Origin of the sequence: Rhizobium sp. PvP014 (assembly GCF_017876855.1) — a bacterium.
Lineage (GTDB): Bacteria > Pseudomonadota > Alphaproteobacteria > Rhizobiales > Rhizobiaceae > Neorhizobium > Neorhizobium soli.
Genome location: NZ_JAGIOT010000001.1, coordinates 888,871 through 946,125, shown reverse-complemented (window position 1 = coordinate 946,125; position 57,255 = coordinate 888,871). Strand labels below are relative to the sequence as shown.

Sequence of the window (57,255 nt, the reverse complement as noted above, 5' to 3'; positions counted from 1 at the left end):
TGCTGGAAAGGACGACTTCAGCCACGGGTGAGAACTCCTTCATTGGCTTCGGACACCAGTGCGATCCCGCTGTTCGCATCAAACAGGGTGAGTGAGCGGCGATCGAATTCAAGCCCGACGGGAACATCCGTCCGGATGGCATCGCTCGACGCCGTCCGCGCCTTGATCTCTCCATGGGCCGTCTCGATCGTGACGATCTGTGTGGTGCCGAGATATTCGACGGCTGCCACCCGTCCGCGAAGACCGGCTTCGTCCGACAGGTGGACATGTTCCGGCCTGACGCCGAGCGTGAGCGCACCCTTGCGGCCTTCGCGGGATTTGGGAACCTCGATGCGGGATCCACCGATCGTCACCGCGTTGCCCCCGTCGTCGATCGCACCTTCGAATTCCAGGAACGACATCGGCGGCGAGCCGATGAATTTCGCCACGAACTTGGTTGCCGGCCAGTCATAGATCTGCTGGGGCTTGCCGAATTGTTCGATCACGCCATGGTTCATGACGACAATCTTGTCGCCCATCTGCATGGCTTCCAGCTGGTCGTGGGTGACATAAACGGTGGTCGCCCCCATGCGGTCATGCAGGGCGCGCAGCTCCTCCGCCATATGCTCACGGAACTCCGCATCGAGCGCCCCGAGGGGCTCATCCATGAAGAAGGCCTTCGGCTGGCGCACGATCGCACGGCCGAGTGCGACGCGCTGGCGGTCGCCGCCCGAAAGCCCGCCGACCGGTTTGTCGAGGATGGATTCAATCTGCAGGATACGGACGACTTCCGCCACGCGGCGATCGACTTCCGAGCGCGCTATGCCCTGGCTGACCAGGGGATAGGAGATGTTCTTGCGCACGTTCATGTGCGGATAAAGCGCAAACATCTGAAAGACGAAGGCGATGTCGCGCTCGCTCGCGCGCTTCATGCCGACCTCTTCGCCGCCGATATAGATCTCGCCACTGGTCGGCAGTTCAAGGCCGGCCATCATCCGCAGCGTCGTCGTCTTGCCGCAGCCGGACGGGCCGAGCAGCATGAAGAACTCTCCATCCTCGACGGTGAAGGAGGACGACTTCACCGCATTGAAGGCACCGAAGTCCTTGCGCAGGTTTTCAACGCGAATCTGGGCCATGACTCACTCCGGAAAATGACTGACGACGATGAACATGACGGTTCCGATCAGCGTCACCGGAAAGGAGAAGGTAAAGAGTGTCAGCGAAAGCGGCTGCATGAGCATGATCACGCCGAGCGCGATCAGCGCCGAGGCGAACATCTCCCATTCGGGTCGCCGGAACCGGCGCAGGCGGGCAAGGAAGTTCATCATTTGCGCACGGCTCCGAAGGTGATGCCGCGCAGCAGATGCTTGCGCAGCAGCACGGTGAAGATGATCACGGGCAGCAGGAACAGTGTCGCTGCAGCCGCAACGGCCGGCCAGTCGATACCGCCGCCAACCGACAGGATGGTCGGGATGAAGGGGGGCGCCGTCTGGGCATTGCCGCTCGTCAACAGGACTGCGAAAGCATATTCGTTCCAGGCGAAGATCAGGCAGAAGATCGCGGTCGAGGCGATGCCTGTTGCCGCCTGCGGCAGGACGACTTTGTAGAAGGCCTGGAAGCGGGTATAGCCATCGATTAGTGCCGCTTCTTCGTATTCGCGCGGGATTTCGTCAATAAATCCCTTGAGCAGCCAGACCGACAGCGACAGGTTGACCGCCGTATAAAGCAGGATCATGCCGAGGTGCGTATCCGAAAGCCCCAACTGACGGAACATCAGGTAAATCGGGATTGCGACGGCGATCGGCGGCATCATGCGTGTCGACAGGATGAAGAACAGGAGGTCATCCTTGAGCGGCACCTTGAAGCGGCTGAAGGCGTAGGCTGCCAGCGTCCCGAGGAAGATCGACAGGAATGTCGAGCCAAAGCCGATGATGACCGAGTTCAGGAATCGTTGCCCGAAGCGCGACGGGCCCGAAATGATCATGCCCCTTTCCCGTGTGATCTTGTCATACCACGTGGTGGGTGCCGGCAGTTTGGCGAGGTCTTCCGCCGAGGGGCGCGACTGTGTCGTGAAGAGGTTTACGTAGCCTTCAAGCGTCGGCTCGAAGACGACCTTCGGCGGATAGCTGATCGAATCCGGGCCGGACTTGAAGCTCGTCGAAATGATCCAGATGAGCGGGATCAGCGTGATCACCGCATATAGTCCGACCAAGATGCCGGCAATCCACTTCGAGGCAGGCGACGGTTCGGTGACGGAATGGGCGCTCATCGTTCCTTAACCTTGTTCAGGGCCTTCACGTAGATGGAGGCGAGGCCGAATACCGTGACGAACAGGACAATTGCATAGGCGCTGGAATAGCCGGTCCGCCATTTCTCGAAGGCCTCGCGCTTGAGGTCGATCGAGGCGAGCAGCGTCTCGTCCCCCGGCCCGCCGCCGGTGAGGAGGACCACCAGGTCGAACATCCGGAAGTTCTCGATGCCGCGGAACAGGACTGCAAGCATTAGGAATGGCAGTGCCATTGGCAGCGTGATCGTCCAGAACTGCCGCCACTTCGATGCGCGGTCGACTTCCGCTGCTTCATAGATGTAATCGGGGATGGAGCGCAGACCGGCGAGGCAGATCAGCATGACGAAGGGCGTCCACATCCAGGTGTCGACAATCACGATCGCCCAGCGCGCCCAGCCGCCGGGGCCAAGCATCGAGAAGCTGTCGGCGGGAATGCCGGTCAGGAATTCGACGGCGTAGTTCACGAGGCCGATCTGCGGCTGGTAGAGGAAGGTCCAGAAGTTGCCGACCACGGCGGGCGAGAGCATCATCGGGATGACGATTAGTGTCGTCACCAGGTCGTTGCCCTTGAACTTGCGGTTGATCAGCCATGCCAGGGAGAAGCCGATCAGCACCTGGAAGGTGATCGTCCAGATGAGGAAATGGGCGGTCGTCTGCATGTTCGCCCAGGTATCGGCGTCAGTGAGGATGCGCGTGTAGTTGCGCAATCCGACCCACTTTACCTCCGCGTTCGGCTTGTTCGCGGCAAAGTTCGTAAAGGACAGGCGGATCGTCCAGATCAGCGGAAATATGTTGACCGACAGAAGCAGGAAGATCGTGGGTGCCACGAAGATCCAGGCGATGGCCCTGTCGCTTAAGCCCCGGATGCGTTTTGCAACCGGTTGTGGCGTCGCACGGGCGAGGCGGTCTGCGGGTGTGTCGGTCATCGTCCGGATCCGTGTGGCGTTTCCAAGGGCAGCCGCATGCGGTGCCGTAGCCCGTGAGGCAACAAGGCAAAGCACGGGTTGTGCTGGCAGGCTGGGTTTCTAAAGACGTGCAGGCGGCAACGCTTGGCTTTGGCTCTCCCCCGGCGTTGCCGGGGGAAAGATCAGAGACACTGCCCCCGGATCAGGGCCGGGAGGCAGGCTCTTCTTGTGTCAGAGCTTGCCTTCGTCCTCGAACGTTTCCGTCCAGTCGGCAATCAACCCGTCCAGCGCTTCCTTCGCGGTGCCATTGCCAGCGACGACATAGTCGTGGAACCGCTTCTGCGATGCCTGCAGCAGCGTCGCATAGGACGGCTCGGCCCAGAAGTCCTTCACGATCGCCATGCTGTCGAGGAAGGTCTGCGCATAGGGCTGGCTCTTGGCAAAATTCGGGTCTTCGACCACGGCGCGAAGGCACGAGAAGCCGCCCATGGACCACCATTTGTCCTGCACGTCCTTCTGGGCGAACCATTTGATGTAGCCCAGTGCGCCGGCCATGTTGTCGGTGTTGGCGACGACCGAAATGCCCTGGCCGCCGAGCTGGGCGAACTTCCCGCCACCGGGGCCTGCGGGATTGACGAGATAGCCGGTCTTTCCGCCGCCGACATTCGGATCAGCCTCGAACCCCGGCCAGGTGAAGGCGAAGTTCATCTGCATGGCGACCTGGCCCGACTTGTAGGCGTCGATGCCTTCCCCCATGTACGTGTTGGACGTGCCCGGTGCGACGCAGCAGTCATAGAGCGACTTGTAGAATTCGAGGCCCTTCACGGCGCCTTCGGAATCGACGAAGCCTTTCATGTCGTAGGGCTTTTCCGGATTTTCGTACTTGAAGCCATAGCTGTAGAGCACGTCCATCACGCCCATCGTGATGCCTTCAGAGCCACGTTCGGTATAGATCGAGGCGCCGTAGACGGTCTTGCCATCGATCTTGCGGCCCTGGAAGAATTCGGCGACCTGCTTCAGTTCGTCGAAGGTTGCGGGCGGCGTCAGGTCGCGACCGAACTTTTCCTTGAAGGCGGTCTTAATTTCGGGCCGCTCGAACCAGTCCTTGCGGTAGGTCCAGCCGACCACGTCCCCGAAGGCTGGCAGCGACCAGTAGTTCGGGGTGTTCTTCGGCCATTCGGAATAACCCGTGACGGTTGCCGGAACGAAGGCATCCATCTTGATGCCTTCCTTGTCGAAGAACTCGTTGAGCTTCACATACCAACCGTTCTCGGCGGCGCCGCCGATCCACTGGCTGTCGCCGATCATCAGATCGCAGAGCTTTCCGCCCGAGTTGAGTTCGTTGAGCATGCGGTCGGCGAAGTTCGGCCACGGGACGAACTCGAATTTCATCTTGATGCCGGACGACGCCTCGAAGCCCTTGCTGAGTTCGACGAGTGCGTTTGCCGGGTCCCATGCGGCCCAGCAGAGCGTCAGTTCCTTTTCGTCGGCATGCGCCATCATAGTGCCGAAACCCATCGAACAGGCGACCGTTCCGGCAGCAAGCAGACCTTTCACGTAAAGCGATTTCATCATGTCATCCTCCCAGCGCCGTCCGGTCTCCTGCGGATGGCGAAACGCCCTTGCGGGCCAAATGCCGGCTCCGGACCCTAATCTCTGGCCGGCCTCCTCCAGCGGAACGGGGTGTAATGGATGCCTCTCCCGAACCCAGATGGAGGCTAATTGATGTGCGCACCTCAAAGCAAGTGATTTTTGAGGTGCGCACATCAATTCTTGCGTTTGCTGATGTTTTGAAGGAAAAGCTCTGGAAGGCGGAAATCATTGGGAAGTCGTCATGCGTCCAACAGCGAAGGATCTGGCCGAGGCTGCAGGCGTCAGCCTTGCAACGGTCGATCGTGTCTTGAACGAACGACCGAATGTGAGCCCGAAGGCCGCCCGGCTGGTCAATGACGCAATCGAGCGGATCGGCTTCGTTCGAAATCCGGCGGCTGTCAGCCTTGCCCGCAACAAGGTGTACCGCTTTCTCTTCCTGCTTCCGGCAAGCGGCGATCTATACCTCAAGGAGCTCCTGCGGCACGTTGAAGAGCTGACCGATGCGCTCAAGGGCGACCTCACCGAGATTGCCTACCGCCAGATCGGGATCGACGATGCGCACGGCGTGGCAAAGCTCCTCTCCAGCCTCGACAAGGAGGAGGTCGACGGCGTGGCCGTCATGGCGCCTGAATCGCCTCAGGTGCGTGACGCCATGGCGCGGCTTCTCCAGCGCAACATCAAGGTGGTGCAATTCCTGTCCGGGCAGGAAAAGCTGCCAGAGGCTGATTTCGTTGGTATCGACAACTTTGCGGCGGGTGCGACCGCGGGCAAGCTGATGGGTATGCTTGCGGGTCCCCAACCGGGAAAGGTCATGGTGATCGCGGAAACCATGCAGTCGCTCGACAGCATCCAGCGCCGCCTTGGCTTCGACCACGTGATCAACAGTGCCTTTCCGCATCTGACCTGTCTGCCGTCCATTGAAACCCACGCCGACGAGGCACGTAGCCAGCAGGTGATGGCCCGCGTGTTGGCCGGCAATCGCGACGTTTCCGGAATCTATGTGCTGAGCGCAGAGGCTCGCGTACCGATCCTGGCTGCTGCCGGAAACGTCGATCTCGGCGGCATTGCCGTGGTTGTCCACGAACGAACGCCCTTCACCGAACAGGCGCTTCGGGACGACCGTATCGATGCCGTGATCGCACAGGATCCGGGCCATGCGGTGCGCAGTGCAATTCGCATCATGCGCGCCCGCTCGGATGCTCGCGAGCCGCTCGCCGCACAGGAAAAGATCCGCATCGAAATTCTACTCAAGGAAAACCTTTGAGCCATATGAAGGGCGGCGCGCGCGATTGGTCAGAGGCTTTGATTTGGCCGGATGCGGAGCAAATAAACGAGCGTTTACATTTTTTTGCGCCTGGCGGCGGGACTTCGGCGACCGGTGATGTGCAATAGGCAATTTTGGGAAAATCCAGAAAAGACTATGGCGGCCGTCGCCTCCAGACGGAAAGACAAATTTCTAAGACCGCACCCAGCCCCGCTGTCGTCGTTTTCGGCAGTCTGCATTACGACATCATCGTCAAATGTCCGGTCCGGCACGGCCGCGCAAAGGCGAAACAGTCACCGGCTCCGCCTGGAACCCGGCATGTTGCGGCAAGGGCGGCAACCGAGCGGTTTCCGCAGCCAAGGCCGGCGTGCGCTCGGCAACCCCGTATTCGGACAACGTCGAGATCTGCAGCGGCGTCCCGGTCATGATGCCTGCGACGCGGACGCGGGTTTTCGCCTCAAGTCCGATCAGCAATACCATCTATGACGCCTTCAGGTTCGTCACCACTGTTGCTATCGAGCAGTGGCTCAAGTATCCCAAGCTGACAATCAATGGCGCCTCCAAAGCCTCTGCGATGACGGGGTGGCGCATCGGTTAGATCTTGAGTAACGATCCGCTGCGTTTCCCGGCAACTGAGACAGCGTCAAAAGCCGCCGCATGGTTGAACGGTTTTCCATATCGCTTTGCCTGAACGAAGTAGCTCTCTCGCTTATTCAAAACGGAGCCGTCCAGCGCAACACCACCGCTGTAAGACATATTGCGCAGAGATGGTCTTGCCTGATGCTTTGCTGAGACAATGTAACTGTCAAATGACCCGCGAGACAGTTCAGTTAAATGGGGACGAGCCATGCGAGCGAATGCGGAATCGACCATTTTAAGTTTTGTCGTCAGTCGACCTGATGGGACGACGTGCCCGAGCGAAGTTGCGCGCAGCCTTGCAAATGATCACAACGCTCCGCTTGAGTGGCGTGACTACATGCCAGCCGTCCATGAAGCGGTTGATGCCTTGATTGCGCGACGAGAGATCACCCTTTCCTGGAAATCTGTCGTAATGGGGGAGAGAGCCGGTCCCTACCGTATAAGTGCTCGCAAGCAAAATCTCTAATGCCGAGACGTCTGCGGCCACCTTTTTAGCGTCCTAAACAATCTCAATGACAGGAAACCGATCAAGCACATCCCGACCGTGCTGATAGTCGCGAGCCTACTTTTTCATCTCTATAAGCTTCGGGTCAGTAAGTTTGCGCGTAAGAGCCTTCCGGTTATCGAGACTCGGGGAGCTTAGTCGTTGCCCGATTGATGTAATCGACCAGCGCGCGGGCAGCGGCGAATGATTTTACTATTTCCTCGACAAGATTGGAGGACACGAGCATCTCGTCAGAAACGTTGCGACAGGCTCCGAAGTTTTTGAGATTGAAAAAGTCGAGCGCGTCGTGATTTCTGACGTACCCGCTGGCGCTCAAATCATGACCGCCCGTCAGACCATTTGGGAAATATGTCCGAAATAATGGACCCTCGACGATCCCTCTCCATTTGCCGGTGTGGCTTGCGATTGTTTGCCGCAAAATGCGGGCAAGCCGTGGCGGGGGTAGCAGCGCTCCGCCTCCGCTGTATGAGCTGTGCGGAGAGATTTGCATGTAATATGTCGCGGCTGCGTTCTTCGAAGGCGAAACTCGCAACGTGATGCAGCAGGTGCCTTTCGAGATAGACGCGGCACTCAAACATTTGCGGGGATCTCGGTTGGCCTCATCTACGCGCTCGTCGATCGACCCTGTGCTATTAGCTAACGCTAGGGTGAATTCAATTAAGTCGCGGCGCGCGCAATCAAGTCTAGCTCGGTTGTCGTCGAGCCACTCGGCGCCGTGATTACTGGAGGCTTCCTCTAGAAATTCAAAAGTCGATCGGTTGATCATCCACTGTCTCAAACATGGCAAACCCGCCTGTCATAGGGCAGGCGGAACGTAAAGTGAACAGAAATAGCTCGAGCGGACATGAAAAGAGGTTGAAGTCGGGTGCTTCCAATCGCTGAGCGCTTCCCCAGATAGGGTAGGGCTCGTGGAATTGCCACTTCGGTAACTGAGCGGCGAGTGGTTCGTTCGCATTTCGTAAACACGTTGAATAGGAGAGGATCCATATGGCGAGAATGGTCAAGAAAGCGGATCTGCCGATAAAAACGTGTGCGACATGCGGAAAACCTTTTGCATGGAGGCTGAAGTGGGCCAAGAACTGGAGCGACGTGAAGTACTGTTCTGAACGCTGCCGCCGCTCTAAGCTCAAGCCATTACCCACGTCATGATCACGTTGCTAGCACAATAAATCGTGCAAGACCCGTCGAACGGTGGGTGTGTTGGCGCACGAGCGTATCGCGCCCTCGCAGAAACCTGAACGTGGCCGCAGCAACGGAGGCGAGGAACGTTTGCTCGTCGATCCTCCCAGCTGCAAGTGACCCTACCATATAGCTCTCGATTTGAAGGAGCCACTTACTGGGGACGGGCTTTTTCAAGATCATGCAAAGCCATTGGGTCCGGAGCCTCCTCAGCATCCCGCTGTAGGCGAGACCGTGAAGCGGATCTCCCATACGCTGAAGGCAACAAAAGCTACCTCCGACGGTCACCTATTCCCTTCCAGAAAGGACGCGACGATGCGATTGTTTTCGCCTCCATGTGCGGGCTTGACAGTCCGTAGCTCGAGCTAATACGTATTAGCTAATACGATTTAGCAAGTGTAGGGTCCGCGATGAACCGCAAGTCCACGGGTGAACATTCGGCCGCCGCTGCACCGACAAGCGCTGATGTCGCACGCCTCGCGGGTGTCTCCCAAGCGACCATTTCCCTCGTGCTCAATGGCCGGGATAGTGCCGTGCGCATTTCTCCGGAGACACGGGAACGCGTGATGTCCGCCGCTGCCCAGTTGGGCTACACGCCCAATCATGCCGCCAGAAGCCTGCGGCAGCGCAGCACCAAGATCATCACTTTCATTCTGCCGACCTTGGAGAATCCGTACTTCCTAGAGATCGCGAGTGCGGCGCAAGCGGAAGCCAGTTTGCGCGGATATTCGGTCACGATCATTTCGTCCCGCAACGAACTGAGCGAGTTTCACACTGCGCTCTTGTTGCAAGGGGCGGCTTACGACGGGATCATCGTCGCAGGACACAATAACTGCGCTGCTCCGGAACTACCTGCTCTCGTAAAGCGCGGTGTCGGCGTTGTCGTGCTGCAGGAGCCTAGCCCCGCACCGGGAATTCAAAGCGTCCGCGTCGATCTTGAGAGAGGTGGATATATCGCCACCCGCCACCTCATTTCGCTTGGACATCGGCGCATCGCACACTTTACACAGGCGTTGCGAAGTTCGCATGGCGGACACGACCGTATCGATGGCTATCTGCATGCGCTTTCCGAGGCTGGTCTGCCATTCGATGAAGATCTCGTTGTGATGACCGAGAATTCGCTGTCAGGCGGCGTCCTCGCCCTTGACCGCATCCTGGCGCTTGACGTCCCGCCGACGGCTCTCTTCGCCTATAACGACCGGCTCGCGATCGGCGCTTTGCATGGATTGCGCAAGCGCGGGCTGAGGGTGCCGGATGATTTCGCCGTCGTCGGTTTCGATGGCATTGCCTTCGGTGGCTTTACTGCCCCGACGTTGACAACAGTCGACAGCTCCCGGGAGGAGCTCGGGAAGCTGGCAATGCAAGCGGTCATAGATGCAATCGATAGGAAGGAAGGGCGGCAGGATCATCTGCTGCCCGTTAGGCTACTTGTGCGCGAATCGTGCGGTGGAACGGAGGTCGATTCGGAGGGAATGCCGCACAACTGAAAACATGCCTTCCCGGCATGTGTGTCGAGGGAGGCGTTGGAAATTGACACTCATGGGAGGAAGACATGACGCAATTTATCAATCGACGTACCATTTTGAAGACCGGCGCGGGTCTCGGCGCGGGGCTTGTGACCGGCGCGCTCGGCATGCCGGCGCTTGCACAGGAAAAACAGCTGACATTTGCCGTCTGGGGCGGCGATTCAGAAGTTGCTGGCTACAGGAACGTGATCGCCAAATTTGAAAGCGCCAATCCCGGCGTCAAGGTCAAGCTTGATGTGATGCCGTTCGCGCAATTCTACCAGCAGGTCGATACGCGCCTTGCGGGCCGCCAGGCGCCCGACCTCTTCCGCGTGACCTATCAGCAGATCGGGCGATACGCGAGCAACAAGGCCGCCATCGACCTTACGCAGTATCTCGAGAAGGACTTCGGCAAGGGCTTCACACCTGCCGTCTGGAGCGCCGTCAACGTCAAGGGCACTCCCTACGCGCTGCCGCATCACACCGATACGTTTGCCCTGTTCTACAACGAGGAACTGCTGGAAAAGGCCAATATCGCGGTACCGTCCAGCCTCGACGAAGCTTGGACATGGGCGGCGTTCATCGACAACGCCAAAAAGCTCAAGACGCAGGGCGGCTCATCCTATCCGTTCGCCATGAGCTGGCAGAACGGCGCCGTGCATCGCTGGATGTTCTATCTCTACCAGCATGGCGGGCGCTTGCTGAGCGAGGACCTGACGGCCTCCCGCATCACCGAGAAGGCCGGCATCGAGACGATTGCATGGACACAGAGCTGGTTCACCGAAGGAATGGTTCCGCCCAGCACCTCGGTCAAGAGCGCCGAGAAGGTGCAGAACCTGTTCGCCAACGGCACGATCGCCATGATGCTGAACGGCAATTGGCAGATTCCCTTCGTCGAGCAGCAGATGAAGGCCAAATGGGGCGTCACCTACCTGCCGCGTGACGTCGCAATGGCCGACGATCTCGGCGGCACCTGCGTCGCGGTTTCCCGCGATAGCAAGACGCCAGAATTGGCCGCCGAGTTTGTCAAATTCCTCGTCAACGAGGAAAACATGCGCAGCTTCGTCAATACGGCCCAGCTTCTGCCGGTGCGCACGTCGATTGTGGACAAGGGGATCGAGTTCTCTCTGCGGCCGAATGAGATGAAGGTCTTCGTAGAGCAGACGAAGACCATTCCCGAACATCTCGTCAGCACGGTCATCCATCCCAACTGGGGCAGGTTCAACCCCAAGATGGCCGACGAGCTCGATCTGGCTTTTACATCCGGCCAGTCTGCGGAGCAGACAGCCGAGAATATCCAAGCCCATATCGAGCGGCTTCTGCTGCGGGCCTGAACGAATCGTTAAACCCCTGAAATCTTATCAAAGCGAATGCAGGTCATGGCCCCCACCTCAATATCCCTTGAGAAGGCAATGAACGAGACTGCCACCAGCCGGTTTTCCGGCTGGTGGGCATCCTTCCGGCCGCGACTGACGCCCTATCTGTTCATCGCGCCCAATCTCGTTCTATTTTCGGTCTTCATCTTCTTTCCGCTTCTCTATGCGGCTTTTATCAGCGTGCACGAATGGTCCCTGATCGATGAACCGTTCTATATCGGCGCGGAAAACTACACTCGCCTCCTGACCGACTACCAGTTCTGGCAGGCGATGAAGAATACCGTCATCTATTCTGTGGCAACCGTGCCGACGAGCCTCGCCATTGGCCTGTTGCTTGCCGTCGGCCTCAACCGTGATCTCTATGCCCGCACGTTCTTGCGCAGCATCTACTTTCTCCCCGTCGTCGTGTCGAGCGTTGCGACGGCGATCATCGCAGCCTGGCTGTTCAACGACCATTACGGCGTCATCAACGCTTTGCTGAAGCTCGTTGGGATCCAGCCGGTCGCCTGGCTTTCGACCACAAGCTGGGCCCTGCCGTCGATCATCATCACGACGCTGTGGACGCGCGTTGGATTCTGTATGGTCGTCTATCTGGCGGCGCTGCAGTCGATTTCGCCGACCTATTACGAGGCCGCGTCAATCGACGGCGCCACCCGCCTTCAGCAGTTTCGCCACGTCACATGGCCGCTCCTGCGTCCCACGACATTCCTGCTGCTCATCCTCAACGTCATCCATTCCTTCCAGGTCTTCGACCTGATCTTCGTGATGACGGGTGGTGGTCCAGGTTTCTCGACGACGATGATCGTCCAATACATCTACCAGTCGGCATTCGCGACATCCGAAATGGGTTATGCGAGCGCCATGGGTATCGTCCTCTTCCTTCTGATCCTCCTGTTCACTCTGCTGCAGTGGCGCGTGAACAAGCGGACCGAAGAATTTGTGTAGGAGACCACGGCCATGATGGTCACCACAACTACTCCGACGAAAAAGCGGCTGGAAACGATCGGTCTTTGGGTTCTCATGGCGTTTGGCGCCGTCATCATGATCTTTCCGATCTACTGGATGTTCGTGACGGCAGTCAGGCCAAAGGATCAGATCTTCATCCCTGACGTCAGCCTAATGCCCACGGGATGGGTCTGGCAGAACTTCGCCGACGCGCTGGCGCATATGCCGTTCCTGCATTGGTTCTGGAACTCGACCGTCATCGCCGTGGTGGCAGTGGCGATCACCGTCACCATCAACCTGCTGTGCGGTTATGCCTTCGCAAAGTTCAGGTTCGCCGGACGCGACGTGCTGTTTCTGGCGGTGCTGAGCGCCCTGATGATACCGGTCCAGGTCATCATCGTCCCGCTTTTCTTCGTCGTGTCCGAGCTTGGGCTGCTTAATTCCTACTGGGGCGTGATCCTGCCGCGTGCTGCCGAAGCTTTCGGCATCTTCATGGTACGCCAGTTCATGGTGTCGATCCCGGACGAGTTGATCGAGGCCGCGCGGCTTGATGGCGCCAGCGAGCTCACGATCTTTCGCAAGATCGTCCTGCCGTTGTCCAAGCCGATTATCGCGGTGCTGATCATCTTCACCTTCATGTGGCGGTGGAACGACTTCGTAATGCCCTTGGTCATGCTCACTGATCAGGAGATGTACACCGTCCAGCTCGGCCTCAACCTGCTCAAGGGCCAGTACAACACCGAATGGACGGACATCATGTCCATCGCGCTTTTGTCCCTAGTGCCGATGCTCGTCATTTTCGTGTTTTTCCAGCGCCAACTGATCCAGGGCATTGCCGGAACGGGCCTCAAGTAAGCCGGCTCACAAGACTTGGTGGCGATGCAAATTTGAATTCTACGTGAAAGGACTACCTATGTTGAAAGTTGCCATGATCGGCGCCGGCAGCGTCGTCTTCGTCAAGAATCTGCTGACCGACATTCTTGATTTCCCGGAACTCCGCGATGTCACCATCACGCTCCACGACATCGACCAGGAGCGGCTGGAGACGGCGGGCATGATGACCCGCTGGACGGCGGCGCAGTTCGACGCGAACCCGGTCATCGAAGAACATCTCGACCGGCGGGCTGCATTGAAGGATGCGGATTTCGTCATCAACATGGTACAGATCGGCATGCACGAGGCGACGCTGCTGGATTTCGAAATCCCGCGCAAATACGGCCTCAAGCAGACCATCGCAGACAGCCTCGGCATCGGCGGCATGTTCCGCGGCCTGCGCACCATTCCGTTCATGCTGGATCTCGTCGCCGACATGCGCGAACTCTGCCCGGACGCGGTCCTGCTCAACTACACCAACCCGATGAGCATCCTGACCCAGGCCGTCTACGAAGCCTATCCGGAGCAGAAGGTGATTGGCCTCTGCCACAACGTGCAGAACACCGCGCATGAGCTCGCATCCTATCTCGACGTCCCGGTCGAAAGCTTGTCCTACGATTGCGCCGGCATCAACCACATGACCTGGTTCCTGAAACTCAAGATCGACGACGAGGATGCCTATCCCCGGCTCTGGGCGGCCATGGAGAATCCGGAAATCTTTGCCAAGGACAAGGTCCGCTTCGAACTGATGCGTTCCTTCGGCCGCTTCATCAGCGAGTCCAGCGAGCACAATGCGGAATACACGCCCTATTTCCTGAAGAGCGAAGCAGATATCGCCGCGTACGACGTTCCAGTTGATGAGTACATCCGTCGTAGCGTTCGCAACCTTGGTCGCTATGCCGAGACCCGCCGCAAGCTCTTGGCGGGAGAGACCTTCCCGCTGGAGCGCTCGCGCGAATACGGTTCGCTGATCATTCATGCGATGGCGACCGGCAAACCGCAGTTGATCTACGGCAACGTCCGCAACGATGGCCTGATCGACAACCTTCCGGACGGATGCTGCGTCGAGGTTCCAGTCGTCGTCGACAAGAGCGGCATGCGCGCCTGCAATGCCGGCTCGTTGCCGCCTGAGCTTGCCGGGTACTGCGCCCCACATGTCTACGTTCAGGACCTGACCGTAAAGGCAGCGCTCAACGGCGATCGTGACCAAGTGCATCGCGCCGCCATGCTCGACCGCCATGCGACAAGCGTGCTGTCAATCAAGGACATCCGCGCCATGGTCGACGAACTGATCGAGGCCCACGGCGATGCGATGCCGGCAGGCATCCGCGGTCGGACCGCCACCACACTGCGCAAATCCGCTTGAGGAGAGGGCGGCGGACGCGATGCCGTGTCGCCGCCACTTCGACTGCAATAATGGGAGTAGATCATGGCTGACGTCAGCATTCGCAATGTCAAGAAATCGTATGGCGCGGTCGCGGCGATCCACGGGATCTCGGTCGACGTCGAGGACGGGGAGTTCGTCACGCTCGTCGGCCCTTCGGGCTGCGGAAAGTCGACTCTGCTGCGCATGATCGCCGGGCTGGAAAGCATCACCGGCGGCGATATCAGCATCGGTGGCCGAGTGGTAAACAATGTGCCGCCGAAAGACCGAGACATTGCCATGGTCTTCCAGAACTATGCGCTGTACCCGCATATGACGGTGGCCGAAAACATGGGTTTTTCACTTCAGCTCAAGGGCCTGCCCAAAGCTGAGATTGCCGAGAAGGTCAAAAAGGCTGCCGAGATCCTTAGCCTCGACAAGCTACTCGAACGCCATCCGCGCCAGCTTTCCGGCGGCCAGCGCCAGCGCGTAGCCATGGGCCGCGCCATCGTTCGGGATCCGCAGGTCTTCCTGTTCGACGAGCCACTCTCCAATCTCGATGCAAAGCTACGCGTGCAGATGCGCACCGAGATTAAGGCGATGCACCAGCGCCTGAAAACCACGACGATTTACGTCACCCATGACCAGATCGAAGCGATGACCATGGCAGACAAGATCGTCGTCATGCATGGTGGCATCATCGAACAGGTCGGCGCACCGCTCGAGCTTTATGACCGGCCGGCCAATTTGTTCGTTGCCGGCTTCATCGGCTCGCCTTCCATGAACGTTCTGGAAGGCCGCATCGAATCCTCCGGTTTCGCCTTCGGCGACCTAACGTTCCCGATCGCCAATGCGCCGTCGGGCTCCTCGGGCCGGCCGGCACGGTATGGCTTCCGTCCCGAGCACTTGATCATGTCCGGCGAGGGTATGCCGATGGAGATTGTCGTCGTCGAGCCGACCGGATCGGAGACCCAGGTTGTCGCGCGGGCGAACAATACTGAAATTACCTGCCTCTTCCGGGATCGTATCACGGCGCGGCCCGGCGAGATCATCCGCGTCATGCCGGATGTTCAAAAGCTGCACCTCTTCGACAACGACGCCGGCTTGCGCCTCAACTAAGGAAAGGATTATCATCAATCAGCATGGCAAAGCCGTCACGGTTCTATGACCGGCCTTCAATCGAAAGAAACTCTGTCCACCGATATGCAACACGATGACCGTCCGATCGTCTCGTTGGCGACGAGCGATCCGGCGGGTATTAGCCCGGAACTGACCGGCGGCCTGCTTAAGCTCGACGGTTTCAAGGAAAGGCCTATATCGCGCCAGATGTCGACGTAACCACCGAGCGCGCGCGATACCTGCAAAGCGCTGGGTGTTTGATAAGTCGACGATGTACCTAGCCGATCCCGGCTATAGTGATGACGCCATCTTCTTGCCAGATGCCCTGTCGTTCAAACTCAAGATGGGCGAGTTCAACGTGCTGAAAATGATTGAAATGCACGCGCCATCTCGCATATCCCGCTGACGGCCGTTGCAAGCTGTCTCTCGGTCGAGCGCATTGTCGGCGAAATCGAGTTGACGCGAGCCTGCCTGAAGGCTGCGGGCATCGACCAGCCTCGGGTCGTGGTCGCCGGATACAATCCGTATGCGAGCGAAAGCCGACAACATTGTCACGGACGCATTCAAGCGCGCTGATCTGGTCGAGAATGGCATGGTTCCCGGAAACACTTTTGGGGACTTTGACGGCTGGTCGTCTCGAATGATGATAACGGATCACGCCGTCGCGATTAGTCGTCGACGACGATGTCATTCATGCCAACCTCTCTGAAATTTAACACTGTTGCCCCAACCGAGCTTAATACCTTACATTTGTCATTTAACTCCATACCCATGTTGACTTGTAAGCGCTTTTCCGTGGTATAAAGCTTACAACATAAGTAGGCGGAGGCGTATGTTAGTCATTCTTGCGGACGACCTGACCGGTGCGCTCGACTCGGCGGCGCCTTTTGCCGGGCGAGGTATTCGCACCGACGTGGCGCTCAACCTTGATGCAATTACGGGGATCATCGCCGATCGCCCCGCTGTGCTGTCCATCAACCTCAACACCCGCGAAACAAGTGCCGGCGAAGCACGTGCCGCCACGGCTGCGACAATCGCCTTGCTGCCGCCGGGAACGCGGCTGTTCAAGAAGGTCGATTCCCGCCTCAAGGGAAATATCGTTGCCGAACTGGACGCCATCCCTTTCACACGTGCCCTCGTTGCGCCTGGGATACCAGAGTTCGGTCGGGTGGTTGCGAACGGATGTGTCACCGGCTTTGGTATCGACGCTCCGATCGTGATCGCCGACAGGCTCGGGGCGCACACAGCTCGTGCCCATATCCCTGACGCTAGCTCAGCCGCCGACATGGACGTTGCGCTCGACGTCGCTGAGAACAACGGGACCGATCTGCTGATCGGCGCTCGCGGTCTTGCAGAAGCGCTCGCCCGTCGCATGACGAACATGGTCGATGCGAAGGCAGCGACCATCCCGTCCGGTCCGATCACATTTGTCATCGGTTCCCGCGATCCGATCACGCTTGCGCAGATCGATGCCCTGCGCAACGGCCACAGCCTGACATATCTGCCTGCGCCGAACGGCCGGCTGGACGCGGAAAGTGGGACAAGACCTGATCTGATGCTGGTGCACGCGACGCCGGGTGAGGAAGAGGTCGATGCGCAGCTTGTGGCGGAAGCTCTGGCTGACGGCGTGCACGAGAACCTTGCCGGTTACGACGGAACGCTGCTTCTCTCCGGTGGAGCGACGGCGGAGGCGGTGCTGCGTCGGCTGGGCCTGTCGAGGCTGCGTCTGCATGGCGAATGCCTGCCGGGTCTTGGTCTTGCTTCGGCACAGGGTCGCTGCATCATTGCAAAATCGGGTGGCTTCGGTCATCCCCATACGTTGAAGCAAATTGCAGACATGGTCCTGCGAAAGGCAGGTTGACGATGGGACTGGAAACGGGAACCGCCCGCAAGGGCCTTGCGGATATCGTGTTCGAGCGGATGCTGCGCGCAATCAAGTCCGGTGCCTACAAGCCCGACGAGCGCCTGCCGACGGAACACGATCTGGCTGCCGAATTCGAGGTGTCCCGACCCGTCATCCGCGAAGCACTGAAACGGCTGCGCGACCAGAGCCTGATCTATTCAAGGCGCGGTGCCGGCAGTTTCGTCCGCTCGGTGGGCTTGCGCAATCCCCTCGGTTTCGGCCAATTGGAAAACGTCGCAGACCTTCTCAACTGTTACGAATTCCGCATGACAATGGAGCCGGCCGCAGCTGCAGCCGCTGCCGCCCGTCACGACGCCGACAGTTTGAAAGCGATCCGCCAGGCACTCGAACTGCTGCGCGATGCCACGAACCGTCAGTCACACCGCGAGGATGCCGACTTTCAGTTCCACCTCGCTATCGCCCGCGCCGCGCAGAACAATTATTTTACCACCGCCATGGAAGCCCTGAAGGATCATATTGCCGTCGGCATGAAATTTCACGGCGCCTCGATCAAGCGGGAAGCGTCCGGCCTGTCGCGCGTGTTTGGCGAACATGAGGCCATTGCAACAGCGATCGCCAACAGCAACGAGGATGATGCGCGCCGTCTGATGTTCGAGCATCTGAAGGGATCGCGGGAGAGGCTCTTTCAGTCGTCGCATCTGTAGGCTCGATCTTGAGGATCGCGAGCGATTTGACTTCGGTATGAGACGCAAAAGGCGGCGCTTGGCGGCACCGCCTTTTTCACTGGAGCGAGGTTCTCAGAAGCTCGCGCGATAGATCGCCAGAACGTCATCCACGCTCATATCGGCCGGGTTGTTGTCCATGAGGCGACGGATGGCATGCGCATCCGCGGCAAAGCGCGGAAGATCGGCTTCGGTCGCGCCATGTTTTGCCAATGACATCTCGATGCCGAGATCAGCACAGAAGCCATAGGCCTGCGCGGACAGGTCGGCCTGCGAGAGATTTTGGCCTAGCCCCAGCGCCTGTGCTACTTCCGCAGTCTTGTCCTTTGCCACTGGCGCGTTGAACGCCAAGACGTGGGGAAACACGATGGCATTGGCCAGTCCATGCGGCAGATGCAGCAGCGTGCCGAGCGGATAGGCGATGGCATGGCCTGCCGCGGTATTGACAGGCCCGAGGCAGATGCCGCCGTAATAGGACGCCAGCATCAGCCCTTCGCGGGCCTCACGATCTGCGCCGTCCTTGACCGCGCGGCCCAAGAACTTGCCGACGAGGTGAATGCCCATGCGCGCAAAACCGTCGATCATCGGATGCGAACGCTTGCTGGTGAAGGCCTCGACGCAATGCGCCATCGCATCGACTCCGGTTGCAGCGGTGACCGCCGGCGGAACCGAGTAGGTGAGTTCCGGGTCTAGCACTGCAAGATCGGCGATCAGGTGAGGGGATTCGACGGCAATCTTCGCGCCCTTTACGGGATCGGTGATCAGCGAGCGTATGCCGGCTTCGGAGCCTGTTCCAGCCGTGGTGGCAACCTGCGCCAGGCGCGTGCTGCGCCCCGCCACTTTGTTGGGTCCTGCGACATCGGACAGGGTCTGCTCGCTATCCCAAAGGGCCGCGACAAGCTTGGCGACGTCCATGACGGAACCGCCGCCGAGGCCGACGACGAGATCCGGCTTTGCGGCGCGCGCTGCCGCCAGTGCGGCATCAAGCGTTTCGATCTCCGGCTCGCCTGGAATGGCGTCGAACAGGGTAACCTTGCCCGGCAGTTTCAACCGGTCGACGAAACCAGCGGTAATCGGTGTTGCGATTACCAGCGCGGAGGAAACCGCTCCAGCCCAGTTGCCGACCTCGCCGACGCTACCGGCGCCGATGACAAGTCGTTTTGGTTGATGCAAGACGATTAATGGAGCGCTGCTCATGTCTGCTCTCCCTTGCCGCCGGCTACCAGCTTGCGGGCATAGGCGATGGCCGACAGCATGTTGCCGTGGTTGGCAATGCCCTTGCCGGCAATGTCGAAGGCTGTGCCGTGGTCGACGGATGTGCGGTCGATCGTAAGATCGACAGAGACGTTTACGGCCGTATCGAAAGCGACGAGCTTGATCGGGATATGGCCCTGATCGTGGTATTGCGCGACGACCAGGTCGAAGCCGCCGGAATAGGCACGGTGGAACACGGTGTCTGCCGAGATCGGGCCGTAGGCGTCGATCCCTTCGGCGCGGGCGGCAGCCACAGCCGGCGCGATCTGGTCGTCATCCTCGGTGCCGAACAGGCCGTTTTCACCGCAATGCGGATTGATACCGGCGACGGCGATGCGCGGACGCTCGTAACCGGTGCGCTTCAGGTGATTGTTGCCGGCCTTGATGGTGGCCAGCACCCGTTCGGTGGTGGCGCGGCGGATCGCTTCCTGCAGCGAGACATGGGTGGAAACGTGGATGACCTTCAGCTTTTCCGAAGCGAGCAGCATATAGGCGGCTGCCGATTTCGTCAGGCTGCGCAGCATACCCGTATGGCCGTCGTAGTGATGGCCGGCAAGGTTGAGCGCTTCCTTGTTGATCGGGGCTGTCACAATGCAGCCGATCACGCCGGCTTCGGAATCGCGCACGGCCTTTTCGATAAAGCGGAATGCCGCATCTCCCGCGACCGGTGAAAGCTGGCCCCAGGGTAGCGGTGCCCCTTCGATCGGCAGGTCAACGACATAGGCCGCAAGATCGATCTCGACGTTCAGCGCCTTGCGGGCGGCTTCCAGTGTCGGCAGGTTTCCATAGATGCGGGTGACGGCCCGATCCGCGTCGCTCATTTCGGCCAGCGCCCGCACCGTGATCTCAGGACCGACGCCGCAGGGGTCACCCATGGTGATGCCGATGATATTGCTCATGCTTGTTCTCCCGCTGCTGAACTGGCCCAGCCTGGCGCCAGACGAACGTATTTGATGGCGCGCCTGTAATAGGTGTAGGCGACATGAAGACTGCCGTCGTTACCCTCAAGCAGCGACGGATAGGACATTTCCTTGTTGTAACCGTCGACCGAATTATTCGACAGGCAGGTGCCGGGACCATCCTCGATGATGATCCGCTGCGTGAAGCTTTTTGCTCCGTCGTCGGAAATGCAGACGGCAACCGGCGCACGGGGCACACCCCAGATCGGCACGCACCCACCATCCGGATTGGCATCCGGTCGGTCGTCGTCTTCACCCAGCTCGTCGTAGAGCGAGGCACGGCGGTCTGCGGACATGTCCGCATTGGTCGGGTTGCAGATCATCGCGATACGGCCATCCTGCAGGCGGGTTGCGGCGATCGATGAATTGTTGTTGGGAACGTCGGTCGCTTCGGGCGCGGACCATGTACGCCCGCCGTCGGCACTCTCGGCACGAAAGACGAAATCGGCCTGCCTGCGGCGGAACACGGCGGCGTATTTGTTGTCTCCGATGGACACCGGGCTCATATGGACGCAGCCGGTCGACTGCTCAAGATCGTCCAGACGCCAGGTTTTGCCGTGATCTTCGGAAATGCCGAGGGCTGCGCGATCATGGCTGCCGTTCCATTTCTGGCCAGGACGCTGGATGCAGCGGAAGATCGGCAAAAGCCAAGCTCCATCGTCGCGAACGGTCAGCGGTGCCCGAACGAAACAGCCGCGCGGCAAATCGAGATAGCGGCCATCGCTGACCGTCAGTTTGGTCGCGTCACCGGCATCGCGATTTACCTCCGCCATGCGGATACGGCATTCGTCCTGATTGCCTGAAGGCTGAGACGTGTGGAACAGGAACAGGCCGCCTTCAGGTGCCGCAAACAGAACCGGGTTCTGTTCGGAATGGGCGGGGTCGAAACTCAACCGCTGCGGCTCGCCCCATTGATCCGAACCCGGCACGAGAACGGAAGCAAAGATCGAGATATCCGACTTGCCTTCCAGCGTGCCGCCGAACCAGGCGCAGATCAGCGCGCCGTCTTCGGCAAGGTGCAGGAATGAGGCGTGGTTCTGGATCATCGGGGAAGCCAGCATGGCCTCGTGTCGTCCATTTCCGACGGCTTTCACCGTGCCGGTCATGACGGTTGCAATCTGTTCAGGCGTCATCGGCGTCTCCTCTTGCCACCGTGAAAATCACCAAAATAACAAAGTTGTCAAGTTTGAAGGGCGTTGAAATTTGAAGATTTAGGCCAGTTCATCAGCCTCATCGTCATGATAATAAATGCACTTATCCTCACGAAGGTTTGTCCAAATCATATTGAGGAAAAATTAATTTGACAAACTTGGTCAGACATCAGATGGTCTGCGTCAGCCCGCTTACGGCGACGAAACGGACGGAGGCATCCCGACCGACGCACAGGGCCACACGGAGGAATGCCTGAAGCGCACAGTCGGGAGACCATCGCAAGATGAGCACTGACCAGTGCGATCCGCAGCTAGAGGGAGGAGAATGACATGAAAACTTCGCACCTACTTGGAGCCGTTCTGTGCTCCGTCCTCGCACTCGGTACCGGTTTTTCTCCGGCTCAGGCTGCGTCGAGTGACATCAAAATCGTCTTGCCTGAGGAAGCCGACCTGCTCGAGCCCTGCATGGCGACGCGCTCCAATATCGGCCGCGTCATCATGGAGAATGTCAGTGAAACGCTGACCGAGCTCGATGTGCGCGGCAAGCAGGGCGTTATGCCGCGGCTCGCCGAAAAGTGGGAGCAGACCGGCGACGGCACCTGGCGCTTTCATCTGCGCCAAGGCGTGACATTCTCCGACGGAAAAGCCTTCGGCGCCAAGGACGTCAAATACAGCTTCGATCGCATTTTCAGCGACAAGAACATCTGCGAATCCCGCCGTTACTTTGGCGGCATGAAGTTCGACGTAAAGATCGTCGACGACACCACCATCGACTTCAAGGTCGATCCGGTTCAGCCGATCCTGCCGCTGCTGCTGTCGCTGGTGACCATAGTTCCCGAGGGCACGCCGCTCGAATTCATCCGCGAGCCGGTCGGCACCGGCCCGTACAAGCTGTCCAACTGGACACCGGGCCAGCAGATCGTGCTCGACGCGCGTGACGACTACTGGGGCAAGAAGCCCGCCGTTACCAAGGCCACCTACCTTTTCCGTTCCGATCCGGCCGTGCGCGCCGCCATGGTTCAGACCGGCGAAGCCGATCTTGCTCCGTCGATCTCGCAGGTGGAAGCGACCAACGAGAAGACGGACTTCTCCTATCTCGACAGCGAAACCGTGTATCTTCGCATCGATGGCAATATCGCGCCGCTCAATGATGTCCGCGTCCGCAAGGCGCTGAACCTCGCCATCGACCGGGAGGCCTTTATCGGCACGCTGGTGCCGCAGGACGCGGTTCTCGCAACGGCGCTTGTGCCGCCGACGACACTCGGCTGGAATCCGGATGTGAAAGTTTTCCCGTATGATCCGGACGAGGCGAAGAAGCTGCTCGATGAGGCAAAAGCTGACGGTGTTGCAGTCGACACGCCGATCACCGTCGTCGCGCGGACAGCCAATTTCCCGAACGTGACGGAAATCATGGAAGCCATCCAGGCTCAGTTGCAGGATGTCGGCTTCAAGATCGACCTCCGGTTTGTCGAAGTAGCCGAGCACGAGGTTTACTACTCGAAGCCGTTCAAGGAAGGTCGCGGTCCGCAGATCGTTGCCGCCATGCACGACAATTCCAAGGGTGATCCGTCCTTCACCATGTTCTTCAAATACGACTCGAAGGGCACCCAGTCGGGTTACTCCGATCCGAAGGTCGATGACCTGGTGTCCCGCGCCTCCGCTGCCACTGGTGATGAACGTGCAAAGTTGTGGTCGGAGCTGATCGCCTACGTCCACGACGATCTCGTCGCTGACGTTCTGCTCTTCCACATGGTTGGTTATTCCCGCGTGTCCGAACGTCTCGATTTCAAGCCGAGCATTGCGACCAACTCGATGCTGCAGCTCTCCGAGATCGGCATCAAGAACTAACCCGGACCATACTCCGAGGACGTATTTTGATCGTCCCAATCGAAGTGAAATGGGCGGCGGTCCTGCCGCCGTCCATTCCAGCAAGATCGAGGTCACCATGCTCACTTTCGTTCGCAAGCGCGCCTTTGCCAGCCTCATCTCGCTCGTCGGGCTGCTGGTCATGGTGTTTTTCCTGTCGCGGCTGACAGGCGACCCGGCTTCCCTTTTCCTCCCCGTCGAAGCATCCGCCGAAATGAAGGCCGAGTTCCGTGCGCTGCACGGCCTCGATCAGCCGCTTCTCGTGCAGTTCGGACAGTATGTCGGCAATGTCGTGACAGGCGACCTCGGCGAAAGCCTGCGCAAGGCGCGCCCGGCGCTCGATGTCGTTCTCGAAGCCTTCACCTGGACGCTGTGGCTTGCCGTCATCACCATGACGCTGGTCACCATCGCGGCGATCGTCGTCGGCTCGCTTGCCGCGTTTCGCACCGGCGGCTTCTTCGACCGGTTTTCCTCAATGGTGTCGCTGATCGGTGCTTCCGTCCCGGATTTCTGGCTCGCGATCGTCGCAATCGTGGTGTTTGCCATCCAGCTGTCCTGGCTGCCAACCTCCGGCACGGGTACGCTCTCGCACTGGATCCTGCCGATCTGCGTGCTGTTCGTGCGCCCATTCGGTATCATCGTGCAGGTGGTGCGCGGCTCGATGATTTCAGCGCTGTCTTCGGCCTATGTGAAGACGGCTCGCGCCAAGGGCGTCAAATCCGGGCCGATCATCTTTATCCACGCCCTGCGCAACGCCATGCTGCCGGTCATAACAGTGATCGGCGATCAGGCTGCCAGCCTTCTCAACGGCGCGGTCATCGTCGAAACTATCTTCGGTTTCCCGGGCGTCGGCAAGCTCATGATCGACAGCATCCTGCAGCGAGACTTCAACGTCGTGCTGGCGGCGATCCTTGTCACCGCTTTCGCCATCTTCCTCATGAACCTCGTGATCGACCTTGCCTATGCTCTGCTTGATCCACGCATCCGCTACTGAGGATCGACATGACCATGGCCGTCCCATCCCCCGCGCCCGAGAATGCCATTGCCGCCGAACCGGGCTTCTTCGTCCGCATGGCGCGTATGCTCTGGGCCGACAAGTTTGCGCTCTGCGCCGCCATCTTCCTCGTCTTCGTCATTGTCATGGCGATCATCGGACCGACCCTTCTTGATGATCTCGCCACCAAGCAGAACCTGCGCGGTCGCAATCTCGCGCCGTTCGATTTCAGCCGCGACTGGTTCATGTGGCTCGGCGCCGATGCACTGGGTCGCCCGCTCTGGCCGCGCATCATTGTCGCCACGCAGAACACGATCATGGTCGCGGCCGGCGCCGTGCTGATCTCCGCTGTCATCGGCACGCTGCTTGGCCTGATCGCCGGCTTCGCGTCGGAGCGGACCAGCCAGATTATCATGCGTATCGCCGACGTCATCATGTCCTTCCCGTCGCTGCTGGTTGCGGTGATCGTGCTTTATATTCTCGGCTCATCGATCCTCAACCTGATGCTGGTCCTGTCGATCACCCGTATCCCGGTCTATCTGCGCACCACCCGAGCGGAAGTTCTCGAAATTAAGAGCCGCATGTTCGTGCAGGCCGCCCGCGTCATGGGCGCATCGTCCAAGCGCATACTCTTCCGTCATATTCTGCCCGTCGTCTTTCCGACGCTGATGACGCTTGCTACGCTCGATTTCGCCTACGTGATGCTGGCCGAAAGCGCACTTTCCTTCCTCGGCATCGGCATCCAGCCGCCGGAAATCACCTGGGGCCTGATGATTGCCCAGGGGCGCCAATACCTGACCAATGCCTGGTGGCTGTCCTTCTGGCCCGGTCTTGCAATCATTCTGACCACGCTGTCGCTCAACCTTCTCTCCAACTGGCTGCGGATTGCGCTCGACCCGGTTCAGCGCTGGCGCCTGGAAATGAAAGGATCGAAACATGGCTGATCATCTTCTCGAGGTCCGCGATCTCTCCGTCGACTTTCACACCGTGTCCGGCACCGTCCACGCCGTGCGCAACATTTCCTACTATCTCGACCGTGGCGAAACGCTCGCCATCCTCGGCGAAAGCGGTTCTGGCAAATCGGTATCGTCGGCGGCGATCATGAACCTGATCGACATGCCGCCGGGCAAGATCACGTCCGGCGAGATCCTGCTCGACGGCAAGAATCTCTTGAAAATGTCGGGCGAGGCTCGCCGCGCGGTCAACGGCCGACGCATCGCCATGATCTTCCAGGATCCGCTCAGCCACCTCAACCCGGTCTATACCGTTGGCTGGCAGATGCGCGAGGCGCTGAAGACCCACGGCATCAGCACCACGCAGGCGCAGGCCGAAGCCTTGCGCCTGTTCAAGCGGGTGGCGCTGCCGGATCCTGAAGCTGCGCTCGACAAATATCCGCACGAGTTTTCCGGCGGCCAGCGTCAGCGCGTCATGATCGCCATGGCGCTGGCGCTCAAACCCGACCTGCTGATTGCCGACGAGCCGACCACTGCACTCGATGTCACCGTGCAGGCGGAGGTGCTGGCACTTTTGAAGGAGTTGCAGCGCGAGACGGGAATGGGTGTGCTGATCATCACGCACGATCTCGGCGTCGTCTCGGAAGTTGCCGATCGCGTCGTCGTGATGGAAAAGGGCCAGCTTGTCGAAAGCGGCACGGTGCGCGACGTCTATCGTAACCCGCAGCACGCCTATACCAAGAAGCTGATTGCCGCCGCCCCAGGCAAGGGCGACATGCATGAACCGGACGCACACGGCGCATCGATCCTCAGCGTCAAGGATGTCCGCAAGTTCTATGGGGGCTTCGAAGCGCTGAAGGGCGTGTCCTTCGAGCTGAAGCCGGGTGAAACCGTCGCCGTCGTTGGCGAAAGCGGATCGGGAAAATCGACGCTAGCCCGCGTCCTGTTGCGCCTCGAAGAGCCGGATGGCGGCACTGCGCGCTGGAAGGGCAAGGACCTCTTCACGATGTCGCCGGGCGACCTGTTCAAGCTGCGCCGTGACCTGCAGATGGTGTTTCAGGACCCGACCCAATCGCTCAATCCGCGCATGACGGTCTATCAGCTGATCTCCGAGGCCTGGGTCATCCACCCGGAAATCCTGCCCAAAGCCAAATGGCGGGAGCGTGCCGCCGAACTGCTCGATCAGGTCGGCCTGTCGCCTGAGCATATGGGGCGCTATCCGCACCAGTTTTCCGGCGGTCAGCGCCAGCGCATCGCCATTGCCCGCGCCCTTGCGCTCGAGCCGCAACTGATCGTCTGCGACGAGGCCGTGTCGGCACTCGACGTGTCTGTCCAGGCGCAGGTGATCCGGCTGCTCGACGGCTTGCGCAAGAAGATGGGCATCGCCTTCATCTTCATCGCCCACGACCTGCCGTTGGTGCGCGATTTCGCCGATTACGTGATGGTCATGCAGAAGGGCGAGGTCGTCGAGTTCGGCACGGTCGCGCAGGTCTTCGACAATCCGCAAATGCCCTATACGCAGGCGCTTCTTGCCGCCAGTCTCGACCCCGACCCGGACGTGCAGGCCACAAACCGCAATGCGCGCCTCGCACGCGTTTCCCAGATTTGATCCCGGAGTAGAATAATGACCAAGAAAGCCTTCGTCGCGATCGTGACATGCTTCAACGACGACGAGACCATCAATTATGAGGCCACGCGCGCCCAGGTGCGCCGTCAGGTCGCGGCTGGCAACAACATCATGTGCGCCGGCACCAATGGCGATTTTTCGGCGCTGACCCACGGCGAAAAGATCAAGCTGCTCGAGGAAGTGGTCGACGAAGTCGGCGGCAAGGTCGATGTCATCGTCAATGCCGGCATGCCGGCCACTTTCGAAACGCTGCAGCTTGCCAAGGAATTCGACCGGATAGGCGTGACCGGCATCGCCGTCATCACGCCGTTCTTCATAGCCTGCACGCAGGATGGTCTGGTCCGCCACTTCTCGACTGTCGCTGATGCCGTCGACACGCCGGTCTATCTCTACGATATCCCAGCCCGTACCCAGAACCATATCGAGCCGGAAACCGCCCGCAAACTGGCGACCCACGGCAATATCGCGGGCATCAAGGATTCCGGCGGCGCGCAGGAGACACTGGCCGCCTATCTTCAGGTTTCCAAGGAGGTCGACGGTTTCGAAGTCTATTCCGGCCCCGACCATCTCGTGCTCTGGGCGCTGCAGAACGGCGCTGCCGGCTGCATCTCCGGTCTCGGAAACGCTATGCCTGACGTCTTGGCCGGCATCGTCGGCGGCTTCAATTCAGGCGATATCGCAGAAGCCGAACGGCAGCAGGACATCTACACCGCTTTCCGCACCGATCTCTACGCCCACGGCTTCCCGCCGGCCATGGTCAAGCGCGCGCTCTACCTGCAGGACCCCTCCGTCGGCGCCAGCCGCCAGCCGGCACTGCTGCCAAATGCGGAGCAGGACGCCCGCATCGGCGAAACGCTGAAGACGTTCGGACTGCTGTAAGCAGCGACTGAGATATTGAAGGTCCGGACCGGAACCGTGCTCCAGTCATGCAGCGCTGACGGATCCTGATGCTGCGATCAGCTATTCTGGGGCACTCGGCCACGAAGAGTGGAGTCAGGCAGCACGAGGCCCGATTAACATCCAAGACTCGTCCGAGAACTGGATTGGCGAGAGATGGTCCTGAAATCGAGCACCGACTGCCTCTGCAGATCTAGCTGGAGAGATCACGCACTGCGGAGCTTCCAACAAGAGAGCGAATCTCCGGCAATAGGGGATTGCGGTTTTCGCTGCTCCATATGGCATGCAGTTCCGCGATGCATTCCTGCCTGAGGTCGAGCGGGCGGAAGACGACGTTGTCGAAGCATGCGTGGCGCGTTGCCGCCGGGACGATGGCGAGGCCGATGCCGGCGCTCACCAGCGACAGGATGGCCTGTGAATGGGTCATGCTCTGGACGATGTGGGGCGTGATGTTGTTGTCGGTCATCAATGCGGCGAGCTTTTCGTGCAGATAGCGGGCCTGGGGTGAGAACATGATGATTGGTTCGCCATTCAGCGCCTCCAGCGTGGGCCTTCGCCTTGATGCCAGCGGGTGTGCCCGCGGGATGGCCAGCATCATCGGTTCCCGCACAACGCACAGGCTTTGCAATTGATGCGTGCCGGAAAGCGGGCGGGAAAAGCCGAGGTCGACATCGCCGCGATTGATCGCCTGCAACTGTTCGGCCGTTTCCATCTGTACCAGGTCGAGTTCGATCTGCGGCGTAAGCCTCCGGGCGGCTGATATGAAGTGCGGCAGAAAGCCGTAGGTTGCGGCGCCGACGAAAGCGATCCGGATGGAGCCGGCGCTGCCGCGGGCGGCGCGGCGTGTTGCCGTTATTGCTGCATCACCTTGTGCCAGAAGCTTTTGCGCTTCGGCGAGAAACGCGAGGCCCGCCGGGGTCAGCGTGACGCGCCGGCTGTTGCGCTCGAAGAGCGTCACGTCGAGTTGCTGTTCCAGCAGCCTGATCTGCCGGCTGAGTGGCGGCTGGGTCATGTTCAACTGCCTCGCGGCGCGGCTGAAATTGAGTTCCGACGCGACAGCGACGAAGGATTTCACCTGAACCATATCGAGCATCTATTCAATTCCTGTATCGCTGAGCGACAATCTTCGGTTTGGACTTAAATGGATCGGACGCGTATTCGTCAAGCAGGACGCTCCTTGCGGGCGCACGACAGGAGGAGTTGGAGACATGGACGCGCAAATGGAAAAGAAGACTGCATCGCAGGCCGCCGTTGAGGCGGATAGCATCGCCTGGATCAAGCTGTCTTCGGTCTTCCTGCCGCTGAAGACACCGATCAGTGATGCGAAGGTGCTGACCGGGCGGCAACGCCCGCTCACCGAAGTGGCGTTCCTGTTTGCCGAGATCGAGACGAAGCATGGCCATTCCGGTATAGGGTTCAGCTATTCCAAGCGCGCCGGAGGACCTGGCCAGTACGAGCATGCCAAGGAAATTGCCGATGTGCTGATTGGCGAGGATCCGAACGATATCGGCAAGCTGTGGAACAAGCTGTGCTGGGCGGGGGCATCGGTTGGGCGCAGCGGGCTTGCGGTGCAGGCGATCGCGGCTTTTGATGTGGCGCTGTGGGACCTCAAGGCCAAGCGCGCAGGACTGCCCCTCGCAAAACTGCTGGGAGCGCATCGCGATAGCGTGCAGTGTTACAATACTTCTGGTGGGTTTCTCTCTTCTCCGATCGAGGAGGTTCTCGAGAATGTCGAACAGTCGATTGCCGACGGTATCGGCGGTATCAAGATCAAGGTGGGCCAGCCCGACCTAGCACTCGACCTCAAGCGAGTTGCTGCCGTGCACGAGCGTATCGGCGAGCGGGCGGCAATGATGGTCGATGCCAACCAGCAATGGGACCGCCCGACCGCCATGCGCTTCGGCCGCCTGATGGAGCCCTATCACCTGACCTGGATCGAGGAGCCGCTGGATGCCTATGACGTCGAGGGGCATGCGGCACTTGCAGCCCAGCTTGATACGCCCATCGCGACCGGTGAGATGCTGACGAGTGTGCTGGAGCATGTGGCGCTGATCCAGAACAATTCGGTCGATTTCATCCAGCCGGACGCCCCGAGAGTGGGTGGCATCACGCCGTTTCTGAAGATCTGCGCGCTGGCGGAGGCGAAAAAACTCCAGCTCGCCCCGCATTTCGCTATGGAAATTCACCTGCATCTTGCCGCAGCCTATGAGCTGGAGCCGTGGGTAGAGCATTTCGACTGGCTCGATCCGCTGTTCAACGAACGGCTCGAGATCCGAGATGGGCGCATGCTGGTACCAAACCGTCCGGGCCTCGGGATCACGCTTTCGGAACAGGCTGCCCACTGGACACGCGGCACGGCGGAGTTCGGCAAGCGGGCCTGAGGCTCAGGCGGTTCCTCGGACGACGATGTGGAAATCGATATTGATCATCGCTTCCACATTCTTGTCGCCAGCAATTTTTCTAAGGATCGACTGGGCTGCTTTGGTTCCGATATCGCGGCGATCGATGCGCACGGTGGTCAGCGGCGGGTGGGTGTGAGGCGCAAAGTCGAAATCACCGAACCCGACGATGGCAAGTTCGTCCGGCATGCGGCATCCGCGCGCGTAAGCTTCCGCCAGTGCTCCATGGGCAACCACGTCCGACGAGCAGAATACCCCGAGAGTTCCCTTTCCGCGATCGAGAAGTTGTGCCATCGCCAGCCTTCCGTCGCGGAAGGTGGAGGGCGAATTCATTTCCAGGTCCGGCAGTTCGACATCGGCGACGCCTCTCAGGCGGCTGACGAAACCATCGCGGCGCTGGACGGCGCGGGGATCGTTGGCGCCGACCTGTGCGTAACGGTCATATCCCCGGATGAGAAGATGGTCGGCAACCAGTGCGCCGACAGCGGCATGGGAAAACCCGACGGCGGTATCGAGTGGCGAAGGTGTCGAATCCCAGATCTCGACGATGGGCAGGCCGGCACCCGTCAGCATCGCGCGGGTTTCCTTGAGATGTGTGATGCCGGTAAGGATCACGCCATCGGGCCGGCGGGCAAGAATGGCGCGGGTCAGTTCCAGTTCGCGCGCTGGCTCATAGCCGGAAAGGCCGAGCAGCAGCTGATAACCGGCAGAGACCAGTTCGGCATTAAGGCCCTCGATCGTTTCGGCAAAGATGGTGCTGGCAACAGAGGGAACGATCGCGGCGATGAGCCTCGTCCTTCGGGATGCGAGGCCGCCCGCGAGAAGATTGGGCACATAGCCCGTCCTCGCAATGACCTTCTCGATCGCCTCCAGCGTTCGTGGTTTCACCAGAGCGGGCGTGTTGATGGCACGGGACACAGTGACAGGCGAGACCCCTGCGAGCTTCGCGATATCGGCAAGTGTCACCGGGCTGTTGCTGGTCATGCGCTTGCTATTGAAATCGTCTGTCATCGTAAGTGCCCCTATCAAAATGAGTTACGCTTTCATTTTGGAACTAATCAAGTGGCCGGAGACGAAATCCTACTACGGTACGTCCAATAGACTGATTTTTAACGCTTTAAATTTTGCGATTGGATGTTGCGGTTGCGGATTTTGACGGTAAAATGAAAGCGCTTCCATTTCTTCGGAAGGAGGGTTTCGAAGAATGGTTTAATGGGACCGGCCGAATGCCGGATAAGTGGAGGAAGTATTATGAACCTCAAGCGTTTCATGACGTTGGCGGCCGCTACGGCCGTGATATCAGCAGTCGGCATGACGGCTAGCCGTGCGCAGGACTATCCGACAAAGACCGTAACCGTCGTCGTTCCCTTTGCGGCCGGCGGCAATACCGACACATTCGGCCGCCTCGTCGCGGAAGAACTCGACAAGCGGTTGGGCCAGCGTTTCATCGTCGAGAACAAGCCAGGCGCCGGCGGCAATATCGGCCTTGGCGATCTCGCCCGCTCCAAGCCCGATGGCTACACGATCGGCATGGGGACAGTGAGCTCGAACGCGATCAACCAGACACTTTACAAGAACCTCCCTTACGACCGGGAAAAGGGCTTCGCGCCGATTTCGCTGATCGCCAGCCTGCCGAACGTGCTTGTCGTCAACCCGGACAAGATCAAGGCAAACACTGTCGAGGAGCTGATCGCGTTCCTGAAAACGGAGCCAGGAAAGCATACCTACGCTTCATCAGGTGTCGGCACATCGATCCATCTTGCAGGTGAGCTGCTCGCGACAAAGACCGGCATCAAGATCACGCACGTACCCTACAAGGGTAGCAGCCAGGCAATCCTGGACGTTGTCGCCGGACACGTGGATATGATGTTCGACAATATTCCCACGGCCGCACAGCAGGTAAAAGCCGGCAAGGTAAAGGCGCTGGCCGTCACCAGTCTGGAAAAGGCCAATCTGCTGGCTGACGTGCCGACCATGGCAAGCGTCATCCCCGGCTTCGAGGCGACCTCGTGGCACGGGCTCTTTGCTCCTCCCGGCACGCCGCCGGAAATCGTCGAAAAGCTCAGCAAGGAAGTGCAGGCGATCGTTGCCGATCCGGCGATGAAGGCAAAGCTCGAAGCGATGGGCGTGACGCCTGTCGGCAATACGTCGGCCGAGTTCCAGGCTTTCATCGACAAGGAAACTGCGAAGTGGGCCGAAGTCATCAAGGCCGCCAACGTGCCGCTGCAGTGAGACAATCTGTTGGCCGGGTCTAGTCTCCGGCCGGCACGTCTTTCACACCTGAGTATCAAGCCATGCTGAAAATTAGAAACGGCCGCGACTTCGTCGGCGGCGTGACGATGATTTGCGCCGGACTTCTGTTCATCTGGTTCGGCCGCGAGCTCGCAGTCGGCACCTCGTTCCAGATGGGCCCCGGCTATTTCCCGATCATGCTGAGCCTGCTCCTGATCGGGATCGGTGGGCTGATCATCGTGCAGGCGGTGATGGTCGGCGTCGAGGCGAGCGAGCCGGAGGTCTGGAACTGGAAGGCCTATGCGCTGGTGATTGCGGCGCCGGTCGGCTTCGGCCTGTTGCTCTCGGGCCTTGGTCTTGCGCCTACGATGTTCCTCATGATCGTCGGGGTCGCGACCGCAAGCCGATACGCCAACTGGCGGCACTCGATCCTGCTGGGGCTGTTTCTCGCGGTCTGTTCCTCTCTGCTTTTCACAAAACTCCTTTCGCTTCCTGTCAGCGCCTTCGGCCCATGGGTTCCCTTCATCGGCGAACTCATCTGACGCTTGCACCTGATGCCTTAGGGCAGCCGACGAAACCGGATTGGATTGCATATGGATCTCTTTTCTAACCTCTGGCTCGGCGCCTCGACCGCCTTCATGCCGATGAACCTGTTCTACGGGTTTGTCGGCTGTCTCTTGGGTACCGCGATCGGCGTGCTGCCGGGCCTCGGGCCGACGGCCACGATCGCCATGCTTTTGCCGATCACCTTCGGACTGCCACCGGAATCCGCCCTCATCATGCTGGCCGGCATTTTCTACGGCGCCCAGTATGGCGGCTCGACGACGGCGGTGCTCATCAACCTTCCGGGCGAAAGTTCGTCCGTCGTCACTGCGATCGATGGTTACCAGATGGCCAGAAACGGCCGCGCCGGAGCAGCGCTTGCAACCGCAGCTCTCGGCTCCTTCTTCGCCGGCACGGTTGCGACGATCCTGCTTGCGGTCGCAGCGCCGCCGCTTGCGGCCGTCGCCCTCAATTTCGGGCCGGCGGAATATTTCTCGCTGATGGTTCTCGGCCTCGTCGCGTCCGTGGCGCTTGCCAGCGGATCGCTGCTCAAGGCGTTCGCGATGATCGTGTTCGGGCTTATCCTCGGCACGGTCGGGACGGATGTCGAAAGCGGAACGCCGCGCTATGTCTTCGACATTCCGGAACTCTATGACGGACTGAATTTCGTCGCCGTCAGCATGGGTATATTCGGCATTTGCGAAATCCTGCGCAATTTGGAAAGCGAGCAGGAACGCTCGGTCGGCATCAAGAAGGTAACCGGCCTGATGCTGACCAAGCAGGATTTCAAGCGCATCATCGCGCCGGTCCTGCGCGGCACGGCACTCGGCTCCTTCCTTGGCGTGCTGCCGGGTGGCGGGGCGATGCTGGCATCGTTTGCCTCTTACGCGGTGGAAAAACGGATCTCTCCGAACCGGGCCGAATTCGGCAAAGGGGCGATCGAGGGCGTGGCTGCGCCGGAAGCGGCCAACAATGCCGGCGCGCAGACCTCGTTCATCCCCATGTTGACGCTCGGCATTCCCGGCAACCCGGTGATGGCGCTGATGGTGGGCGCAATGATCATCCAGGGCATCACACCCGGTCCGAACGTGATCTCCGACGAGCCGGAACTGTTCTGGGGCATGATCGTCTCCATGTGGTCGGGCAATCTGATGCTCGTGATCCTCAACCTGCCCCTGATCGGGCTCTGGGTGCGGATGCTGACGGTCCCCTATCATTTGCTGTTTCCGGCCATCATCGGCTTCTGCTGCATCGGCGCCTACAGCATCAACAACAGCGTGTTCGACGTCTTCGTCATGGCAGGCTTCACCGTTGTCGGTTTCGCGCTCAGCAAAATGCGCTTCGAGCCGGCGCCGCTTTTGCTGGGTTTCATTCTGGGACCGATGCTGGAGGAGAACCTGCGGCGCGCGATGCTGATCAGCCAAGGCGACCCGTCGATCTTCGTGCGCAGCCCGCTCAGCCTGTCGCTGCTGATCTTCGCCGTTGCCGTTCTCGCGCTCGTTCTGGCACCGAGCATCAGCCGCAAACGCGAAGAGGCGTTTACCGAATAAGCGATCATCGTGATCTTGGAAGAGTGCCCTCGCGGCACGGGAGTTTGGAATGGCAGGCAGGAAGACTTACGAAGAACTGCGCTCGGCGCGCTGGATGATGCCGGATGATCAGCGTTCGTTCGGGCACCGGTCGCGAACGATGCAGATGGGCTATGCCCCGGAGGACTGGGAAGGCCGGCCGATCATCGCGATCATCAACACCTGGTCGGATGCGCAGCCCTGCCACATGCATTTTCGCGAGCGTGTGGAATGGGTGAAGCGCGGCGTTCTGCAGGCGGGCGGTTTCCCGATGGAGCTGCCGGCGCTGTCGCTGTCTGAAAATTTCGTCAAGCCGACCACGATGCTTTATCGCAACATGCTGGCCATGGAGACGGAAGAGCTTCTGCGCTCGCACCCGATCGATGGCGCTGTGCTGATGGGCGGCTGCGATAAGACTACGCCGGGCCTGGTGATGGGCGCGGTTTCGATGGGCGTTCCCTTCATCTACCTGCCGGCCGGACCCATGCTGCGCGGCAATTATGCCGGCAAGGCGCTGGGATCCGGCACAGACGGGTTCAAATACTGGGACGAGCGACGGGCAGGCACCATCTCCAAGGAGGAATGGCAGGGGATCGAGGGCGGTATCGCCCGAAGCTATGGCCACTGCATGACGATGGGCACGGCTTCCACGATGACGGCGATCGCCGAAGGCATGGGGCTGACGCTGCCAAACGCGTCTTCCATTCCGGCCGCAGATGCCAACCACCAGCGCATGTCGGCCACCTGCGGGAGGCGGATCGTCGAGATGGTGTGGGAGGATCTGACGCCGGACAAGGTGATCACGCCGGCTGCCGTGAACAATGCCGTGACGATCGCGATGGCGACGGGGTGTTCGACCAATGCGATCATTCACCTGATCGCCATGGCCCGCCGGGCCGGCATTCCGCTCGAACTCGACGACCTCGACCGGATCGGCCGCACCACGCCCGTCATTGCCAATATTCGCCCATCCGGCAGCACCTATCTGATGGAAGATTTCTTTTATGCCGGCGGCCTCAGGGCCCTGATGAAGCAGCTCGGCGACAAGCTCGATCCGACAGCGATCACCGTTACCGGCCTGCCGCTGACCGAGGGTCTGGATCAAGTCAGGATCTACAATGAGGACGTCATTCGGGCGCTCGACAATCCGGTCTATCATGAAGGCTCTCTCGCCGTGCTGAAGGGCAACCTTTGCCCGGATGGAGCGGTGATCAAGCCCGCCGCCTGCGACCCTAAATTCCACAAGCATCGCGGCCCGGCACTGGTGGCCGACAGCTATGCCGAATTGAAGACGATCATCGACGACCCGGATTATCCGCTGACGCCGGAAACCGTGCTGGTTCTGCGCAATGCAGGGCCGCAAGGTGGGCCGGGCATGCCGGAATGGGGCATGATCCCGATGCCGAAAGCGCTTCTGAAGCTCGGACTACGCGATATGGTCCGCATTTCCGATGCTCGCATGTCCGGCACGAGCTTCGGCGCCTGCGTGTTGCATGCCTCGCCTGAAGCCTTTGTCGGCGGCCCGCTGGCGCTCCTGAAGACCGGTGACATGGTGGAACTCGATATTCCGGCACGCAGCCTCAACATGCTGGTCTCCGGCGAAGAGCTCGACGCGCGTCGCGCCGCCTGGGTGGCGCCGGAACCGCGCTATGAACGGGGCTATGGCTTCATGTTCACCAAACATATCGAGCAGGCTGACAAGGGCTGCGACTTCGATTTCCTGAAGACGGACTTCGGCGCCAAGGTGACCGAGCCGGCGATCAACTGAGCAAGCATCAAGGAGAAACTATGAACCCCGCAACCCGTGACAAACTGATGGGCGTCTCCGTCGCGACGCTCTGCTCGGCGCTCTACAAGCGCGGCCTCAGGAACCAGACGATCCAGGACGTGCGGCCGGTCAAGCCGAAGGGTCGCAATATGGTCGGGCCCGCTTTCACGCTCCGCTACATGCCGGCGCGCGAGGACCGCAATCCCATGACGGTGTTTCGCAACCCGCAGCATCCGCAGCGCCACGCGATCGAGACCTGCCCTCAGGGCCATGTGCTTGTGATGGACAGCCGCAAGGACGCGCGTGCAGCGTCCGCCGGCGATATTCTCATTACCCGGCTGATGGTGCGCGGCGGGGCAGGGGTCGTGACCGATGGCGGCTTTCGTGACGCGATGGTGATCGGCGAACTGGACATTCCCGCCTATCATCACCGACCCTCCAGCCCGACAAACCTCACCCTGCACGAGGCGATCGACATCAACGTCCCGATCGGCTGCGGCGACGTCGCCGTATTCCCGGGCGATATCGTGGTCGGCGACGACGACAGTGTCATCATCATCCCGCTGGAAATCGCCGACGACATCGCAGACGAGGCGGTCGAGATGACGGCCTACGAGGATTTTGTCGCCGAACGTGTCAAGGCCGGTTACACGATCATTGGCCTGTATCCCGCCACGGACGAGAACAATTTGTCGATCTTCGCCGAATGGAGAAAGTCGAATGGTCGGTGAGGGGATGGAGGTCGGGGTCCAGGGTGACGGTCGGCCAAGACCTCTGGAGATGGCGCTTGCGAAGCTATTTTGCCCTATCACGATGATCGGTGGTTGCCGCGCGTTTCAACGCCTCACCGGAGGCCGACATACGCTATTCGCGAGTAACGACGGCCAAGCTGGAGCACGATTGCAACTTCGGTCTCGTATCATGTCTCGCCGTCATGGTTGAAGAACGGACATTTGCGATAGGCATCGGCTTGCGTCGTCATTGTGGACTTTTCAAAAGCGCCGCCTAGTTTCCATGAAAAGCGGCCGGATTGGGGCGGGATCGTCCGTCCCAATGATCCGCAAGTCGGAGCGCAGGAGGACAAATCCGCGGTATGAAAAGTTTTGTCATCAACCCCCCGGTCTTCTACGGCTCAGTCATCGTCATCGGTCTGTTTCTGGTGGTCGGCATCGCCATACCCGGGCAAGCGGGCGCTTTTTTTGGCGCCGTACAGGCATCGATCCTCGGCGCGTTCGGCTGGTTCTATTTGCTTTCCGTCGGCATATTTCTCGCATCCGTCCTGCTGCTCTGTTTCGGCCGCTTCGGACAGCTCAAGCTTGGTCCGGATGATTCCGTTCCCGATTTCCGCTTTCTGTCGTGGATCGCCATGCTGTTTGCCGCCGGCATGGGGATCGGGTTGATGTTCTACGCCGTCGGTGAACCGATGACGCATTTCATGGCGCCGCCGACGGCCGAGCCGCGTTCGGTCGCAGCCATGCGCGAAGCAATGACCGTGACCTTCTTCCATTGGGGGATCCACGCCTGGGCAATCTACGCCGTTGTCGGCCTGTCGCTTGCCTATTTCGGCTATCGCTACAACCTGCCGCTGACGATCCGTTCCGGCCTCTATCCGCTTCTCAAAAACCGTATCGATGGTCCGATCGGTCACGCGGTGGATATCTTTGCGATTGTCGGCACGATGTTTGGGATCGCCACGTCGCTCGGTGTCGGCGTCTCGCAGATCAATGCGGGTCTCAACCATCTTCTCGGCGTTCCGATCGGCATCGCTGTGCAGTTGCCGTTGATCGCAGTCGTGACCGCGATGGCGACAGTGTCGGTCGTGACCGGCCTCGACAAGGGCGTCCGCATCCTGTCGGAAACCAACCTTATCGTTGCCATCCTGTTGATGATATTCGTTCTCGTGGTTGGTCCGACCAGCCTGTTGTTTCGGGATTTCGTGCAGAACCTCGGTCTCTATTTCGACACGCTGGTCCTGCGCACATTCAACATCTACGCCTATGAGCCGACGCCCTGGGTTGATGCCTGGACCTTGTTCTACTGGGCCTGGTGGATTTCCTGGTCGCCCTTCGTCGGCATGTTCATCGCCCGCATTTCCCGCGGCAGAACCGTGCGGGAATTCGTCGTCGCCGTCCTCTTTATTCCCGCCGGGTTCACCTTTTTCTGGATGACGGTGTTTGGCAATACGGCGATGTTTATCGATACCGGCATCGCCAACGGCGCTCTCGGCGCGGCTATCGCCAATGACGTCTCAGTCGGTCTGTTCCGGTTCTTCGAGTATCTGCCGCTGCCGGCAATTACCTCGACGCTCGCGGTTCTGCTGGTGTCAATCTTCTTCATCACCTCGGCAGATTCGGGTGCGCTTGTCGTGGACTCCATTGCAGCCGGCGGCGAGACGAACACGACAACAGGACAGCGGGTTTTCTGGTGCGTTATGGAGGGTTTCGTGGCGGGGTGCCTGCTGCTCGCCGGTGGCCTGACGGCGCTGCAATCTGCCACTGTCGCCAGCGCGCTGCCGTTTGCCGTGATCATGCTCGGTCTTGTCCTTTCGCTGTATCTGGGCATGCAAGAGGACCTTGCACAGCGCGATGCGCACAACGGCGCCACCCTTCCGGCTGCCCAGCCGGCATCCGGGCAGACCTGGCAGCGGAGACTGGCCCTGATGCTGGCCACCGCGACCGAAGCCGATGTCCGTCGCTTCATCGACACGCATGTGCGTCCAGCCCTTGATCAGGTCGCGCAGGAACTGACCTCCCGGGGACGGCATGGGCAGGTGGTTGATGACCCGGACGGGGCGATCGTCCTGCGCTCACCCGCACAAGATGTTCGTGACTTTGTCTACGGTGTCACACCCACACGGCAGCGCGTCGCGAGTTTTACGCCTGTGCGGGCCGGAGAGCCTGAGTTTCGCTTTGAGGCGCGGACCTATTTCTCAAGCGGCAATCGCGGGTATGACGTGATGGGGATGTCGCGCGATCAACTCATCAGCGACGTCCTGGCGCAGTTCGAACGCTATCTGCACCTGGTGCATTCGCCGGAGTTTCAGCTGGTCCACAGTGCTCCAGAACATCCATCTGGAATATAGCTGTTATGGGGGGCGGCCTCGTTGCAAGGCGCGCCTGTTACCATAATAGGTCCGACGCTCATCGTAGCGGAAGGCGGTCTGTTTGCAGACGCTTGATCAGAGGTCCCGCGATGTGGGTTGAGCTCCAAAGCGGACACCAACTGTCGCTGAAGACTGACGGGCGACCTGATTAATCCCAATTTGGCAGGCAAAGGCGTACACCTGAGACGTCGACAAGAGACGGCCCGCGATGAGCCAGAAAAGTGAGAATACGGATGACGTCACGCTGGGTTTGGCTTTTGTCGAAACTGGTCCGGAAAATCTGGTTTCGGGCAAGTCTGTTTTCCATCCTTGCCATTATCACCGCACTTGTCGCCATCGTCGCCAGTCCGTTCATTCCAGGTGATCTTCCCACGAAGATAGGCGCTGACGCTGTCGATAATATACTGGGCATCATTGCCTCAAGTATGCTGACAGTCACGACATTCTCTCTCAGCACGATGGTGTCGGCCTATTCGGCTGCAACCAGCAACGTCACGCCCCGCACGACCACGCTGGTCATGGAGGACAGCACGACGCAGAACGTGCTCGCGACCTTCATCGGCTCCTTCCTCTTCAGTCTTGTCGGGATCATCGCGTTGAGCACCGGCGCCTACGGCGACCGCGGCCGTGTCGTTCTCTTTGTTGTGACAGTTGCCGTGATTGTGCTGATTGTCGTCACGCTCTTGCGTTGGATCGACCACCTTTCCCGGCTCGGGCGTGTCACAGAAACGACCGAGAGAGTGGAAAAGGTCACCATAGAGGCGATGCGGTCCCGGCGTAAGCAACCGTATTTCGGCGGAAGCCGGTTAAGCGCTTCAGAGACCATTCCGGCCACGGCGAGACCGGTCTTTGTCGATCGGATAGGGTATGTGCAGCACCTTGATACCGGCGCCCTTTCCGGCATCGCAACCGACGCGAAAGCGCAGATATACATTCACATGATTCCGGGTCAGTTTGTGGATCCGTCGACGCCGGTTGCGTGGATCGACGGCGCCGATGACGCCGAGGAGACAACGGCAATCTCCCGCTGTTTCACGGTGGGCGATACCAGGTCCTATGATCAGGACCCGCGATTTGGCGCTGCAGTTCTGTCGGAGATTGCGTCTCGCGCCCTTTCGGCGGCCACCAACGATCCCGGTACCGCGATCGATGTTCTCACGCGGACAGTGCGCGTTCTGGCTGTCTGGAACGAAACGACAGGGGAGGATGAGCATGAAGTGCCGTATCCAAATGTCTACGTGCCGGCGATCAGCCTTGACGAACTGTTTGATGATCTCTTCACACCGATCGCGCGGGACGGCGCCGGCGTTGTCGAAGTCGGGCTGAGATTGCAGAAAGTGCTGCGAATTCTCGCGACGTTTGAACATGATCGCTATCGCGGAAATGCCATACGCCACTCGAGGGAGGCCCTTGAGCGGGCCAAACATGGACTGACTTTGCCGGCGGATTTCGAGCGCGTAAAAGCCGCGGCAGAGGCGGTTGGGGGATTGTAGCTGCGGTTGTTCAAGCGTGACGAGCGAAGCCAGCATCGCGTAATAGCGCTGTTCTGAAGGGAAAATCCATTCATCACAGGAAATCTTGATGAAGCCTTGTAACAATGTGGATTCCTGCGCGTCTTCCTGAAGCAACGTCTATTGCGGGTGGAAAGACGAAATCTATGGACCAGAACGAGGGCTTTTCCCGATCCACCTGGACGCGGCCGAAGCGTTTCGATCGCAACCTGGTGATCATTGGCGCCGGATCCGCCGGGCTGGTGTCGGCCTATATCGCTGCTGCCGCCAAGGCGAAGGTGACGCTGGTCGAGGCGAACAAGATGGGCGGCGACTGCCTGAACTATGGCTGCGTCCCTTCGAAGGCCCTGATCAAGAGCGCAAAGGTGGCGCACCAGATGCGCCATGCGGACCATTATGGCCTGGAGCCGGTCGAGCCGAAGGTGCCTTTCTCTGCGGTGATGGAGCGGATCCACAAGGTGATCGCCGAAATCGAGCCGCATGACAGCGTCGAACGCTATACGGGGCTCGGCGTCGACGTCCTGCAAGGCTACGCAAAGCTGATCGATCCCTGGACGGTGGAAATTGCCCTGACCGAGGGCGGCACGCAGCGTCTGACGACGCGCGCGATCATCATTGCGACCGGCGCCCAGGCCTTTGTGCCCCCGATACCGGGCCTCGCCGAAATTGGCTATCTCACATCCGATACCATGTGGGAGCGGCTCCGCGATCGCCCTTCTGTGCCGCAGAGGCTCGTCGTTTTGGGCGGAGGGCCGATCGGCTGCGAGCTGGCGCAGAGTTTTGCTCGACTTGGCTCCGAGGTCACGCAGATCCAGATGGCACCACGGCTGATGATGCGTGAGGACGATGATGCGGCCAGGGTCGTCGAAGCCTCGATGAAGGCGGACGGCGTCAATGTGCTGACCAGCCACAAGGCGGTCGCCTGTGGGTCGAATGCCGGTGAAAAATGGATCGAGGTCGAAAAGGGCGGGGCTAAGTTCCGCATCGGCTTCGACGAGATCATTGTCGCGGTCGGACGCGCCCCGCGGCTGAAGGGGTTCGGGCTCGAGGATCTCGGCATTAAGGTCGATCGTGTGGTGGAGACCAACGAATACCTCCAGACCCTTCATCCGAACATTCTCGCCGCCGGCGATGTGGCAGGGCCCTACCAGTTTACCCATGTCGCCGGACATCAGGCCTGGTTTGCCGCTGTCAATGCGCTGTTCGGTGATCTCAAGCGCTTCAAGGCTGATTACTCAGTCATTCCGTGGGCGACCTTCACCGATCCAGAAGTGGCGCGGGTTGGCTTGTCCGAGACCGAGGCGAGTGAGAAGAAGATACCGCATGAGGTAACGCGTTTTGGCTTGGACGATCTCGATCGCGCGATCGCCGATGGGGCCGCCCGTGGCTTCGTCAAGGTGCTGACGGTGCCGGGCAAGGACAAGATCCTGGGTGCAACGATTGTCGGCGAGCATGCCGGCGACCTGCTGTCGGAATTCGTCTTCGCCATGAAACATGGCCATGGGCTCGGCAAGATCCTCGGCACGATCCACATTTACCCGACGCTCGCAGAGGCCAACAAGCAGGTGGCCGGTCAGTGGCGCCGCAATCACATCAACGGGTTTCTGCTCTCGCTGCTTGAACGCTTCCAGACCTGGAGGCGCGGATGATCGACGCCAAGATCCTGCCGCTGCAGAAGGCAGCTCTGCAGCCCATCGCTGCGTTTCTGGCCCATCGCGGGGTTCGTGCAGATCAGATCAGCCTCGTTGGTTTCATGGGCGGGCTCGGCGCCTTCGCCGCTCTCTGCCTCGGCTACTTTTGGGTGGCGCTTCTGCTGATCCTTGTGAACCGGGCGCTGGACGGGCTCGATGGTGCGGTTGCCCGCCTGCATGGTCCGACGGATCGTGGCGCGTATCTCGACATCGCGCTCGACATGGTCTTCTACGCGCTGATCCCGCTCGGTTTCGCGGTTGCGGTGCCCGAGATCAATGCGCTGCCCGCAGCGGTGCTGATCGTGTCCTTCGTCGGCACAGGCTCGTCCTTCCTCGCTTTCTCGGCAGTTGCGGCGAAACTCGGCCGCGAGGCCCCGGAATTTCCCACCAAGGGCATCTACTACGCCGGCGGTCTCGCCGAAGGCTTCGAGACGATCGCGGTCTTCATCGTCATGTGTCTCTTGCCTTGGCATTTCCCGCTGATTGCCTATGGATTTGCCGCGCTTTGCGGGGTGACGACCGTCATCCGCTGGCGCCAGGGCTGGGTCGCCTTTTCCGGAGATGATCAATGAGCGACGCCGTGTCCCTCTCAGAGATCCGCATTCAGCCGGTCAAGCGCGTTGCGCACCGTCAGCCGCGCTCGGTGCAGAAGTACCCGCATATTGCCCTCGGAAATGTCGAGAAGGGTGCAGACCTCTGCCGGATCGAGCTCCTGCTGGCCGCGCAGGATCAGCACCGCGCGTTGCGCCTGAGGCAGAGTTTCGATGACGGCTTCCACATGCTGCAGAACGCTTCGACCCTCGACATGGCGTTCCGGCGTCAGGTTTTCCCAAAGCGCGGGCATGGTACGCCAGTGGCCGCGCCCGTCGAAAGCCTCGTTGAGGGTGTCGTCGACACCAAAATCGTCGAAGGACACCGTGCGGCCTTCGCGTCTGGCGCGGCTGCGCGCCTTGTTGATCAGGATAGTGTAGATCCAGCTTGCAAGCGATCCGCGCCCTTCGAAGAGATCGATGCGGTCGAGCACTGTGACCCAGGTGTCCTGCGCGACGTCTTCCGCGATGACACGCGAGCGGACGATGCCGTTGCAAAGACGGATCATCGCGGCATTGTGCCGGCGATAGAGCATTTCGAACGCTGCCGCATCCCCGTCGGCGAGACGCAGCGCCAGAGCCCGATCATCACCTTCCACCTGCGCCATGCTGCCCCCAGCCTCAGCTCAGGCGTCATTAGCAAAACAATCGCCTTCAAAGTCCAGCCGCATTCGATCCTATCAAGCCATAGTGACCATGGGGGATCTGTCGCGCCGGTACATCCGATCCCACAAGGCATGCCGCAGCTTCACGGAAACCGCCATGATTGACAGCCGTTCCCCACAACACGGCGCGCCGCCGGATGACGAGCCCGCCACCTCGAAGGGCGCTGTCGGCAAAGGTAGCAGGTGGCGTTATACGCCCGTGGTCCTCGTCATCACCGGCCTCGCACTCGGCTATGTCTTCGGCCTGCAGGACTATCTCAGCCTCAAATTTCTTGCCGAACAACGGCAGGCCTTGAGGAGTTACGTCGACGCCAATGTCCTCTGGTCGGCGGTCATCTTCCTGCTCGTCTATACCGCGGCCGTCGCCTTCTCGTTTCCGGCAGCGTCCGTGCTGACCATCTTCGGTGGTTTCCTCTTCGGCTGGATGATCGGGGGAGCGCTGGTGGCTGTTGGTGCCACGGTCGGTGCGGCGATCCTGTTCCTCGCCACCCGCTCGGCCTTCGGCGATTTTCTGCGCCACCGGGTTGATGGGGTCATCAAGAAGATGGCGGACGGTTTCCAGGAGAATGCCTTCGGCTATCTCTTCGTCATCCGGCTCGCTCCGGTCTTTCCCTTCTTCGTCGTCAATATCGCGGCTGCCCTGTTCGACATCAGCCTCGGGCGGTTCATAGCCGCCACGTTCTTCGGCATCCTGCCCGGCACTTTCGCCTATGCCTATCTCGGCCAGGGAGTTGACAGTGTGCTGGTCGCCGCGCAGGCGAGCGGAAGGCAAGCGCAGATTTCGGATCTCGTGACGCGCGATATCACGCTCGCCTTCTTCGCGCTGGCGCTGGTGGCGCTGATCCCGACGCTCGTGCGGCAGATCGCCAAGCGCAGGAGTTCGCAATGAGCGTTCACTTTACCACATCCGGGGAGGGCTGAGCCATGTTTCGATGCAATGAAGTGGTCGAGCGCGCCAGCCTTCTGATCGACGGCGATCTCGGCTTCTGGCCGCGGCTCAACATCAGGCTACATCTGGCGATTTGCCGGGGATGCCGGGCCTTCGTCGAACAAATGCGCATTACCCATGAGCTGACTGCAATGGCGGGCGCCACGTTTGATTCGGAGCCAAGCGAGGAGATTGCGGCCGCGCTCGCGCGACGACAAATGGGTCCCGGCAAGAAAGCATGAAACCCGGCGCATCTCGAAGACGTAATTCAAACAGGAGCCGCAGCGCGTCAGCGTCAGGCGGTCGACTTTCAGGGAGTAGGGCACAGAATGCGATTGATGACAGGGATTTTCGCCGCCGCTTTGATGGCAGCCACAAGTAGCTTTCCGGCGAAAGCCGCCGGCCCCGAGCTTTCCGACTGGGCAGCCGTCGAGAAGGCAGCAACCGGCCAGACGGTCTATTTCAACGCCTGGGGCGGCTCGGAAAACATCAACGCCTATCTCGAATGGGTGGGCGCCGAGATGCAGTCACGCTACGGGGTGAGCGTGGTGCAGGTGAAGCTCGAGGATACCGCAAGCGCGGTCGCCAAGGTGATCGCCGAGAAAGCCGCCGGCAAGAATGACGGCGGCTCGGTCGATCTCATCTGGATCAACGGCGAAAACTTCGTCTCGTTGAAGCAGCAAGGGCTGCTCCTCACCCCCGGCTGGGCAAGCTCGCTGCCCAACTGGGCCTATGTCGATGTCGAAAACCAGCCGACCATCCTCACAGATTTCACCGAGCCGACAGAGGGCCTTGAAAGCCCCTGGGGTGGCGCGAAGATGGTTTTCTTCCATGACAGCGCGCGCACCGAAGCCTTCGCCATGCCGGACAACGCGACTGCGCTTCTCGATTGGGCGAAGAAGAACCCAGGCCGGTTTTCCTATCCCGCGCCACCGGATTTTACAGGCTCGTCCTTCCTGAAGCAGGTTTTGAGCGAGGTGATCGCCGACCCCTCCAAACTGGCGAAGCCGGTCAGCGAAGAGACTTTTAACGCTGATGTCGAGCCGCTCTTTGCCTATCTCGACCAGTTGCATCCGGCAGCCTGGCGTTCGGGCAAGACCTTCCCGCAGAACTATTCGGATATGAAACAGAAGCTGGCCGACGGCGAACTGGACATTATCTTCGCCTTCAATCCGTCGGAAGCCTCTGCCGGGATCAAGGCCGGCGAATTGCCCGAGACCGTGCGCTCCTTCACCTTCTCCGAGGGCACGCTCGGCAACACCCATTTCGTCGCCATTCCCTACAATGCCAATGCGAAGGAGGGGGCGCTGGTGACGGCGAACTTCCTCATCTCGCCTGAAGCGCAGCTTCGCAAGCAGGACCCGACTTATTGGGGTGATCCGACCGTTCTCGCCATGTCAAAACTGCCGGAGCCGGATCGTGCCGCCTTCAAAGCGCTCGACCTCGGCGCAGCCACCCTTGCGCCGGACAAGCTCGGCCCCGTGATTGCCGAGCCGCATGCGAGCTGGATGGAGCGCATCGAGGTCGAATGGCGCCGGCGCTACGCCAGCGGAAACTGAGCTGTGACAGCCCAGGCGACCGATCGCTCCTTTTTGAACGGAATGACCGCACTTCTTCCGAGGAGTGCGGTTGCCGTCACGCTTAGCCTTCTGGTCCTGCCGATCACTTTCGGGCTCCTCGGCACGTTGCTGCCGGCCTTAGGCTATCTGCCCGCACTCGGCGGACATGACCTCAGCCTGCAACCCTTTCGAGATCTTGCGGCGACACCGGGTCTGCCAACAGCGGCAGTCTTGAGTGTAGCAACCGGCCTCGCCGCCACCCTGATTTCTCTCGGCATCACGCTGATCTTCGTTGCGAGTTACGCCGGCACACCGACGCTGTCACGCCTGCAGCATTTGCTGTCGCCTCTCCTGGCCGTGCCCCATGCGGCGGCCGCTTTCGGGCTCGCCTTCCTGATCGCGCCATCGGGTTTCCTTATTCGCCTCGTCGCGCCTCTCTTTGGCATTGATCGGCCGCCGGACATTCTTATCCCCCATGACCCGATGGGGCTGACGATGATCGCGGGCCTCGTGATCAAGGAAACACCGTTCCTGTTTCTGGTCACGTTGGCGGCCCTGCCGCAGGTGGAGCTTTCCGCTGCGCGAAGGCTTGCAGCCTCCTTCGGTTATGGGCGTATTGCGGGCTTCGTCTACCTGCTCTGGCCGTCGCTTTACCGGCAGATCCGTTTTGCCGTCTATGCCGTCATCGCCTACTCGTCCTCGGTCGTGGATGTGGCGCTGATCCTTGGTCCCAACCTGCCCGGCACGCTCGCGACCCGGCTCGTCCAGTGGATGAACGATCCGGATCTGTCCGTGCGTTTCCTCGCCTCGGCCGGTGCCGTCCTGCAACTGGGCGTCACCCTGGTAGGATTGCTCTTGTGGTTGATGCTGGAGCGGGTCGCTGCGGTCCTGCTCCGCGCATCGCGGGACAGGGGATGGCGGTTCGTTCGCGACCAGTTGCTGCGCCGCGCGTCGATCCTGGTCGTCGGCCTGATCGGCGGAGCCGTCTTCGCAGGCCTCGCCATTCTTGCCATCTGGTCTGTCGCCGGTCTGTGGCAGTTTCCCGATATCCTGCCGCAGAGTTTTACGCCGAGGAGCTGGATGAGTGCCTTGCCGCGCATTGGCGATCCGCTCGTAACGACACTGGTGACAGGTCTCGCCTCGACGCTGCTGGCCATCCTGCTGACCGTCGGCTGCCTGGAGCGGGAGATTCAGACGGGACGCCGCGTGAGCCAGAAGGCGCTGTTGATGCTCTACCTGCCGCTGATCGTGCCGCAGATCACCTTCGTCTTCGGCCTGCAGCTGCTTTTCATCGGCGGTGGTGGCGGCGATTACAGGCTGACAGCCCTCGTGCTCGTCCACCTGGTTTTTGTGCTGCCTTATGTCTTCCTCTCGCTCGCCGATCCCTGGCGCGCGCTCGACCGTCGCTACGAGATCATTGCGACAGCACTCGGCCGGTCACGGCTGTCGGTGCTCGTGTCTATCCGCCTGCCGATGCTGATCCGTCCGATCCTGACAGCGCTTGCCCTTGGCTTTGCCGTCTCGGTTGGGCAGTATCTGCCAACCCTCCTGATCGGGGAGGGGCGGCTCTCGACCATCACCACGGAGGCCGTCGCTCTAGCCTCCGGCAACAACCGCCGTGTCATCGGAGTCTATGCCCTGCTGCAGACCATCCTTCCTTTCCTCGCCTTCGCGCTCTTTGCGCTGATACCCGCAGCGCTCCACCGCAACCGCCGGGATATGAGGGTCTGATGATGCTCCAGCGACAGCCGACCAATGGCCTCTCCCTCTCGAATGTGTTGATCCGTCTGGGTGATATCAGCCTGATTGCGCTGACCGCTGAGGTTCCTCCCGGTTCCGTCTTCACCGTCATGGGACCGTCGGGATCGGGCAAATCCACCTTGCTGTCCTTCATCGGCGGGTTTCTCGATCCTGTATTCGACGCCAAAGGGACCGTCTTTGTCGATGGTGTCGATCTCCTGTCGCTGGAGCCACAAGCCCGTCGCGCCGGCATCCTCTTTCAAGACCCGCTGCTCTTCCCGCATATGTCTGTTGGTGCCAATGTTTCCTTCGCCGTTCCGGCAGATGTGCGAGATCGTCGCCTTCGCCGGCAGATTGCGGCAGACATTCTCGCCGACATGAACCTCCCAGATTTTGCGGATCGGGACCCGGCCACGCTCTCTGGCGGGCAAAAGGGCAGGGTGGCGCTTGCTCGCGTTCTCGTCTCCCGGCCGAGATTGCTGCTTCTCGACGAGCCCTTCTCCAAGCTCGATATGGAGTTGCGCGCCCAGATGCGAACCCTCGTGTTCGAGCGTGCAAGAACCGCCGGCCTGCCGGTCATTCTTGTCACCCATGACGAAGCGGATGCCGAGGCCGCTGGCGGTCCCGTTCATCGTATTGGCATGAAGGGAGCAGCTCATGACTGAGGCGAACGCGAAAATCCCGGTCGTGCTTCTCGGTGGTGGCCACGCCCATGTCGAGGTGGTGCGCCTGTTGGGGCAGATGGGTCTCGGCGCGCAGATCACGCTGGTTTCGCCATCGCGCTATGCGCCTTATTCCGGCATGCTTCCGGGCCATATCTCGGGGGAATACGGTTTCGACGATTTCCACATCGATCTGGCGACCTTGTGCGCGCGCGCTGGCGGCGCCTTTGCCGAAACCACGGCGACCGCTATCGACCCGGAACGCCGGGTGGTCTCAGTCGCGAGCGGCCAAAACCTCGGCTACGGGCTGCTCTCGATCGATATCGGCTCCACCCCTATACTGCCCGACGGCATATCGGCCGGCATCTCCGTAAAGCCGATCGCAAGCTTTGCCGATCGCCTTGCCCGGCTCGATGCGCTGGCCCCAGAAGGACGGCTCTCAACGATCGCGGTCGTAGGGCAGGGGGTGGCAGGCGTGGAGGTCGCCTTTGCGCTCAGACGCCGGTTTTCCGGACGAGACATCCGCATAATACTCGTCGGACGGGCAGCGGAGCCGGTTCCGGAGCGCAGTCGGCGGGCGCGGCATTTGTTGGAGCGGGAATTGCGAAGGGCGGCCATCGCCCACCACCCCGCGTTCGATGTCGTCGCTTTCCACGACGCTGAGCTCGTCGCCCGCGACGGTCGGCGACTTGCGGTGAACGAGGTCATCTGGACGACGTCGAGCGGCGCCCCAGCCTTCTTGCGCAAGACCGGCCTTCTCCTCGACCGAAGCGGTTTCATTTGCGTGGACGAAACGTTGCGATCCCTGTCGCATCCGGATGTCTTCGCCGCCGGCGACGTCGCATCTCTGCCGAGCCCCCGTCCAAAGGCCGGCGTGTTTGCCGTGCGGCAAGGACCGGTTCTGGCCGAGAACATCCTCCGCAGCCTCTGCGGAGAAGCCCCGCTTTCTTATCAACCGCAACGGCAGTGGCTGGCACTGATCTCTCTCGCCGACGGGCGGGCCATTGCCGACAAGTGGAACATAGCCGTAGCCGGCCGCTGGGTGGCCAATTGGAAGCATCGCATCGACAGCCGCTTCATGCGGAAATATCAGGAGTGAAGCGGCCGCCTTGTCGCTATTTCTCGAAGCGAGCCCATTCTGGTTGATCGTTCAGTGCGCCTCGAGCGAGCTGTAACCGTTGCAACGCCGCATGAGGCGCGTCGAGCTAATTCGGAGCAGTCTTGGCAACAGTTGCAAATCCGTGCTCGGCGGCTTCGAGAGCGACGGCGATGTCAGCTTCCGTATGGGCCGCGCAAAGGAACATGTTGTGCCGCGGATGGAAATAGACGCCCTTGGCAAGGGTTGCGTTACAGAACGCATATCCTTTCGCGAAGTCGGCGTCGTCGTCAAACAGAACGGTCGGCATCTGCGCGGGGCCTGACTGACGGATCGATAGACCGAACTGGCGTGAACGTGTTTCCAGACCATCGCGCAGCATTTGACCAAGCCGTGCAATCTTGTCCGGGACGTTGTCGCGGCGGACCACCTTCAGCGTTGCAAGAGCGGCAGCCATCGACACGGCACCAGCCCAGAATGAGCCCGTGACGAACACCTGCGAGGCCGCCTTGCGCAGCCAGTCACTGCCGGTCACCGCCGAAAGGGCGTAACCGTTGGCGATTGCCTTGCTCCAGGCGGAAAGATCGGGACTGGCGCCAAGCGGCTCCCAGCTGCCGGCCGTATGAAGACGGAAACCGGTGCGAACCTCGTCGAGGATAACGGCCGCACCTTTGGCGTCGGCGAGCCGTCTTACGGCTCTGGCAAAATCCTGAGTGGGTAGTTCCTGATCAAAACTCATGTCGTGGCGATAGGCCGAGACGACGATCGCGGCAATGTCGTCACCAGCTTCATTGACCGCATCTTCGAGCGATTCAATATCATTGAACGTGTAGTAGGCGAGGTGAGCACGATCTTCTGCCGTTACGCCGATGAGCGACGGAGAGCACCAGGGAACTGCGCCGTGATAGGCGCCCTTGGCGACAAGGATTTTCCGCTTACCGGTCGCCGCGCGAGCAACAGTGACGCAGGTTGTAGTAGCGTCGGTGCCGTTCTTCTGGAACATTGTCCAGTCGGCGTGGGAAATAGTATCCACTACGAGTTCGGCCAGTTCGACCATGACTTCAGCTGGTCCGTTGAGGCAATCACCCATGCGCCTCTGGCGTTCGGCCGCCTCCTCGACTTCGGGGTGCTTGTGACCCAGGAGATTGGGACCCCAACTGCACATGAAGTCAACATAGCGGTTGCCATCGACATCCCAAAGCAGGCCACCTTCGCCGTGGCTGAAAAACTGCGGATATCTGTCCGGCAGCTTTGCAGCATTCAGGTGTCCCCACATTCCACCAGGAACGACTTTTTGTGCACGTGCGCGCAACGCGGCGTCTTGCATCCTGATCAGCTCTGACATCGAAAACTCCATCTGATAATTTGATATATCATATATGTCGGTGATAGACAATATTTAATAGAGAAATTCGAACGAGTACCCCTGTCTCGTGCAGACGACGTATATAACAAATGGTGCGAGAATCGTGGGAGGCTGGGCATCATCTGCACCCAAATCAACGCTCCGGCCGCCGAAGCTTGAAACAACCTGCGCCCTCCACGTATATTATATATAGTCCGTGGCTTGGTTGGCATGGTTCGGCTGTGATGGGGAATGAGATGAGTGAATCGGATCGGGCGACAGACGCGATTGGTGTTGGACCAGTCGCACGTGATAGCCTCACCGGACTGGTTTACAACAACCTTCGGCAGGCTTTGATGGAAGGGCGTTTCTGGCCGGGCCATCGCTTTAAGATCCGCGAACTGGCTGCAACGATGAACGTGTCCGAAACGCCAATTCGCGAAGCCCTGATGCAGCTCGTTCGCGCCAGAGCGTTAGAGATGCAGGCTGGCCGTTCAATTGCCGTGTCCCACATGACCGCCAAGCAGTATATCGAACTGCGGACGGTCAGGCTGTTCTTGGAGGGCCTTGCGGCGGAACACGCGACGACGCGTGTATCGGAAGCAGACATCGATCGTATGGAGGCCATCCACGCCGAACTGATTGCGGCGGAGCAGCAGCAGCGCTGGTCGGATGCCGTGCGCGCCAACTGGCAGTTCCATCGCGGCCTTTACGAGGGGTCCGAACTGCCGGAGGTTTTGGCAATTCTCGACGATATCTGGATGCGCAACGGTCCGCTGCTGAATTTCCATTATCCAAGCGCTCCCCCGACCTACCCGAACGAGCATCAGCACCTCTCCGTCCTCAAGTACTTGCGGCAGCGTCGTGCGGACAAGGTACGCGAGGCCATTCAGGCAGACATGATGGAGGGTGGCCAGAACCTCGTACGTCTGCTGGAAAATTCCGGCGGCACCCGCTACCTGACGCCACCGACCTCCTGATATTGCAAAGGCTGGCAGGCTTGTCATACCGCCGGCTGTGCCAGAGCCTCACGCACAGTCGCCGCTAGAGCGCTTTCGGACAAACCGTATTTCTCGAAGAGAAAGGCCGTGGTGCCGCCTTCGGCAAAGGTGTCGCGGACGCCGACGCGACGGAATTTCGAAGACACGTCGTTTTCCATCAACATTTCCGCCACGGCGCTTCCGAGCCCGCCGATGATCGAATGGTTCTCGGCTGTGACGACAAGTGGCATACGTTTGGCAAGCTCGACCAGGGCAGGATCGAGCGGCTTGATCGTCGCCATGTCCACCACAGTCATCTCAAGACCTTCGCGGCTTAGCAAATTTGCTGCCGAGAGTGCGATGTCGACCATCATGCCGCAGGCGACGATCAGACCTTGTCTGCCCTCGCGCAGCACCCGCATCTTTCCGATGGTGAACTCGGGCGTGGCGCCATCCACTTTTTCCGTCCCATCGGCGCGCTTCAGCCGGAGGTAGACGGGACCGTCATAGCTGGCGATCGCGGCGACCGATGCACGCACCTGATCCGGGCTGCTCGGTTCGATCACCGTCATGTTCGGCAAAGCGCGCATCAGGGCGATATCGTCGATCGCCTGATGGGAGACGCCGAGCAAGGTCGTCAATCCGGGAATGACGCCGACGATCTTCACGTTGGCGCGGGGATAGGCGACCTGCATCGCCACCTGGTCGTAGCAGCGACGGGTGGCAAAGACGCAAAAGCTGTGAACGAATGGGATTTCGCCTGATCGGGCCAAGCCCCCGGCAATCCCGATCATATTGGCTTCGGCGATGCCGACCTGATGAAAGCGCTCCGGCAACTGATCGCGAAACAGGTCCGTCTCCGTTGGAAGTGTCAGATCCGCCGTCAGGCATACAATGCGTTCGTCGTCGAGTGCTGCCTGCAGCAGCGCTTCACCGTAATGTTTCCGCGCAGTTGCCGCAGACGCACCACGCGCGTTGAAGTCGAGGACTTCCAGCGATCCGCGATCTTTGGTCTGGCTCATCTTCGTTCCTCCGCGTTTGCAAGTGCGGCCAGCGCTTCCCGCGCGACCTCGGCTGGCAGTTTCAGATTGTGTGCGAGGATCCCTTCCAGAGAAGGCACGCCCTTGCCGGCAATCGTGGAGGCCACGAGGCATGTCGGCTTCTCTCGCCCGCGGGCTTGGTCGAGCGCCGTTAGCAATGCCGGAATATCGTGCCCGTCGATGTCCTCGGCGGCCCAGCCGAAAGCCTTGAACTTCTCGGCGACCGGTTCAACCGACACCACCTTGTCGATGTGACCTTCGACCTGCATGCGGTTGTAGTCGATGATCAGGCAGAGATTGGAAAGACCGATGCTGCCCGCATACAAGGCAGCCTCCCAGACTTGGCCTTCCTGCAATTCGCCGTCGCCGAGCACCACATAGATGCGGCTGTCCGACTTCCGCCGCCGTGCGGCCAGCGCCATGCCGATGCCAACCGAAAGGCCTTGTCCGAGCGAGCCAAGCGTTGCTTCGATCGCCGTGCCGACCCGCTCCGACGCGTTGACCTCGAATACGGAGCCGTCCTTGCAGTAGTCGCGCACCAGATTTCGGTCGACGAGCCCGCGCGCAGCAAGCGTCGCGTAAAAGATCGCAGTGTTATGCGCCGTCGAGAGAAGAAAGCGGTCGCGATCCGGCCACCGCGGGTCGGTCGGATCGATCCGCATTTCGGCAAAATACAGGACGGCAAAGAGATCGGCTGCACCAAGTCCCTGTTGGACATAGCCCTGGCCCGTGGGCGCCACGAGATTGATCACGTCACGCCGGAGTAACCGGGCGATGCGCGCGAGTTCAGCTGCATCACGGATGCGGGCGGCGGGCTGTCGTTCACGGCTGATGGCACTGTTCATCGATAAGGCGCTCCTAAGCCATCGTTCATTTCTGACATTGTTCCGGCTCCCTCGGTGCGGTTCAGCGGGCCGTGAACCGGTCAAGGATGTTGCGCGTGATGCGCTGGGTAAAGGGATCGCCGCGTTTCAGGCCCATGACCCATTCGCAGGTGGCGGCCGTTAGAACCTCGCCCTTGCCGCGGGTCATGTGCACCATCATGCCGGAACCGTACTTGTATTTGGCGAGCCCCTCCGGCGTCACTTCGCCGGTCACGCATTCGACAAGGCCCTCATGGTCGCTGCCGCGCACATAGTAGCGGAAGCCTTCGCCTTCGGGCTCGTCTTCGGCGAGAACCGCCGGCGACATGGCAAGGATCTCGATCGTGTCGGGTTGACCCTCGACCTCGACGGGGTAGGGGAGGCCGTGGCGGAACGTGTAGTCCAGCCCGTCCACCTCGTAGGCGAAGATATGCTGCTTGTCGCCGAAGATGTCGGCATAGTGCAGTCCGGTCCCCGCAAATGCCCAGTGGGTCGGTCGGTAAACGGTCATGCCTTTTTGGCCGTTCGGGGCGAAACCACCCCAGGATGCGTACATCCCGTGCGCACCGTTGACGCCGACGGTGGAGGCGCCTGGCCACTTCACGGTGTGGTCTTCCCAGGCGCTGGTGAGCAGGTGCGCCTTGTCCGTGCCGGCGACCGGGTCCTTCTGGCTTGCTTTGAATTTGTGGCAGATCTGGCGTTTGCCATCCTCCTCAAGCCGGATCTGCCAGAGGAAGTTGGCGCCGAAGCGAGCGAGGTGTCCACCGCCTTCGACATAGCGCTCAATCGTCTCGCGCATCTCCCAGGTCCAGTATTCGTCATGACCGATAATTGTGACGCAAGGATAGGCGTCGAGCAGTTCCGGTCGGTAGTGCAGGTCGGTCTGGGTAATCATGTCCAGCTCGAACCCCTCCTTTTCGGCCCAAAGCACGAAGTGACGGTCGAATTGCGCCCATCCGGCGGCCGCATAATACTGGCCGAAGCCGTTGGCGTAGGCCCATTCCTTCATCGCGTATCGCGGTGCATCACCCATTTCCGGCGCGGGATCGGCGCAGATGCGCGGGGCACCCGCTGGTAGCCAGACGATCCCGCGCGTCCAGGGCCGTTCCAGCGAGAGGACGGGCGAGGGCTGGTCCTGATTTTCGCCCTCGACGCCGAAATAGTGGTTAGCACCGCCAAAGTCATTATAGGACGTCCAGGTGCCGGTAGGCAGGACCATCAGGATCTTGGCGCGGCGGGTTTTGTCCGTGGGGCGCACGACAAAGAAGTGATGCTGGACGAACTTGATGCCGTTCGGCCTCTCGCAGGTCGAGACGACCCTGTAGAAGCCAGACTTGAGGTCGACCGGAAGCGTCCACTGATGGCTGACCGGCCAGTTGCAGCCGTTACGGTAGGCATCCTTGGGTGTTGACGAAAATACGCCGTTGATTGCCTCGACCTCATGCACCGTCTCCGGGTGCAAACCGTCACGATAGATCTGCATGCGCCATGTCTTGGCAGTCGAGGTCGAGTGGAAGGTGACCTCGTCGCCCGGATCGTAGGAGATCGCATCTGTGTAGGTATAGACCTCGGGAATATCGGGATCTTCGCGCGGCGCTTCGTACCATGGCTGGCTGTTCCAGTGATCGTCGGCATACATTGGCCGCACCTTGCGGGGCGCAACATTCATGGTGCCGAGTTCAGGCGATTGGAATTCCGGTCTGTCTGCCATTGGTAAAGGTCTCTTGCGATATTTGCGGTCGATGCCGCCGGGTTCGAAAGGCCGCACTGGCATGTGCGACCTGGCATTTCCGCCTATGCCAAACTCGGCAGGACGAACGGTTCCGGGTCGAGGAACCGCTTCACGACGTTGAGCGTGATGGCACTGATATTGTTGTCGTAGTTGTTGTAGCCCAGCGACATGCCGAACGTGATCGAGCCCGAAGCGAAGACCGCCCCGCCATTGGCTGTCTCGAAGAACACCATGTCGGCGCGGACAAGTGCGTTCTGGGTGCCGTCGAGCCCGTCGACCATGGTTCGGAACTCCTCCGGTGTCGGAAGTGCGCCGGCGCCGAGACCTTCGGAGGTTGCAAGCAGCAGCGCGTGGCGCGGCGTCCCGAGCTCGTAGTCGAGACGGTCGATCTCGCTGCCGACGGCGCCGCCATAGCGGAAGCCGAAATCGCCGAATTTTTCGTGTCTGCCGGTGCCTTCGAAGATGAAGGCCGCTCGCGGATCCTCACTGTCGGGCATGCGCACATAGTAGGTGCAGGTGTCGTTGATCATGGCCGAGAAGCCCGTGCCGACCAGTTTTTGTGGCGCAAAGCCGCTGTGCCGCCAGAGTGCACCCGGTTCGCCGGTACCTGCCAGATGCACTTCGCCCGGCTCGGACTCCCAGGTGCGCGTACCCGCCATGCCGCGGCGCACTTCGAGCGCCGCCGGAGCCGCGGGATGAAAGCCGCATCGCCAGTAGAAGGCATTGCCGCCCATCGAGACGTGGCGACCGCCTGCATTCTGGTACTCCATGATGCCGTTCATCATGTTGAAAGAGTAGTATTCGGCATGCGTCGGCGTCATCATCGCCCGGTACGGGTTGAGCGCCCGGGCACCCTCGCGGTCCAGCTCGATATCGGTGATGACGTCGTAGGCGATGCCCTTCTCCTCGAGCCAGTCGAGAATATGGGTGTCGTTGATCAGGTTGAACCAGTAGCCGCGCGGCCGCATGCTGAGCACCGGACGGAGCCAGGACGAATAGGCGCGGCCGGATCCATCGACATGGCTGTCATAGGTAGACTGGCCGATCTGCGGATGCTCCTGCATGTAGACATCGTCCAGCGGCAGCCACAGCACGTGCTCCATCAGCGTCTCGAAATGCACCTGATAAAGACGGAGCGCGCTGTTGGCATAGGCCAGATAGGTGGCAACCGAGAGCACCACCACGAGGTCGGCCCGCTTCGTCTTCTTGCCGGGTGTCACGAAGAACGTCACATAGCTCTCGCAGTCCGGCTCCGGTTCGTCGCCAGCCGGCGTGAGCCGGAGCGCATATACGCCGGTTCGCCACTCCTCGGGCACATCGAGAGAGAAGGTCGCCTGCCACTGGCAGTCGTAGATGTCATCGTTGTGAAAATGGATGGCGGCGTATTCGCGCGGCGCAAGCCGGAAGTCATGAACCGCACC

General features: G+C 60.3%; 50 protein-coding genes and 1 pseudogene (2 of these 51 cut by a window edge). 33 read left to right on the top strand and 18 right to left on the bottom strand.

Features of this window, described 5'->3' with window-relative positions; all coding sequences use genetic code 11:
* The 6 genes from J3A65_RS04250 to J3A65_RS04225 all read right to left on the bottom strand — a co-directional run.
* Positions 1-25, bottom strand: the 5' end (the start) of a protein-coding gene (locus tag J3A65_RS04250; RefSeq protein ID WP_209899705.1) for an ABC transporter ATP-binding protein. 971 nt of this gene lie to the left of the window's left edge; only the first 25 of its 996 coding nucleotides appear in the window; the start codon lies at positions 23-25; its stop codon lies off the left edge, out of view.
* Positions 18-1,115, bottom strand: a complete 1,098-nt coding sequence (locus tag J3A65_RS04245) for an ABC transporter ATP-binding protein (RefSeq protein WP_209899702.1) — start codon at positions 1,113-1,115, stop codon at positions 18-20. The genes J3A65_RS04250 and J3A65_RS04245 overlap by 8 nt, the downstream gene beginning before the upstream one ends.
* Before the next feature lie 3 nt (positions 1,116-1,118).
* Positions 1,119-1,307, bottom strand: a complete 189-nt coding sequence (locus J3A65_RS04240; RefSeq protein ID WP_174197835.1) for a hypothetical protein — start codon at positions 1,305-1,307, stop codon at positions 1,119-1,121.
* Positions 1,304-2,248, bottom strand: coding sequence for a carbohydrate ABC transporter permease (locus tag J3A65_RS04235; RefSeq protein ID WP_062577702.1), 945 nt, complete (start codon positions 2,246-2,248; stop codon positions 1,304-1,306). Before J3A65_RS04235 ends, J3A65_RS04240 begins: the two co-directional genes overlap by 4 nt.
* On the bottom strand, positions 2,245-3,192 hold the full coding sequence (locus J3A65_RS04230) for a sugar ABC transporter permease (protein WP_209899699.1): 948 nt from the start codon (positions 3,190-3,192) through the stop codon (positions 2,245-2,247). The genes J3A65_RS04235 and J3A65_RS04230 overlap by 4 nt, the downstream gene beginning before the upstream one ends.
* Before the next feature lie 210 nt (positions 3,193-3,402).
* Positions 3,403-4,689, bottom strand: coding sequence for an extracellular solute-binding protein (locus J3A65_RS04225; protein WP_245341472.1), 1,287 nt, complete (start codon positions 4,687-4,689; stop codon positions 3,403-3,405).
* Positions 4,690-5,005: 316 nt separating this feature from the next.
* Here J3A65_RS04225 and J3A65_RS04220 point away from each other — a divergent pair, with 316 nt between their 5' ends.
* Together J3A65_RS04220 and J3A65_RS23300 are read left to right on the top strand one after the other, a co-directional pair.
* Complete coding sequence (locus tag J3A65_RS04220) at positions 5,006-6,028, top strand: LacI family DNA-binding transcriptional regulator (protein WP_174197833.1); 1,023 nt, start codon at positions 5,006-5,008, stop codon at positions 6,026-6,028.
* Positions 6,029-6,216: 188 nt separating this feature from the next.
* Positions 6,217-6,407: pseudogene (locus J3A65_RS23300) on the top strand (ribokinase); the annotation flags it as partial.
* A gap of 880 nt (positions 6,408-7,287) precedes the next feature.
* Here the strand turns inward: J3A65_RS23300 and J3A65_RS04205 are convergent.
* Positions 7,288-7,938, bottom strand: coding sequence for a DUF2461 family protein (locus tag J3A65_RS04205; RefSeq protein ID WP_209899687.1), 651 nt, complete (start codon positions 7,936-7,938; stop codon positions 7,288-7,290).
* 221 nt (positions 7,939-8,159) lie between these two features.
* Here J3A65_RS04205 and J3A65_RS04200 point away from each other — a divergent pair, with 221 nt between their 5' ends.
* The 9 genes from J3A65_RS04200 to J3A65_RS04155 all read left to right on the top strand — a co-directional run bounded on the left by J3A65_RS04200 (position 8,160) and on the right by J3A65_RS04155 (position 18,100).
* Positions 8,160-8,321, top strand: coding sequence for a DUF2256 domain-containing protein (locus J3A65_RS04200; protein WP_082471754.1), 162 nt, complete (start codon positions 8,160-8,162; stop codon positions 8,319-8,321).
* 440 nt (positions 8,322-8,761) lie between these two features.
* Positions 8,762-9,838, top strand: coding sequence for a LacI family DNA-binding transcriptional regulator (locus tag J3A65_RS04195; RefSeq protein WP_209899684.1), 1,077 nt, complete (start codon positions 8,762-8,764; stop codon positions 9,836-9,838).
* A 65-nt stretch (positions 9,839-9,903) separates the two neighbouring features.
* Positions 9,904-11,190, top strand: a complete 1,287-nt coding sequence (locus tag J3A65_RS04190) for an extracellular solute-binding protein (RefSeq protein ID WP_209899682.1) — start codon at positions 9,904-9,906, stop codon at positions 11,188-11,190.
* A 78-nt stretch (positions 11,191-11,268) separates the two neighbouring features.
* Positions 11,269-12,177 carry a sugar ABC transporter permease gene (locus J3A65_RS04185; RefSeq protein ID WP_199864866.1) on the top strand — a complete coding sequence of 303 codons (909 nt, stop codon included), beginning with the start codon at positions 11,269-11,271 and terminating at the stop codon, positions 12,175-12,177.
* 12 nt (positions 12,178-12,189) lie between these two features.
* Complete coding sequence (locus J3A65_RS04180; protein WP_092662762.1) at positions 12,190-13,032, top strand: carbohydrate ABC transporter permease; 843 nt, start codon at positions 12,190-12,192, stop codon at positions 13,030-13,032.
* A gap of 58 nt (positions 13,033-13,090) precedes the next feature.
* Positions 13,091-14,416, top strand: coding sequence for an alpha-glucosidase/alpha-galactosidase (locus J3A65_RS04175; protein ID WP_062577716.1), 1,326 nt, complete (start codon positions 13,091-13,093; stop codon positions 14,414-14,416).
* 63 nt (positions 14,417-14,479) lie between these two features.
* Positions 14,480-15,532 (top strand): sn-glycerol-3-phosphate ABC transporter ATP-binding protein UgpC, encoded by a 1,053-nt coding sequence (gene ugpC, locus J3A65_RS04170; protein WP_192078336.1) that lies wholly within the window; start codon positions 14,480-14,482, stop codon positions 15,530-15,532.
* Positions 15,533-16,364: 832 nt separating this feature from the next.
* Positions 16,365-17,393: a four-carbon acid sugar kinase family protein gene (locus J3A65_RS04160; RefSeq protein WP_113166327.1), complete on the top strand. Its 1,029-nt coding sequence runs from the start codon at positions 16,365-16,367 to the stop codon at positions 17,391-17,393.
* A gap of 2 nt (positions 17,394-17,395) precedes the next feature.
* Entirely contained in the window at positions 17,396-18,100 is a 705-nt protein-coding gene (locus J3A65_RS04155; RefSeq protein ID WP_209899679.1) for a FadR/GntR family transcriptional regulator, read from the top strand.
* A 93-nt stretch (positions 18,101-18,193) separates the two neighbouring features.
* On the opposite strand, the gene J3A65_RS04150 is transcribed toward J3A65_RS04155, so the two are convergent.
* Genes J3A65_RS04150 through J3A65_RS04140 form a run of 3 tightly spaced genes read right to left on the bottom strand, consistent with a single transcriptional unit; the run spans position 18,194 to position 21,464 of the window.
* Positions 18,194-19,315 (bottom strand): iron-containing alcohol dehydrogenase, encoded by a 1,122-nt coding sequence (locus J3A65_RS04150; RefSeq protein WP_113166328.1) that lies wholly within the window; start codon positions 19,313-19,315, stop codon positions 18,194-18,196.
* On the bottom strand, positions 19,312-20,271 hold the full coding sequence (gene pdxA / locus J3A65_RS04145; protein ID WP_062459984.1) for a 4-hydroxythreonine-4-phosphate dehydrogenase PdxA: 960 nt from the start codon (positions 20,269-20,271) through the stop codon (positions 19,312-19,314). Before pdxA ends, J3A65_RS04150 begins: the two co-directional genes overlap by 4 nt.
* Positions 20,268-21,464, bottom strand: a complete 1,197-nt coding sequence (locus tag J3A65_RS04140; RefSeq protein ID WP_209899676.1) for an exo-alpha-sialidase — start codon at positions 21,462-21,464, stop codon at positions 20,268-20,270. Before J3A65_RS04140 ends, pdxA begins: the two co-directional genes overlap by 4 nt.
* 348 nt (positions 21,465-21,812) lie before the next feature.
* On the opposite strand from J3A65_RS04140, the gene J3A65_RS04135 reads away from it, so the two are divergent.
* The 5 genes from J3A65_RS04135 to J3A65_RS04115 all read left to right on the top strand — a co-directional run bounded on the left by J3A65_RS04135 (position 21,813) and on the right by J3A65_RS04115 (position 27,801).
* Positions 21,813-23,330 (top strand): ABC transporter substrate-binding protein, encoded by a 1,518-nt coding sequence (locus J3A65_RS04135; protein ID WP_209899673.1) that lies wholly within the window; start codon positions 21,813-21,815, stop codon positions 23,328-23,330.
* Between the two features lie 97 nt (positions 23,331-23,427).
* A complete protein-coding gene (locus J3A65_RS04130) occupies positions 23,428-24,342 on the top strand; it encodes an ABC transporter permease (RefSeq protein WP_092663432.1) in 915 nt (304 codons plus the stop codon).
* 14 nt (positions 24,343-24,356) lie between these two features.
* The gene (locus J3A65_RS04125) at positions 24,357-25,286 is read left to right on the top strand and encodes an ABC transporter permease (RefSeq protein ID WP_209899967.1); all 930 of its coding nucleotides are present in this window, start codon (positions 24,357-24,359) and stop codon (positions 25,284-25,286) included.
* The gene (locus tag J3A65_RS04120; protein WP_092662778.1) at positions 25,279-26,904 is read left to right on the top strand and encodes an ABC transporter ATP-binding protein; all 1,626 of its coding nucleotides are present in this window, start codon (positions 25,279-25,281) and stop codon (positions 26,902-26,904) included. Before J3A65_RS04125 ends, J3A65_RS04120 begins: the two co-directional genes overlap by 8 nt.
* Positions 26,905-26,919: 15 nt before the next feature.
* Positions 26,920-27,801, top strand: a complete 882-nt coding sequence (locus J3A65_RS04115) for a dihydrodipicolinate synthase family protein (protein WP_092662780.1) — start codon at positions 26,920-26,922, stop codon at positions 27,799-27,801.
* 211 nt (positions 27,802-28,012) lie between these two features.
* Here the strand turns inward: J3A65_RS04115 and J3A65_RS04110 are convergent, their stop codons facing one another.
* Entirely contained in the window at positions 28,013-28,912 is a 900-nt protein-coding gene (locus J3A65_RS04110; RefSeq protein WP_209899669.1) for a LysR family transcriptional regulator, read from the bottom strand.
* A gap of 115 nt (positions 28,913-29,027) precedes the next feature.
* On the opposite strand from J3A65_RS04110, the gene J3A65_RS04105 reads away from it, so the two are divergent.
* Positions 29,028-30,200 (top strand): mandelate racemase/muconate lactonizing enzyme family protein, encoded by a 1,173-nt coding sequence (locus J3A65_RS04105; RefSeq protein ID WP_209899666.1) that lies wholly within the window; start codon positions 29,028-29,030, stop codon positions 30,198-30,200.
* A gap of 3 nt (positions 30,201-30,203) precedes the next feature.
* On the opposite strand, the gene J3A65_RS04100 is transcribed toward J3A65_RS04105, so the two are convergent.
* On the bottom strand, positions 30,204-31,229 hold the full coding sequence (locus tag J3A65_RS04100; RefSeq protein ID WP_209899663.1) for a LacI family DNA-binding transcriptional regulator: 1,026 nt from the start codon (positions 31,227-31,229) through the stop codon (positions 30,204-30,206).
* A 240-nt stretch (positions 31,230-31,469) separates the two neighbouring features.
* Between J3A65_RS04100 and J3A65_RS04095 the strand changes: the two genes are divergently transcribed.
* The 9 genes from J3A65_RS04095 (at position 31,470) to J3A65_RS04055 (ending at position 43,206) form a co-directional block, all read left to right on the top strand.
* Entirely contained in the window at positions 31,470-32,450 is a 981-nt protein-coding gene (locus J3A65_RS04095; RefSeq protein WP_192078347.1) for a tripartite tricarboxylate transporter substrate binding protein, read from the top strand.
* 62 nt (positions 32,451-32,512) lie between these two features.
* Positions 32,513-32,992, top strand: a complete 480-nt coding sequence (locus J3A65_RS04090) for a tripartite tricarboxylate transporter TctB family protein (RefSeq protein WP_209899660.1) — start codon at positions 32,513-32,515, stop codon at positions 32,990-32,992.
* A 51-nt stretch (positions 32,993-33,043) separates the two neighbouring features.
* A complete protein-coding gene (locus J3A65_RS04085; protein WP_209899656.1) occupies positions 33,044-34,543 on the top strand; it encodes a tripartite tricarboxylate transporter permease in 1,500 nt (499 codons plus the stop codon).
* Between the two features lie 49 nt (positions 34,544-34,592).
* Positions 34,593-36,329: an L-arabinonate dehydratase gene (gene araD, locus J3A65_RS04080; RefSeq protein WP_209899652.1), complete on the top strand. Its 1,737-nt coding sequence runs from the start codon at positions 34,593-34,595 to the stop codon at positions 36,327-36,329.
* A 20-nt stretch (positions 36,330-36,349) separates the two neighbouring features.
* A complete protein-coding gene (locus J3A65_RS04075) occupies positions 36,350-37,060 on the top strand; it encodes a ribonuclease activity regulator RraA (RefSeq protein WP_209899649.1) in 711 nt (236 codons plus the stop codon).
* A 362-nt stretch (positions 37,061-37,422) separates the two neighbouring features.
* The gene (locus J3A65_RS04070; protein ID WP_209899646.1) at positions 37,423-39,411 is read left to right on the top strand and encodes a BCCT family transporter; all 1,989 of its coding nucleotides are present in this window, start codon (positions 37,423-37,425) and stop codon (positions 39,409-39,411) included.
* A 254-nt stretch (positions 39,412-39,665) separates the two neighbouring features.
* A complete protein-coding gene (locus J3A65_RS04065) occupies positions 39,666-40,925 on the top strand; it encodes a DUF2254 domain-containing protein (RefSeq protein ID WP_209899643.1) in 1,260 nt (419 codons plus the stop codon).
* A 164-nt stretch (positions 40,926-41,089) separates the two neighbouring features.
* Entirely contained in the window at positions 41,090-42,592 is a 1,503-nt protein-coding gene (locus tag J3A65_RS04060; RefSeq protein ID WP_209899640.1) for an FAD-dependent oxidoreductase, read from the top strand.
* Positions 42,589-43,206: a CDP-alcohol phosphatidyltransferase family protein gene (locus J3A65_RS04055; protein WP_209899637.1), complete on the top strand. Its 618-nt coding sequence runs from the start codon at positions 42,589-42,591 to the stop codon at positions 43,204-43,206. Before J3A65_RS04060 ends, J3A65_RS04055 begins: the two co-directional genes overlap by 4 nt.
* Positions 43,207-43,223: 17 nt before the next feature.
* Here the strand turns inward: J3A65_RS04055 and J3A65_RS04050 are convergent, their stop codons facing one another.
* On the bottom strand, positions 43,224-43,832 hold the full coding sequence (locus J3A65_RS04050) for a sigma-70 family RNA polymerase sigma factor (RefSeq protein ID WP_209899633.1): 609 nt from the start codon (positions 43,830-43,832) through the stop codon (positions 43,224-43,226).
* 154 nt (positions 43,833-43,986) lie between these two features.
* On the opposite strand from J3A65_RS04050, the gene J3A65_RS04045 reads away from it, so the two are divergent.
* From J3A65_RS04045 to J3A65_RS04020, 6 genes are all read left to right on the top strand, one after another.
* Complete coding sequence (locus J3A65_RS04045) at positions 43,987-44,778, top strand: TVP38/TMEM64 family protein (RefSeq protein ID WP_209899630.1); 792 nt, start codon at positions 43,987-43,989, stop codon at positions 44,776-44,778.
* A gap of 35 nt (positions 44,779-44,813) precedes the next feature.
* A complete protein-coding gene (locus tag J3A65_RS04040) occupies positions 44,814-45,059 on the top strand; it encodes a zf-HC2 domain-containing protein (protein ID WP_092662804.1) in 246 nt (81 codons plus the stop codon).
* 96 nt (positions 45,060-45,155) lie between these two features.
* Positions 45,156-46,376 (top strand): ABC transporter substrate-binding protein, encoded by a 1,221-nt coding sequence (locus J3A65_RS04035; RefSeq protein ID WP_209899627.1) that lies wholly within the window; start codon positions 45,156-45,158, stop codon positions 46,374-46,376.
* Positions 46,377-46,418: 42 nt separating this feature from the next.
* Complete coding sequence (locus tag J3A65_RS04030; RefSeq protein ID WP_209899965.1) at positions 46,419-48,107, top strand: ABC transporter permease subunit; 1,689 nt, start codon at positions 46,419-46,421, stop codon at positions 48,105-48,107.
* Positions 48,108-48,109: 2 nt separating this feature from the next.
* Positions 48,110-48,781 carry an ATP-binding cassette domain-containing protein gene (locus J3A65_RS04025; RefSeq protein WP_209899963.1) on the top strand — a complete coding sequence of 224 codons (672 nt, stop codon included), beginning with the start codon at positions 48,110-48,112 and terminating at the stop codon, positions 48,779-48,781.
* On the top strand, positions 48,774-49,877 hold the full coding sequence (locus tag J3A65_RS04020; RefSeq protein ID WP_209899624.1) for an FAD-dependent oxidoreductase: 1,104 nt from the start codon (positions 48,774-48,776) through the stop codon (positions 49,875-49,877). Before J3A65_RS04025 ends, J3A65_RS04020 begins: the two co-directional genes overlap by 8 nt.
* A 106-nt stretch (positions 49,878-49,983) precedes the next feature.
* On the opposite strand, the gene J3A65_RS04015 is transcribed toward J3A65_RS04020, so the two are convergent.
* Positions 49,984-51,219, bottom strand: a complete 1,236-nt coding sequence (locus tag J3A65_RS04015) for an aminotransferase class III-fold pyridoxal phosphate-dependent enzyme (RefSeq protein WP_209899621.1) — start codon at positions 51,217-51,219, stop codon at positions 49,984-49,986.
* A 257-nt stretch (positions 51,220-51,476) separates the two neighbouring features.
* On the opposite strand from J3A65_RS04015, the gene J3A65_RS04010 reads away from it, so the two are divergent.
* The gene (locus J3A65_RS04010) at positions 51,477-52,199 is read left to right on the top strand and encodes a GntR family transcriptional regulator (protein ID WP_209899618.1); all 723 of its coding nucleotides are present in this window, start codon (positions 51,477-51,479) and stop codon (positions 52,197-52,199) included.
* Between the two features lie 23 nt (positions 52,200-52,222).
* Here J3A65_RS04010 and J3A65_RS04005 read toward each other — a convergent pair whose 3' ends face one another.
* From J3A65_RS04005 to J3A65_RS03990, 4 genes are all read right to left on the bottom strand, one after another.
* On the bottom strand, positions 52,223-53,221 hold the full coding sequence (locus J3A65_RS04005) for a transketolase C-terminal domain-containing protein (RefSeq protein ID WP_209899615.1): 999 nt from the start codon (positions 53,219-53,221) through the stop codon (positions 52,223-52,225).
* A complete protein-coding gene (locus J3A65_RS04000; RefSeq protein ID WP_209899612.1) occupies positions 53,218-54,084 on the bottom strand; it encodes a transketolase in 867 nt (288 codons plus the stop codon). Before J3A65_RS04000 ends, J3A65_RS04005 begins: the two co-directional genes overlap by 4 nt.
* 61 nt (positions 54,085-54,145) lie before the next feature.
* Positions 54,146-55,813, bottom strand: a complete 1,668-nt coding sequence (locus J3A65_RS03995; RefSeq protein ID WP_209899609.1) for a N,N-dimethylformamidase beta subunit family domain-containing protein — start codon at positions 55,811-55,813, stop codon at positions 54,146-54,148.
* Positions 55,814-55,896: 83 nt separating this feature from the next.
* On the bottom strand, positions 55,897-57,255 hold the 3' portion of the coding sequence (locus tag J3A65_RS03990; protein WP_209899606.1) for a N,N-dimethylformamidase beta subunit family domain-containing protein. It continues 888 nt past the right edge of the window; only the last 1,359 of its 2,247 coding nucleotides appear in the window; its start codon lies off the right edge, out of view — the gene reads right to left on this strand; its stop codon occupies positions 55,897-55,899.

Coding starts and splice junctions, on each gene's coding strand:
- J3A65_RS04060 (WP_209899640.1), top strand. CDS start 41,090: ATGGACCAGAACGAGGGCTTTTCCCGATCCACCTGGACGCGGCCGAAG.
- J3A65_RS04180 (WP_092662762.1), top strand. CDS start 12,190: ATGATGGTCACCACAACTACTCCGACGAAAAAGCGGCTGGAAACGATC.
- J3A65_RS04055 (WP_209899637.1), top strand. CDS start 42,589: ATGATCGACGCCAAGATCCTGCCGCTGCAGAAGGCAGCTCTGCAGCCC.
- araD (WP_209899652.1), top strand. CDS start 34,593: ATGGCAGGCAGGAAGACTTACGAAGAACTGCGCTCGGCGCGCTGGATG.
- pdxA (WP_062459984.1), bottom strand. CDS start 20,271: ATGAGCAATATCATCGGCATCACCATGGGTGACCCCTGCGGCGTCGGT.
- J3A65_RS04205 (WP_209899687.1), bottom strand. CDS start 7,938: ATGATCAACCGATCGACTTTTGAATTTCTAGAGGAAGCCTCCAGTAAT.
- J3A65_RS04115 (WP_092662780.1), top strand. CDS start 26,920: ATGACCAAGAAAGCCTTCGTCGCGATCGTGACATGCTTCAACGACGAC.
- J3A65_RS04040 (WP_092662804.1), top strand. CDS start 44,814: ATGTTTCGATGCAATGAAGTGGTCGAGCGCGCCAGCCTTCTGATCGAC.
- J3A65_RS04220 (WP_174197833.1), top strand. CDS start 5,006: ATGCGTCCAACAGCGAAGGATCTGGCCGAGGCTGCAGGCGTCAGCCTT.
- J3A65_RS04100 (WP_209899663.1), bottom strand. CDS start 31,229: ATGACAGACGATTTCAATAGCAAGCGCATGACCAGCAACAGCCCGGTG.
- J3A65_RS04035 (WP_209899627.1), top strand. CDS start 45,156: ATGACAGGGATTTTCGCCGCCGCTTTGATGGCAGCCACAAGTAGCTTT.
- J3A65_RS04085 (WP_209899656.1), top strand. CDS start 33,044: ATGGATCTCTTTTCTAACCTCTGGCTCGGCGCCTCGACCGCCTTCATG.
- J3A65_RS04030 (WP_209899965.1), top strand. CDS start 46,419: ATGACCGCACTTCTTCCGAGGAGTGCGGTTGCCGTCACGCTTAGCCTT.
- J3A65_RS04125 (WP_209899967.1), top strand. CDS start 24,357: ATGGCCGTCCCATCCCCCGCGCCCGAGAATGCCATTGCCGCCGAACCG.
- J3A65_RS04000 (WP_209899612.1), bottom strand. CDS start 54,084: ATGAACAGTGCCATCAGCCGTGAACGACAGCCCGCCGCCCGCATCCGT.
- J3A65_RS04140 (WP_209899676.1), bottom strand. CDS start 21,464: ATGACGCCTGAACAGATTGCAACCGTCATGACCGGCACGGTGAAAGCC.
- J3A65_RS04160 (WP_113166327.1), top strand. CDS start 16,365: ATGTTAGTCATTCTTGCGGACGACCTGACCGGTGCGCTCGACTCGGCG.
- J3A65_RS04120 (WP_092662778.1), top strand. CDS start 25,279: ATGGCTGATCATCTTCTCGAGGTCCGCGATCTCTCCGTCGACTTTCAC.
- J3A65_RS04225 (WP_245341472.1), bottom strand. CDS start 4,689: ATGGGTTTCGGCACTATGATGGCGCATGCCGACGAAAAGGAACTGACG.
- J3A65_RS04135 (WP_209899673.1), top strand. CDS start 21,813: ATGAAAACTTCGCACCTACTTGGAGCCGTTCTGTGCTCCGTCCTCGCA.
- J3A65_RS04045 (WP_209899630.1), top strand. CDS start 43,987: ATGATTGACAGCCGTTCCCCACAACACGGCGCGCCGCCGGATGACGAG.
- J3A65_RS04005 (WP_209899615.1), bottom strand. CDS start 53,221: ATGAGCCAGACCAAAGATCGCGGATCGCTGGAAGTCCTCGACTTCAAC.
- J3A65_RS04150 (WP_113166328.1), bottom strand. CDS start 19,315: ATGAGCAGCGCTCCATTAATCGTCTTGCATCAACCAAAACGACTTGTC.
- J3A65_RS04090 (WP_209899660.1), top strand. CDS start 32,513: ATGCTGAAAATTAGAAACGGCCGCGACTTCGTCGGCGGCGTGACGATG.
- J3A65_RS04025 (WP_209899963.1), top strand. CDS start 48,110: ATGCTCCAGCGACAGCCGACCAATGGCCTCTCCCTCTCGAATGTGTTG.
- J3A65_RS04190 (WP_209899682.1), top strand. CDS start 9,904: ATGACGCAATTTATCAATCGACGTACCATTTTGAAGACCGGCGCGGGT.
- J3A65_RS04200 (WP_082471754.1), top strand. CDS start 8,160: ATGGCGAGAATGGTCAAGAAAGCGGATCTGCCGATAAAAACGTGTGCG.
- J3A65_RS04240 (WP_174197835.1), bottom strand. CDS start 1,307: ATGATGAACTTCCTTGCCCGCCTGCGCCGGTTCCGGCGACCCGAATGG.
- J3A65_RS04050 (WP_209899633.1), bottom strand. CDS start 43,832: ATGGCGCAGGTGGAAGGTGATGATCGGGCTCTGGCGCTGCGTCTCGCC.
- J3A65_RS04130 (WP_092663432.1), top strand. CDS start 23,428: ATGCTCACTTTCGTTCGCAAGCGCGCCTTTGCCAGCCTCATCTCGCTC.
- J3A65_RS03995 (WP_209899609.1), bottom strand. CDS start 55,813: ATGGCAGACAGACCGGAATTCCAATCGCCTGAACTCGGCACCATGAAT.
- J3A65_RS04065 (WP_209899643.1), top strand. CDS start 39,666: ATGACGTCACGCTGGGTTTGGCTTTTGTCGAAACTGGTCCGGAAAATC.
- J3A65_RS04105 (WP_209899666.1), top strand. CDS start 29,028: ATGGACGCGCAAATGGAAAAGAAGACTGCATCGCAGGCCGCCGTTGAG.
- J3A65_RS04075 (WP_209899649.1), top strand. CDS start 36,350: ATGAACCCCGCAACCCGTGACAAACTGATGGGCGTCTCCGTCGCGACG.
- J3A65_RS04195 (WP_209899684.1), top strand. CDS start 8,762: ATGAACCGCAAGTCCACGGGTGAACATTCGGCCGCCGCTGCACCGACA.
- J3A65_RS04230 (WP_209899699.1), bottom strand. CDS start 3,192: ATGACCGACACACCCGCAGACCGCCTCGCCCGTGCGACGCCACAACCG.
- J3A65_RS04070 (WP_209899646.1), top strand. CDS start 37,423: ATGAAAAGTTTTGTCATCAACCCCCCGGTCTTCTACGGCTCAGTCATC.
- J3A65_RS04175 (WP_062577716.1), top strand. CDS start 13,091: ATGTTGAAAGTTGCCATGATCGGCGCCGGCAGCGTCGTCTTCGTCAAG.
- J3A65_RS04185 (WP_199864866.1), top strand. CDS start 11,269: ATGAACGAGACTGCCACCAGCCGGTTTTCCGGCTGGTGGGCATCCTTC.
- J3A65_RS04095 (WP_192078347.1), top strand. CDS start 31,470: ATGAACCTCAAGCGTTTCATGACGTTGGCGGCCGCTACGGCCGTGATA.
- J3A65_RS04020 (WP_209899624.1), top strand. CDS start 48,774: ATGACTGAGGCGAACGCGAAAATCCCGGTCGTGCTTCTCGGTGGTGGC.
- J3A65_RS04235 (WP_062577702.1), bottom strand. CDS start 2,248: ATGAGCGCCCATTCCGTCACCGAACCGTCGCCTGCCTCGAAGTGGATT.
- J3A65_RS04015 (WP_209899621.1), bottom strand. CDS start 51,219: ATGTCAGAGCTGATCAGGATGCAAGACGCCGCGTTGCGCGCACGTGCA.
- J3A65_RS04110 (WP_209899669.1), bottom strand. CDS start 28,912: ATGCTCGATATGGTTCAGGTGAAATCCTTCGTCGCTGTCGCGTCGGAA.
- J3A65_RS04155 (WP_209899679.1), top strand. CDS start 17,396: ATGGGACTGGAAACGGGAACCGCCCGCAAGGGCCTTGCGGATATCGTG.
- J3A65_RS04010 (WP_209899618.1), top strand. CDS start 51,477: ATGAGTGAATCGGATCGGGCGACAGACGCGATTGGTGTTGGACCAGTC.
- ugpC (WP_192078336.1), top strand. CDS start 14,480: ATGGCTGACGTCAGCATTCGCAATGTCAAGAAATCGTATGGCGCGGTC.
- J3A65_RS04245 (WP_209899702.1), bottom strand. CDS start 1,115: ATGGCCCAGATTCGCGTTGAAAACCTGCGCAAGGACTTCGGTGCCTTC.